The organism is Synechococcus sp. BIOS-E4-1 (assembly GCF_014279995.1).
Taxonomy (GTDB): domain Bacteria; phylum Cyanobacteriota; class Cyanobacteriia; order PCC-6307; family Cyanobiaceae; genus Synechococcus_C.
Genome location: NZ_CP047935.1, coordinates 1177343 through 1229025, shown reverse-complemented (window position 1 = coordinate 1229025; position 51683 = coordinate 1177343). Strand labels below are relative to the sequence as shown.

76 protein-coding genes (1 of these 76 cut by a window edge) are annotated in these 51683 nt (G+C 52.2%); 29 read left to right on the top strand and 47 right to left on the bottom strand.

Annotated features, from left to right (window positions below):
• The 6 genes in view from SynBIOSE41_RS06420 to SynBIOSE41_RS18035 are tightly spaced (at most 27 nt apart) and all read right to left on the bottom strand, a layout consistent with a single transcriptional unit that may run on beyond the window.
• Positions 1–478 carry the 5' portion of a metal ABC transporter permease gene (locus tag SynBIOSE41_RS06420; protein ID WP_186540079.1) on the bottom strand. 314 nt of this gene lie to the left of the window's left edge, so the window shows 478 of its 792 coding nt (coding positions 1–478); it begins with the start codon at positions 476–478; the stop codon falls past the left edge of the window.
• Complete coding sequence (locus SynBIOSE41_RS06415) at positions 471–1172, bottom strand: metal ABC transporter ATP-binding protein (RefSeq protein WP_186540078.1); 702 nt, start codon at positions 1170–1172, stop codon at positions 471–473. Before SynBIOSE41_RS06415 ends, SynBIOSE41_RS06420 begins: the two co-directional genes overlap by 8 nt.
• A 27-nt stretch (positions 1173–1199) precedes the next feature.
• Positions 1200–2579, bottom strand: coding sequence for a hypothetical protein (locus SynBIOSE41_RS06410; protein WP_186540077.1), 1380 nt, complete (start codon positions 2577–2579; stop codon positions 1200–1202).
• Positions 2580–2581: 2 nt separating this feature from the next.
• Positions 2582–3277 carry a TIGR03943 family protein gene (locus SynBIOSE41_RS06405; protein WP_186540076.1) on the bottom strand — a complete coding sequence of 232 codons (696 nt, stop codon included), beginning with the start codon at positions 3275–3277 and terminating at the stop codon, positions 2582–2584.
• 16 nt (positions 3278–3293) lie between these two features.
• Positions 3294–4256 (bottom strand): permease, encoded by a 963-nt coding sequence (locus tag SynBIOSE41_RS06400; RefSeq protein ID WP_186540075.1) that lies wholly within the window; start codon positions 4254–4256, stop codon positions 3294–3296.
• Positions 4253–4384 carry a hypothetical protein gene (locus SynBIOSE41_RS18035; RefSeq protein WP_255475982.1) on the bottom strand — a complete coding sequence of 44 codons (132 nt, stop codon included), beginning with the start codon at positions 4382–4384 and terminating at the stop codon, positions 4253–4255. The genes SynBIOSE41_RS06400 and SynBIOSE41_RS18035 overlap by 4 nt, the downstream gene beginning before the upstream one ends.
• A gap of 39 nt (positions 4385–4423) precedes the next feature.
• Between SynBIOSE41_RS18035 and SynBIOSE41_RS06395 the strand changes: the two genes are divergently transcribed.
• Positions 4424–4912, top strand: a complete 489-nt coding sequence (locus SynBIOSE41_RS06395) for a hypothetical protein (protein ID WP_186540074.1) — start codon at positions 4424–4426, stop codon at positions 4910–4912.
• 22 nt (positions 4913–4934) lie between these two features.
• Here the strand turns inward: SynBIOSE41_RS06395 and SynBIOSE41_RS06390 are convergent, their stop codons facing one another.
• The 3 genes from SynBIOSE41_RS06390 to SynBIOSE41_RS06380 all read right to left on the bottom strand — a co-directional run bounded on the left by SynBIOSE41_RS06390 (position 4935) and on the right by SynBIOSE41_RS06380 (position 6742).
• Positions 4935–5216 (bottom strand): DUF3721 domain-containing protein, encoded by a 282-nt coding sequence (locus tag SynBIOSE41_RS06390; protein WP_186540073.1) that lies wholly within the window; start codon positions 5214–5216, stop codon positions 4935–4937.
• Between the two features lie 71 nt (positions 5217–5287).
• Positions 5288–5872 (bottom strand): hypothetical protein, encoded by a 585-nt coding sequence (locus tag SynBIOSE41_RS06385; protein ID WP_186540072.1) that lies wholly within the window; start codon positions 5870–5872, stop codon positions 5288–5290.
• A 75-nt stretch (positions 5873–5947) separates the two neighbouring features.
• Entirely contained in the window at positions 5948–6742 is a 795-nt protein-coding gene (locus SynBIOSE41_RS06380) for a metal ABC transporter permease (RefSeq protein WP_255476031.1), read from the bottom strand.
• A gap of 787 nt (positions 6743–7529) precedes the next feature.
• On the opposite strand from SynBIOSE41_RS06380, the gene SynBIOSE41_RS06375 reads away from it, so the two are divergent.
• The gene (locus SynBIOSE41_RS06375) at positions 7530–8441 is read left to right on the top strand and encodes an SMP-30/gluconolactonase/LRE family protein (RefSeq protein WP_186540070.1); all 912 of its coding nucleotides are present in this window, start codon (positions 7530–7532) and stop codon (positions 8439–8441) included.
• Positions 8442–8611: 170 nt separating this feature from the next.
• Here SynBIOSE41_RS06375 and SynBIOSE41_RS06370 read toward each other — a convergent pair whose 3' ends face one another.
• From SynBIOSE41_RS06370 to SynBIOSE41_RS06350, 5 genes are all read right to left on the bottom strand, one after another.
• Positions 8612–8896 carry a hypothetical protein gene (locus SynBIOSE41_RS06370; RefSeq protein WP_186540069.1) on the bottom strand — a complete coding sequence of 95 codons (285 nt, stop codon included), beginning with the start codon at positions 8894–8896 and terminating at the stop codon, positions 8612–8614.
• 549 nt (positions 8897–9445) lie between these two features.
• Entirely contained in the window at positions 9446–10192 is a 747-nt protein-coding gene (locus tag SynBIOSE41_RS06365; protein ID WP_066909770.1) for a metal ABC transporter ATP-binding protein, read from the bottom strand.
• 2 nt (positions 10193–10194) lie between these two features.
• A complete protein-coding gene (locus SynBIOSE41_RS06360; protein WP_255475981.1) occupies positions 10195–11232 on the bottom strand; it encodes a metal ABC transporter substrate-binding protein in 1038 nt (345 codons plus the stop codon).
• Between the two features lie 3 nt (positions 11233–11235).
• The gene (locus SynBIOSE41_RS06355; RefSeq protein ID WP_186540068.1) at positions 11236–11619 is read right to left on the bottom strand and encodes an STAS/SEC14 domain-containing protein; all 384 of its coding nucleotides are present in this window, start codon (positions 11617–11619) and stop codon (positions 11236–11238) included.
• Between the two features lie 88 nt (positions 11620–11707).
• A complete protein-coding gene (locus SynBIOSE41_RS06350) occupies positions 11708–11869 on the bottom strand; it encodes a hypothetical protein (RefSeq protein ID WP_186540067.1) in 162 nt (53 codons plus the stop codon).
• Between the two features lie 40 nt (positions 11870–11909).
• Between SynBIOSE41_RS06350 and SynBIOSE41_RS18030 the strand changes: the two genes are divergently transcribed.
• A complete protein-coding gene (locus SynBIOSE41_RS18030; protein ID WP_255475980.1) occupies positions 11910–12035 on the top strand; it encodes a hypothetical protein in 126 nt (41 codons plus the stop codon).
• A gap of 177 nt (positions 12036–12212) precedes the next feature.
• On the opposite strand, the gene SynBIOSE41_RS06345 is transcribed toward SynBIOSE41_RS18030, so the two are convergent.
• Complete coding sequence (locus SynBIOSE41_RS06345) at positions 12213–12410, bottom strand: DUF2256 domain-containing protein (protein WP_074159339.1); 198 nt, start codon at positions 12408–12410, stop codon at positions 12213–12215.
• A gap of 301 nt (positions 12411–12711) precedes the next feature.
• On the opposite strand from SynBIOSE41_RS06345, the gene SynBIOSE41_RS06340 reads away from it, so the two are divergent.
• Positions 12712–12942 carry a hypothetical protein gene (locus tag SynBIOSE41_RS06340; protein WP_186540066.1) on the top strand — a complete coding sequence of 77 codons (231 nt, stop codon included), beginning with the start codon at positions 12712–12714 and terminating at the stop codon, positions 12940–12942.
• 27 nt (positions 12943–12969) lie between these two features.
• The gene (locus SynBIOSE41_RS06335) at positions 12970–13332 is read left to right on the top strand and encodes a putative quinol monooxygenase (protein WP_186540065.1); all 363 of its coding nucleotides are present in this window, start codon (positions 12970–12972) and stop codon (positions 13330–13332) included.
• Between the two features lie 285 nt (positions 13333–13617).
• On the opposite strand, the gene SynBIOSE41_RS06330 is transcribed toward SynBIOSE41_RS06335, so the two are convergent.
• The 3 genes from SynBIOSE41_RS06330 to SynBIOSE41_RS06320 form a co-directional block, all read right to left on the bottom strand.
• Positions 13618–13956, bottom strand: coding sequence for a hypothetical protein (locus SynBIOSE41_RS06330; RefSeq protein WP_186540064.1), 339 nt, complete (start codon positions 13954–13956; stop codon positions 13618–13620).
• A gap of 491 nt (positions 13957–14447) precedes the next feature.
• Positions 14448–14612 carry a hypothetical protein gene (locus tag SynBIOSE41_RS06325; protein ID WP_186540063.1) on the bottom strand — a complete coding sequence of 55 codons (165 nt, stop codon included), beginning with the start codon at positions 14610–14612 and terminating at the stop codon, positions 14448–14450.
• Positions 14613–15357: 745 nt separating this feature from the next.
• Positions 15358–15669 (bottom strand): hypothetical protein, encoded by a 312-nt coding sequence (locus SynBIOSE41_RS06320; RefSeq protein WP_186540062.1) that lies wholly within the window; start codon positions 15667–15669, stop codon positions 15358–15360.
• Positions 15670–15991: 322 nt separating this feature from the next.
• On the opposite strand from SynBIOSE41_RS06320, the gene SynBIOSE41_RS06315 reads away from it, so the two are divergent.
• Together SynBIOSE41_RS06315 and SynBIOSE41_RS06310 are read left to right on the top strand one after the other, a co-directional pair.
• On the top strand, positions 15992–16189 hold the full coding sequence (locus SynBIOSE41_RS06315) for a hypothetical protein (protein WP_186540061.1): 198 nt from the start codon (positions 15992–15994) through the stop codon (positions 16187–16189).
• Between the two features lie 119 nt (positions 16190–16308).
• Positions 16309–16464: a hypothetical protein gene (locus SynBIOSE41_RS06310; protein ID WP_186540060.1), complete on the top strand. Its 156-nt coding sequence runs from the start codon at positions 16309–16311 to the stop codon at positions 16462–16464.
• Between the two features lie 122 nt (positions 16465–16586).
• Here the strand turns inward: SynBIOSE41_RS06310 and SynBIOSE41_RS06305 are convergent, their stop codons facing one another.
• Both SynBIOSE41_RS06305 and SynBIOSE41_RS06300 read right to left on the bottom strand, forming a co-directional pair.
• On the bottom strand, positions 16587–16928 hold the full coding sequence (locus SynBIOSE41_RS06305; protein WP_255475979.1) for a hypothetical protein: 342 nt from the start codon (positions 16926–16928) through the stop codon (positions 16587–16589).
• A gap of 25 nt (positions 16929–16953) precedes the next feature.
• Complete coding sequence (locus SynBIOSE41_RS06300; RefSeq protein WP_067326606.1) at positions 16954–17160, bottom strand: hypothetical protein; 207 nt, start codon at positions 17158–17160, stop codon at positions 16954–16956.
• A 571-nt stretch (positions 17161–17731) separates the two neighbouring features.
• Here SynBIOSE41_RS06300 and SynBIOSE41_RS06295 point away from each other — a divergent pair.
• The 3 genes from SynBIOSE41_RS06295 to SynBIOSE41_RS06285 all read left to right on the top strand — a co-directional run bounded on the left by SynBIOSE41_RS06295 (position 17732) and on the right by SynBIOSE41_RS06285 (position 18702).
• On the top strand, positions 17732–18049 hold the full coding sequence (locus tag SynBIOSE41_RS06295; protein WP_186540058.1) for a hypothetical protein: 318 nt from the start codon (positions 17732–17734) through the stop codon (positions 18047–18049).
• Between the two features lie 33 nt (positions 18050–18082).
• Positions 18083–18310, top strand: a complete 228-nt coding sequence (locus SynBIOSE41_RS06290; protein WP_255475978.1) for a hypothetical protein — start codon at positions 18083–18085, stop codon at positions 18308–18310.
• A gap of 173 nt (positions 18311–18483) precedes the next feature.
• The gene (locus SynBIOSE41_RS06285) at positions 18484–18702 is read left to right on the top strand and encodes a hypothetical protein (protein WP_186540057.1); all 219 of its coding nucleotides are present in this window, start codon (positions 18484–18486) and stop codon (positions 18700–18702) included.
• Positions 18703–18981: 279 nt separating this feature from the next.
• Here the strand turns inward: SynBIOSE41_RS06285 and SynBIOSE41_RS06280 are convergent, their stop codons facing one another.
• Complete coding sequence (locus SynBIOSE41_RS06280) at positions 18982–19323, bottom strand: hypothetical protein (RefSeq protein WP_186540056.1); 342 nt, start codon at positions 19321–19323, stop codon at positions 18982–18984.
• On the bottom strand, positions 19316–19780 hold the full coding sequence (locus tag SynBIOSE41_RS06275; RefSeq protein WP_186540055.1) for a hypothetical protein: 465 nt from the start codon (positions 19778–19780) through the stop codon (positions 19316–19318). Before SynBIOSE41_RS06275 ends, SynBIOSE41_RS06280 begins: the two co-directional genes overlap by 8 nt.
• Positions 19781–21191: 1411 nt before the next feature.
• On the opposite strand from SynBIOSE41_RS06275, the gene SynBIOSE41_RS06270 reads away from it, so the two are divergent.
• Positions 21192–22355, top strand: coding sequence for a hypothetical protein (locus SynBIOSE41_RS06270; protein ID WP_186540054.1), 1164 nt, complete (start codon positions 21192–21194; stop codon positions 22353–22355).
• A 20-nt stretch (positions 22356–22375) separates the two neighbouring features.
• On the opposite strand, the gene SynBIOSE41_RS18025 is transcribed toward SynBIOSE41_RS06270, so the two are convergent.
• Positions 22376–22507: a hypothetical protein gene (locus tag SynBIOSE41_RS18025; RefSeq protein WP_255475977.1), complete on the bottom strand. Its 132-nt coding sequence runs from the start codon at positions 22505–22507 to the stop codon at positions 22376–22378.
• 820 nt (positions 22508–23327) lie between these two features.
• Complete coding sequence (locus tag SynBIOSE41_RS06265; protein WP_370594189.1) at positions 23328–23774, bottom strand: hypothetical protein; 447 nt, start codon at positions 23772–23774, stop codon at positions 23328–23330.
• Between the two features lie 3 nt (positions 23775–23777).
• Between SynBIOSE41_RS06265 and SynBIOSE41_RS06260 the strand changes: the two genes are divergently transcribed.
• The 3 genes from SynBIOSE41_RS06260 to SynBIOSE41_RS06250 are packed head-to-tail and all read left to right on the top strand — an operon-like array spanning position 23778 to position 24836.
• A complete protein-coding gene (locus SynBIOSE41_RS06260; RefSeq protein WP_186540053.1) occupies positions 23778–24017 on the top strand; it encodes a hypothetical protein in 240 nt (79 codons plus the stop codon).
• A gap of 20 nt (positions 24018–24037) precedes the next feature.
• Positions 24038–24337 carry a hypothetical protein gene (locus SynBIOSE41_RS06255; protein ID WP_186540052.1) on the top strand — a complete coding sequence of 100 codons (300 nt, stop codon included), beginning with the start codon at positions 24038–24040 and terminating at the stop codon, positions 24335–24337.
• 4 nt (positions 24338–24341) lie between these two features.
• Positions 24342–24836, top strand: a complete 495-nt coding sequence (locus tag SynBIOSE41_RS06250; protein ID WP_255475976.1) for a DUF924 family protein — start codon at positions 24342–24344, stop codon at positions 24834–24836.
• A 992-nt stretch (positions 24837–25828) separates the two neighbouring features.
• Here the strand turns inward: SynBIOSE41_RS06250 and SynBIOSE41_RS06245 are convergent.
• The 6 genes from SynBIOSE41_RS06245 to SynBIOSE41_RS06220 all read right to left on the bottom strand — a co-directional run bounded on the left by SynBIOSE41_RS06245 (position 25829) and on the right by SynBIOSE41_RS06220 (position 29604).
• Entirely contained in the window at positions 25829–26077 is a 249-nt protein-coding gene (locus SynBIOSE41_RS06245) for a hypothetical protein (protein ID WP_186540050.1), read from the bottom strand.
• Between the two features lie 452 nt (positions 26078–26529).
• Positions 26530–26706 (bottom strand): conjugal transfer protein TrbI, encoded by a 177-nt coding sequence (locus SynBIOSE41_RS06240; RefSeq protein ID WP_074159337.1) that lies wholly within the window; start codon positions 26704–26706, stop codon positions 26530–26532.
• A gap of 367 nt (positions 26707–27073) precedes the next feature.
• A complete protein-coding gene (locus tag SynBIOSE41_RS06235; protein ID WP_186540049.1) occupies positions 27074–27358 on the bottom strand; it encodes a DUF427 domain-containing protein in 285 nt (94 codons plus the stop codon).
• Positions 27359–27623: 265 nt separating this feature from the next.
• Positions 27624–28349: a hypothetical protein gene (locus tag SynBIOSE41_RS06230; RefSeq protein WP_186540048.1), complete on the bottom strand. Its 726-nt coding sequence runs from the start codon at positions 28347–28349 to the stop codon at positions 27624–27626.
• 89 nt (positions 28350–28438) lie between these two features.
• Positions 28439–28786: a PAS domain-containing protein gene (locus SynBIOSE41_RS06225; RefSeq protein WP_186540047.1), complete on the bottom strand. Its 348-nt coding sequence runs from the start codon at positions 28784–28786 to the stop codon at positions 28439–28441.
• Between the two features lie 107 nt (positions 28787–28893).
• The gene (locus SynBIOSE41_RS06220; protein WP_186540046.1) at positions 28894–29604 is read right to left on the bottom strand and encodes a response regulator transcription factor; all 711 of its coding nucleotides are present in this window, start codon (positions 29602–29604) and stop codon (positions 28894–28896) included.
• Between the two features lie 108 nt (positions 29605–29712).
• On the opposite strand from SynBIOSE41_RS06220, the gene sodC reads away from it, so the two are divergent.
• Positions 29713–30240, top strand: a complete 528-nt coding sequence (gene sodC / locus SynBIOSE41_RS06215) for a superoxide dismutase family protein (RefSeq protein WP_186540879.1) — start codon at positions 29713–29715, stop codon at positions 30238–30240.
• 15 nt (positions 30241–30255) lie between these two features.
• On the opposite strand, the gene dcd is transcribed toward sodC, so the two are convergent.
• The 6 genes from dcd to SynBIOSE41_RS06185 form a co-directional block, all read right to left on the bottom strand.
• Positions 30256–30780, bottom strand: a complete 525-nt coding sequence (dcd, locus tag SynBIOSE41_RS06210) for a dCTP deaminase (RefSeq protein WP_186540045.1) — start codon at positions 30778–30780, stop codon at positions 30256–30258.
• Between the two features lie 71 nt (positions 30781–30851).
• Positions 30852–31190 (bottom strand): phenylpyruvate tautomerase MIF-related protein, encoded by a 339-nt coding sequence (locus SynBIOSE41_RS06205; RefSeq protein WP_186540044.1) that lies wholly within the window; start codon positions 31188–31190, stop codon positions 30852–30854.
• A 43-nt stretch (positions 31191–31233) separates the two neighbouring features.
• A complete protein-coding gene (locus SynBIOSE41_RS06200; RefSeq protein ID WP_186540043.1) occupies positions 31234–31479 on the bottom strand; it encodes a hypothetical protein in 246 nt (81 codons plus the stop codon).
• 71 nt (positions 31480–31550) lie between these two features.
• Positions 31551–31820, bottom strand: coding sequence for a hypothetical protein (locus tag SynBIOSE41_RS06195; RefSeq protein ID WP_066909458.1), 270 nt, complete (start codon positions 31818–31820; stop codon positions 31551–31553).
• Positions 31817–32464 carry a metallophosphoesterase family protein gene (locus SynBIOSE41_RS06190; protein WP_186540042.1) on the bottom strand — a complete coding sequence of 216 codons (648 nt, stop codon included), beginning with the start codon at positions 32462–32464 and terminating at the stop codon, positions 31817–31819. Before SynBIOSE41_RS06190 ends, SynBIOSE41_RS06195 begins: the two co-directional genes overlap by 4 nt.
• A 115-nt stretch (positions 32465–32579) precedes the next feature.
• The gene (locus SynBIOSE41_RS06185) at positions 32580–32795 is read right to left on the bottom strand and encodes a Nif11-like leader peptide family natural product precursor (RefSeq protein ID WP_066909452.1); all 216 of its coding nucleotides are present in this window, start codon (positions 32793–32795) and stop codon (positions 32580–32582) included.
• A gap of 829 nt (positions 32796–33624) precedes the next feature.
• Here SynBIOSE41_RS06185 and SynBIOSE41_RS06180 point away from each other — a divergent pair.
• The gene (locus SynBIOSE41_RS06180; RefSeq protein WP_066909446.1) at positions 33625–33834 is read left to right on the top strand and encodes a hypothetical protein; all 210 of its coding nucleotides are present in this window, start codon (positions 33625–33627) and stop codon (positions 33832–33834) included.
• 114 nt (positions 33835–33948) lie between these two features.
• Here the strand turns inward: SynBIOSE41_RS06180 and SynBIOSE41_RS06175 are convergent, their stop codons facing one another.
• Positions 33949–34425, bottom strand: coding sequence for a DoxX family protein (locus SynBIOSE41_RS06175; RefSeq protein WP_186540041.1), 477 nt, complete (start codon positions 34423–34425; stop codon positions 33949–33951).
• A 754-nt stretch (positions 34426–35179) separates the two neighbouring features.
• Here SynBIOSE41_RS06175 and SynBIOSE41_RS06170 point away from each other — a divergent pair.
• The 3 genes from SynBIOSE41_RS06170 (at position 35180) to SynBIOSE41_RS17795 (ending at position 36790) form a co-directional block, all read left to right on the top strand.
• Positions 35180–35383, top strand: coding sequence for a hypothetical protein (locus tag SynBIOSE41_RS06170; protein ID WP_186540040.1), 204 nt, complete (start codon positions 35180–35182; stop codon positions 35381–35383).
• Positions 35384–35742: 359 nt separating this feature from the next.
• Positions 35743–36255, top strand: coding sequence for an early protein (E6) (locus SynBIOSE41_RS06165; RefSeq protein ID WP_186540039.1), 513 nt, complete (start codon positions 35743–35745; stop codon positions 36253–36255).
• Between the two features lie 394 nt (positions 36256–36649).
• On the top strand, positions 36650–36790 hold the full coding sequence (locus tag SynBIOSE41_RS17795) for a hypothetical protein (RefSeq protein WP_222930583.1): 141 nt from the start codon (positions 36650–36652) through the stop codon (positions 36788–36790).
• Position 36791: 1 nt separating this feature from the next.
• Here the strand turns inward: SynBIOSE41_RS17795 and SynBIOSE41_RS06160 are convergent, their stop codons facing one another.
• The gene (locus SynBIOSE41_RS06160) at positions 36792–36959 is read right to left on the bottom strand and encodes a hypothetical protein (protein ID WP_186540038.1); all 168 of its coding nucleotides are present in this window, start codon (positions 36957–36959) and stop codon (positions 36792–36794) included.
• 163 nt (positions 36960–37122) lie between these two features.
• Positions 37123–37305: a hypothetical protein gene (locus tag SynBIOSE41_RS06155; RefSeq protein WP_186540037.1), complete on the bottom strand. Its 183-nt coding sequence runs from the start codon at positions 37303–37305 to the stop codon at positions 37123–37125.
• 1178 nt (positions 37306–38483) lie between these two features.
• On the opposite strand from SynBIOSE41_RS06155, the gene SynBIOSE41_RS06150 reads away from it, so the two are divergent.
• Complete coding sequence (locus SynBIOSE41_RS06150) at positions 38484–38636, top strand: hypothetical protein (RefSeq protein ID WP_186540036.1); 153 nt, start codon at positions 38484–38486, stop codon at positions 38634–38636.
• Positions 38637–38793: 157 nt separating this feature from the next.
• Positions 38794–38964 (top strand): hypothetical protein, encoded by a 171-nt coding sequence (locus tag SynBIOSE41_RS06145; RefSeq protein WP_170953658.1) that lies wholly within the window; start codon positions 38794–38796, stop codon positions 38962–38964.
• Between the two features lie 725 nt (positions 38965–39689).
• Here SynBIOSE41_RS06145 and SynBIOSE41_RS06140 read toward each other — a convergent pair.
• The 5 genes from SynBIOSE41_RS06140 to SynBIOSE41_RS06120 all read right to left on the bottom strand — a co-directional run bounded on the left by SynBIOSE41_RS06140 (position 39690) and on the right by SynBIOSE41_RS06120 (position 42147).
• The gene (locus SynBIOSE41_RS06140; RefSeq protein ID WP_186540878.1) at positions 39690–39923 is read right to left on the bottom strand and encodes a DUF2973 domain-containing protein; all 234 of its coding nucleotides are present in this window, start codon (positions 39921–39923) and stop codon (positions 39690–39692) included.
• 2 nt (positions 39924–39925) lie between these two features.
• Positions 39926–40048 (bottom strand): hypothetical protein, encoded by a 123-nt coding sequence (locus SynBIOSE41_RS18020; protein WP_255475974.1) that lies wholly within the window; start codon positions 40046–40048, stop codon positions 39926–39928.
• Positions 40049–40157: 109 nt separating this feature from the next.
• Positions 40158–40571, bottom strand: a complete 414-nt coding sequence (locus tag SynBIOSE41_RS06135; protein WP_186540035.1) for a phage holin family protein — start codon at positions 40569–40571, stop codon at positions 40158–40160.
• 946 nt (positions 40572–41517) lie between these two features.
• The gene (locus SynBIOSE41_RS06125; protein ID WP_066909418.1) at positions 41518–41775 is read right to left on the bottom strand and encodes a hypothetical protein; all 258 of its coding nucleotides are present in this window, start codon (positions 41773–41775) and stop codon (positions 41518–41520) included.
• A gap of 195 nt (positions 41776–41970) precedes the next feature.
• Positions 41971–42147 carry a hypothetical protein gene (locus SynBIOSE41_RS06120; RefSeq protein WP_186540033.1) on the bottom strand — a complete coding sequence of 59 codons (177 nt, stop codon included), beginning with the start codon at positions 42145–42147 and terminating at the stop codon, positions 41971–41973.
• 977 nt (positions 42148–43124) lie between these two features.
• Here SynBIOSE41_RS06120 and SynBIOSE41_RS06115 point away from each other — a divergent pair.
• Together SynBIOSE41_RS06115 and SynBIOSE41_RS06110 are read left to right on the top strand one after the other, a co-directional pair.
• Positions 43125–43409 (top strand): hypothetical protein, encoded by a 285-nt coding sequence (locus SynBIOSE41_RS06115; RefSeq protein ID WP_186540032.1) that lies wholly within the window; start codon positions 43125–43127, stop codon positions 43407–43409.
• Between the two features lie 368 nt (positions 43410–43777).
• A complete protein-coding gene (locus SynBIOSE41_RS06110; RefSeq protein ID WP_186540031.1) occupies positions 43778–44938 on the top strand; it encodes a hypothetical protein in 1161 nt (386 codons plus the stop codon).
• A 73-nt stretch (positions 44939–45011) separates the two neighbouring features.
• On the opposite strand, the gene SynBIOSE41_RS06105 is transcribed toward SynBIOSE41_RS06110, so the two are convergent.
• On the bottom strand, positions 45012–45191 hold the full coding sequence (locus tag SynBIOSE41_RS06105; RefSeq protein ID WP_186540877.1) for a hypothetical protein: 180 nt from the start codon (positions 45189–45191) through the stop codon (positions 45012–45014).
• Positions 45192–45324: 133 nt separating this feature from the next.
• On the opposite strand from SynBIOSE41_RS06105, the gene SynBIOSE41_RS06100 reads away from it, so the two are divergent.
• The 3 genes from SynBIOSE41_RS06100 (at position 45325) to SynBIOSE41_RS06090 (ending at position 47294) form a co-directional block, all read left to right on the top strand.
• Positions 45325–45615, top strand: a complete 291-nt coding sequence (locus SynBIOSE41_RS06100; RefSeq protein ID WP_186540876.1) for a hypothetical protein — start codon at positions 45325–45327, stop codon at positions 45613–45615.
• An 81-nt stretch (positions 45616–45696) separates the two neighbouring features.
• A complete protein-coding gene (locus SynBIOSE41_RS06095) occupies positions 45697–46053 on the top strand; it encodes a hypothetical protein (RefSeq protein WP_186540030.1) in 357 nt (118 codons plus the stop codon).
• A gap of 152 nt (positions 46054–46205) precedes the next feature.
• Positions 46206–47294 (top strand): hypothetical protein, encoded by a 1089-nt coding sequence (locus SynBIOSE41_RS06090; RefSeq protein WP_186540029.1) that lies wholly within the window; start codon positions 46206–46208, stop codon positions 47292–47294.
• Between the two features lie 251 nt (positions 47295–47545).
• Here the strand turns inward: SynBIOSE41_RS06090 and SynBIOSE41_RS06085 are convergent, their stop codons facing one another.
• Positions 47546–47785 (bottom strand): Nif11-like leader peptide family natural product precursor, encoded by a 240-nt coding sequence (locus SynBIOSE41_RS06085; protein ID WP_186540028.1) that lies wholly within the window; start codon positions 47783–47785, stop codon positions 47546–47548.
• A 302-nt stretch (positions 47786–48087) separates the two neighbouring features.
• Here SynBIOSE41_RS06085 and SynBIOSE41_RS06080 point away from each other — a divergent pair, with 302 nt between their 5' ends.
• On the top strand, positions 48088–48975 hold the full coding sequence (locus SynBIOSE41_RS06080; protein WP_186540027.1) for a hypothetical protein: 888 nt from the start codon (positions 48088–48090) through the stop codon (positions 48973–48975).
• Positions 48976–49200: 225 nt separating this feature from the next.
• Here the strand turns inward: SynBIOSE41_RS06080 and SynBIOSE41_RS06075 are convergent, their stop codons facing one another.
• Positions 49201–50055: a hypothetical protein gene (locus tag SynBIOSE41_RS06075; RefSeq protein ID WP_186540026.1), complete on the bottom strand. Its 855-nt coding sequence runs from the start codon at positions 50053–50055 to the stop codon at positions 49201–49203.
• Between the two features lie 607 nt (positions 50056–50662).
• On the opposite strand from SynBIOSE41_RS06075, the gene SynBIOSE41_RS06070 reads away from it, so the two are divergent.
• Together SynBIOSE41_RS06070 and SynBIOSE41_RS06065 are read left to right on the top strand one after the other, a co-directional pair.
• Positions 50663–50944: a hypothetical protein gene (locus SynBIOSE41_RS06070; RefSeq protein ID WP_186541444.1), complete on the top strand. Its 282-nt coding sequence runs from the start codon at positions 50663–50665 to the stop codon at positions 50942–50944.
• Between the two features lie 317 nt (positions 50945–51261).
• Entirely contained in the window at positions 51262–51627 is a 366-nt protein-coding gene (locus SynBIOSE41_RS06065) for a hypothetical protein (protein ID WP_186540025.1), read from the top strand.
• Positions 51628–51683 lie beyond the last annotated feature (56 nt).

Sequence of the window (51683 nt, the reverse complement as noted above, 5' to 3'; positions counted from 1 at the left end):
CAGCACCATCCGGATCAACACCCAGAAACACGAGCTGTCGGTAGCGGGTCAGCAGCAACAACGCCATCGCAGCGGCAGCCACAAGCACTTTGTAGAGGTCTGACCAGTCCACAATCAGCAAATCGCCGAACAGAAGCGCCTCCAGATCAAGGCGAATGTTGAGCACTGGAATCAAGAGCACACCGAGGCCGAGAAAACCAGCGAGCACCGTATTGATCACAGCTTCCTGACCAGCAGGTTGCCCACGCTGCATGCGCTCAGCCGCCAGTGAACCCAGCAGACCGCTGATCACGCCGCCGATGGCTGGGTCCAGGCCGAATCCAACCGCGATGGCGACGCCTGGAAGAACGGCATGGGAAATCAGATTCGCCTGCAGCACTCGTCGCTGCGTCACCAGCAACGTGCCGGTGACGGGGCAGAGCACCCCAACGAGCAGCGACATCAGCAATGGCACCAGCCAGAGATCGAGCTCACTCATGGCTGTGCTCCAGACGATCAGGCTGGCTGCTGAGCATGCGGCGCACCTGCTGCGGTGGTCCATCCGCCAGGACACGACCATCGAGCACAATCACCCGGTCATAGAGATCAAGAGCCGTACCCCAGTCGTGGTTGCTCACCAACAGGGTGTGACCTGAATCAGCCAGTTGCCGCATCAGGGCAAGCAGCTTCTCCCGGGACGGAGGATCAATTGCGGCGCAGGGTTCATCCAGCAACAGAACCCGAGACGGCTGCACCAGCGTTCTGGCCAGCAATGCCCGTTGCTGCTGACCTCCCGACAAGGCATCCAGGCGGCGTGTGGCCAGCGTTTCCAGTCCGACACGCTGCAGAGCCGCCTCCCTGTCGCAACAACCAAAAGACTGATGACCGATCTCCCCGAGCGCGACGAAATCACGCACCGTGATGGGAAAAGACCAGTCAATCCTGCCCCGCTGCGGCATCAACACCACCCGGTCACGAGAACTCTGAATCGGCATCCCATCGCAGGCGACCTTGCCGGCGGAGGGGGTCAACCGGCCCTGCAGCAGATGCAGCAAGGTTGATTTGCCTGTGCCATTGGCGCCCACCAATGCCGTCAGCGTTCCGGATTCCAGAGTCAGCGAAACATCATCAACAACGACACGGTCGCCATAGGAGACGGACAGGCGATGAGCGACGAGGGGAGCCACCCTCATGAACAGTGAGAACGATTCTCAGTCAACCTATCGAGACGGATCAGAAAAGTCAGTCAATGCGCCTCCAGCCGGCAGCCAACGCGCCAGCACTGCCGGTTGCTGAAGTACCTCAAGGTTGAGGGTGCTGCCGGAAATCAGAGCAATCCGTCCATGATCCGCATCAGGCTTCTGCACCACCGTGAGCAGTTGATCACTCACCGGGTCGTAGTCGAGTTCCGATCCCGAGCTCAATCGCCATGGCCCCAGGGAGCGTCGACGGATCTCTTGCCCCTCGCTGTCGAGCTGCAGAAGCACATCTTCGGTGCGTAGTCCGGCTTCCCGCAGCACCAGCCAGAGGCGATCACCACCGTTATCGCAGGCCGCCGCCATCACCCCGGCTTCACCCAGCCAGACCTGCTGTGGAGGCCGGGCCGGAATCACCAGCTCGAGGGAGCGGCGGTAGTCAGGCCAGTGACGGACCAGCAGAGCGCGACCGGAGCCCGAGCAGAAGGCCTTCACCTCCCGGCTGCCAGGAAGCGACTGTCGAGCCTCTCCATCCAGGGAAGGATTCAGAGGCAGCAACTCCAGACCGTCGTAAGACGGCAACACCAGTCCGTTGCCATCGGGCAGCAGACGCAGAGGACCACTGGGCTTCAAGTCCAGAAGCCGTCGCGCTTCGCCTCTGGACTGAATCCAGACACGATCACTGTCTGGCTCAAAACCTCCGAGCTGAACCAGCAATTCACCAAGTTGATTGCTGCTCAGATGGGCAAACAGCAGAGATCCCGAATCTCCGGACTCCAGCGTTTCAAGGCTGCCAAGCCCCGGATCACCAAGACCTTGCTCATGGATGCTCAGAGCATGCTGATCCAGTTGTCGCAGCAGCACCCGCTGCCGCGCCTCACTGTCATCACTGACCAGTGCGACTCCGCTGCCATTCCCCAGTGGTTCAATCTGCAGGATGCGTTGCTGCACAGGCGCAAGCGACTGCCATCGTCCATCTCGCGAGCGCAGCTGCAACCGTTCTCCATCCTCACCGGGCACCACCGCAAGCAGGTGCGGCCTGGGGTTCCACCAGACCACCTGGCTTTTCAGGGGCAACTGCCTCAGATCCTCACCAAGCAGTTGCAGGCGAAGGGGTCCCGCAATGGGACGGCCGGATTCCACCAGAAGCCGGAGACGGTCCTGTCGCCCGAACCAGCTGTGAGGAAGATCCGGAACCAGTGCACTGGCCGCAACAGTGGCACGATCCATCGGCCTGCTGAAGATGACATCCAGCGCAGCGGCTCCGGAACGCAGCGGCTGAATGGCAACGGACTGGAGCCGAGGTGGTCGTCGCAGCAGGATCTGCTGCTGCACAACAGCCAGTCCAGCCAGAGCCGCAAGACAGCCGAGCAAGAGGCGTGGCCGTGGCGACGAAGCGGACATGGTCACGGTTCGAGCGGGCGCTCAGGCCTTGGGATCAGGGTCACTTTGGTCGGTTTCACCACACTGACCGGCACCCCATTCCTCTCCTGCACAGTCATCGTTCCCTCGATCTCAAACCATTGATCCGGCTTCGGATCGGCGTCGGCAGGCCAGTCCACAAGTAGGCCGGCTGGCGTGGCATCCGCGAGGCAACAACGCACGGTCAACCGGGCCAGCTGCAATGGTTCTCCTGGTCGATCCAGCACAAAACCACTGATCCGCACAGGATCTCCAGCGTGCAACTCAGGGTCAGGCTGACTGCGAAGCAGCCGAACCCACTCGGTCAGGGTGCGCTGCTCCGGAGGCAGGAAAAAGCTCAGAGTGGGTGCCGCCGGAAGACTGTCCGGACGGTTTGCGGCAAGGTCGCTGAAGGATGGTTGGGGCGGCAGAAACAGGATCAACAACGCCACAAGAGCGGACGACAGCCAGCCGAGAGGCGCAACTGGCAGGCGCCGCTGGCCAGCCAGCCGCAGCCGCAGCTGCATCAGTCCAACCAGCATCAGGACCACACCGGCAACGGCGACCACCGGGTGAAAGGCCGCATTCAGAAGCAGATCCAACCGAGAGGAAAGACTGCTCCACACCAGCACCCATCCCCAGAGTGTGACCACCAGAGGGGGGAGAACAGCAGCCCGACGCAGGGAACGCAGAGATCTCATCGGAGCGGGCACCACATCAGAGCTGAATCAGGTTCACCCACTGGCCAATCAACAGAACCATCAGTGACGCAGAAAGCGCTGTGATTGCAATGGCTCGCGGAGTCAGCAAAACGGTGAACAACCCGGCAAGTTTGAGATCAACCACCGGCCCCAGCAACAGAAAAGCCAGCAATGCTCCTGGAGTGACCTGGGCGGCAAATCCGAGTGCCAGAAAAGCATCCACACTGGAACACACCGAGACCACCAGCGCCAGCACCATCAGCGCAAGGATCGAGAGCGTCGGCGCACTGCCAAGCGCCAGAAGCCAGCTTCGTGGCAACCAGGTCTGCACCACGGCAGCCAGAGCACTGCCGAGCACCAGCAACGTGAGCAGGCTGAGGAATTCCCGGGTGCTGTGGGAAAGAAGTTCGCGCGGCTGAGGCGCCGATGATCGAGCTTGCATTTCAGGCTTCTTGGCAGGGCCTGCTCCGACCATTCCTGTGCGACGTTCCAGCAGCCCGATGCTGGACAGGGGCTGACTGAGCCTGCGCTCCTCCAACAGTGCCGCCTGGAGCAGACGGGATTCAGGAATCAACCCCAGCAGTGCGCTCAGAGCAAGAGCAATCAAAAAAGCCCCTGCAGGCCTGGCCCAGAGCAACCAGGTCTTATCGGGGAATGCCGCCCAGGTGCTGGCCAAAACAATGGGGTTGAGCACCGGCGCAGCAAAAAGAAAACCAAATCCCGTACCGAGCGGTGCTCCGCTGGCCAGGAGGCGACGGGCCACAGGCACATTGCCGCATTCGCAGGCTGGAAGTGCAAACCCGAGTAAGGCCCCCACGATCGGTGCAAGCAGAGGATTGCGTGGCAGACGACGCACCCAGGCTGACTGGGGAACCAGCCAGCGGGCGACGCCGGCAATGGTGACTCCCAGCATCAGAAAGGGAAGTGCCTCGATCAGAAGACCTTGGAAGATGGCCCAGGCTGTGGCAAGACGCGTCATTCAGCCCAGGGCAGTTCACGCCCATCCGTGATGAGTCCGCCAATCAACGTAGGGATCAGCAGCAGGGATGTCGACACCTCTCCGCCTGGCGAGTGCAGAACAGGAGCACAACTGACAGCGTCGACCATCACCACTAACGTCCGGGAGGCGATGTCGTCTTGGAATTCATGGTGCGACACTCGCTGCAATGGCTGCTGCATCTGCTGATTGCAGCCGCCGTGTTCTCGGCTCCCGCACAGGTCATGGCCTGCATCCCCGGTCTCCAGTGGGGCATGGACAGCACCACGGTTGAACAGCGTCTGGAGATTTCTCTGGAGACAGCCCGATTTCTGAGAGCGGATTCTTCTGCCGTTTATCGCGTCAGCAACCAGCACATCGGTGAACTCCCCGTTGAACAACTGGATCTGCGCTTCGGTCGACAAGGGTTGGAACAGCTGGTTTACAGCCTTCCCGGCGATGCCATGACGGAGGTACTGGCAGGGCTCAGAACCCGTTACGGGTCGCCCGTCAGCAGGACGATCAATCACACCGATCAGATCCCTCAGCAGATCTGGATCTGGAACACAGAAGATGATTGCATCACTGCGGTCAGGGCCGAGGATCAGACATTTCTGCTCAGTTACCGACCAAGTCGCCTCAGACCATCATTGCTGTGAAGGCCTGAGGCAGAGAAGCCGATCAGTGAGCGCGGTGTCCATGGGATGAACAAGGCATCCACTGATTGCCCATCTTGTGAGCTCCCGAGCAGTTGAAGTCCGGGGCAGCGGCCTCAGCTTCAGCCTGGGTGCTGAAGATGGATTTCATGCCTTGGGCAGTGCTGGTGGACTTCTCTGAAAGAAGGGTGCCGGTGTGATCGTCGCCAGGGACATGGTGGGCCCGGGCCGATTGTGCTCCCACGAGCGTGATTGCGGCCAGTGCGGCCAGGGAACCCCGAACGACGGATCGGTTGGAGAGGAGCATCAGGCTGGACTACGCAGATGTGTTTCTCCCATTCTCCAACATCAGCCCAGCCGATGGAAACCCTTTACGAACTAGCGCGCATCAAATGGTGCTGAGGAGTGATGCAGCACGATGCGAACAGAGCCATCTATTTGGCGAAGGAAGGTCCAGGTCTTCTCAGGTTCAGCGGTCTGGCCTTGCGAATCGGTGAGGATCACCATCCCCATGGTGTTCGCAGTGTTACCCAACAACTGCACGACATAGTCCTTGATCTCACATTTGACCCAGTGGCGATAGGTGGCGAATCCCAGTTTCTTGTCCCTGAACTGGGGGATTGTGGGATCTGGACCCACGAAGTAGGCGAGTGCACCATCACGAGTGGTGCGGAAAGTCTCATCACCGATGGCGTAAGTGGGCTTGAACGCCACAGGCCCATAGTCGTAGGCGTATGCAGAATCAATCACAGCCGCCGCCTTGGTTCTTGCCGCGTCGTAACCACCGTTCTGGTAGGCGGCACTGATGGCCAGCACTGCATCGCACCAACCTTTTTGCATCTGAGTGACTTCAGCCTCAGTGATGCCAGTACTGAAAACCTGAACGGCAGGCTTGGCCTGAGCCTGTGCACATATCAGTGATGAAGCTGCCAAAGCGACAGCAGCAGCTGAGGAACGGTGCATCAGAGACATGGAAAAGATTGTTACTGAGCTCTGCCTAGCCAAAGCACTGGAATGCGTAAACGATCGGACAGAGGCTTATGACGGAGGGCGGCAGAAGATTCCGTGACGCGGCGCCAGCAGAAATGCCAGCAGGAAAAGACCGGTCTGAACAAGAACGATGCAGCCTGCCGTTGAACTGTCGGTCCAGTAACTGAAATAGACGCCTAGAAGACTGGAGATCACACTGCTGCCGATGGCCAGCCAGGTCATGCGATCAAAGCGGTCGGTGAGCAGGTAAGCCGTGGCGCCCGGTGTCACCAACATCGCCACCACAAGAATGATGCCGACGGTCTGCAAGCCTGCGACCGCCGCGAGCGACAGCACCGACAGCAGCAGGTAGTGGAGCAAACCGGTGTTGATGCCGATCGAGCGGGCGTGGGTGGGATCGAAGCAGAACAACAGAAGATCCCGTCGGAACAACAGAAGCAGCGCCACGACGACAAGGCAGATCATCCAGGTCTGCTGGATATCAGCCGCGGAGATCCCCAGCACGTTGCCGAACAGGATCTGGGTGAGATCGATATTGCTGCGAGTCTTCGAGACCAGAACCAGACCAAGTGCGAAGAAGCCTGTGAACACAAGGCCAATCACGGTGTCTTCCTTGATTCTCGACTTCTGCTTCACGAATCCGATGGTCGCCACCGAGCCCACGCCGAACACGAAGGCTCCCAGGGAAAAAGGCAAACCCAGGGCATAGGCCAGCACCACGCCGGGAAGAACGGCATGGGACACGGCATCACCCATCAAGGCCCAGCCTTTCAGAGTCATGTAACAGGAGAGCAGCCCGCAGACGCCACCAACCAGGGCACTGATCATCAACGCGCGCACCATGAAGTCATGACGCAAGGGTTCCAGCAAAAAGTCAGGCAAAATTGCTCTCCCTCTGATCCGTGTGCGGTTTCAACGCAAAAGTGATCGAGCAGCCCCCGACGTTCATTCGGTCTGCTCCTCAGCACGAGATGGCCGGTCGATACCTTTCATACCAAACACAACAGAGGCAAAGAGGAAGACGGGCGGGTCGTGTTGCTTTGGATGCACAAGCAGGCATCTGTTGCGAAGAGCAGGTGCAGGCTGCCGCGCATCAACTCGCGACTTGATAACGCTGCTGCCAACCAAAACCTTGCAATCCAAAGCGATTGATCAATCTTGGCAGTGGGGCACAACACGGCTGGCCCGAACAGAACCCACTGCCAGCAAGGGCAGCAATGGCAGCATCGACATAGTCATCATCATCCGGCTGAACCAAACACAACCCGGCTGCCCTTGATGGCGCGCTCCACCTAAGCAACGGCGGTGGTAGAAACCCAGCCAGGCTGCTGATCCACTCGACCGGAGCCACGGACCAAACAACGCCGAGCGCGTTGCCGTGACACCCTGGCTCGCAGATACCAGGAAATGCGAATTGATCGTTACCGCCGAACGAGCCTTAGTGAGGGTTAGCAACCAATAGCGAGCCCACTCAGCGGCACGATTCAACCCAGGACTTCAGACTAAACAGACCGAGACGAACCTTGGAATTCATTAAAAAAATAAAGAAGATTAAAAGCCAGAGACAACATGACCCTGAGCGTTGCTACGAAAAGCCCGAAATCATTAGCTCTGCTCAAGAAGGTCCGAATTGATCAAAGCTCAATCCGACAAAATCTGGGATCTTGTATCGAAAGAGGTAGAAGTTCAACGTATTGCCACTGGATTCATCTTTACCGAAGGACCCATATGGAATCCAAAAGAACAACACCTTCTCTTTTCAGACATTCCGGCAAATATTTGTCGCAAATTGACACCAGACGGCCAGATCGGCGAAGCAAGAAAACCCTCGCAAAAATCCAATGGCCTGACCTATGACAAGCATTTAAACCTCTTAGCTTGTGAGCACCTCAGCTCCAGCGTAGTCCTGATCGAACAGGATGGAAATCGCAAAATAATGGCCTCCAGCTTTGAAGGCAAAGAATTAAATAGCCCTAATGACATATGCGTTAGGCAGGACGGATCAATTTACTTCACAGATCCCCCTTATGGACGCATGCCTGGATTTGGGAAAGAGCGCGAACAGGACCTGGGCTTTCAAGGAGTGTTCCGACTCACCCCCAACCAAGATCTTCAGCTTGCAGTGGAGCCCGATGCCTACACAGCACCTAACGGTCTTTGCTTCTCCCCAGACGAGTCATTGCTTTATATCAATGATTCAACTCAGGCACTCATCGACGTCTACAACGTAAGCCCCGACGGGAGTCTCTCAGGACGAAGATGTTTCGCAAAGAATATCGGCAACGGCCAACTCGAACAGGGAATACCCGATGGAATGAAATGCGACGAACAAGGCAACGTTTGGGTCACGGGGCCGGGAGGGATCTGGATTTTCGACGACCAGGGAGAATTTTTGGGCATCATCGAGACCCCTGAGAATGTTGGCAACTTTCACTGGGGAGGCGCAGATTGGCGAACACTTTTCATTGCAGCAAATACTTCCATTTACACCCTGCGAACCAAGACATTGCCTCACAGCGAACCTTTTATGAAAGGCTTCTAGAGGGTTCAATCGAAGTCCACACTGAATAAAGCAGTCAACGTACAGCCGACACAAGAAACAACACGATAGATACATACGGCGCAAAGAAACGTTGACGCCAGAGGCGCGAGAACTCTTCCCAATAGCATCCCCATGAGATATTGACAGAATATCCATCACCGCTTTTTCATTCAATCAATAAACAACGCTATCAAGTAAAAGAAAAGAATTAAAATATTCATAGCCCATACAGATGCAACCTGTGCAAAGACGAGCCTGTTTGTACTTCGCAAATAGGGAAGTCTTAGGGAAATATTCATTACAAGCAAAGAAGAAAACATGACCAGCGCCAGGTGTGGGCGAGACCTGCTGACGAAAGCAAGTTCATACGCATGGACCACCAGTGGAAAAAAAGGCACAAAGCTAATCACTGCACCTAGCTTGAATAACTGCTCCTCTTGGCGTTTAGTAAGCATCTAATCCATTTTCCAAAGTCAGTTGAAAGCCCCACTCCTTGAAGTGCCGGCCTAAGCGGTTGGTCTTAAACCATAATTTATAAACACATCCTGAGCACGACCTACAAGCGTTTTGCACTGATTGCAACAGCCTCCAGACACTGGCAGATCGCTTCAAAGCCACTGATCGTTTCGTTGAGGCGGCTCGCATCGTTGAGTAGCTGAATTCAGCGATGCGGATTGAACCAGTCGCGACGAGAGGTGGCATCGATCATTGCCTGACAATCGTATGGGGGAAAACGTCTGAGACCAAACAGGCCTGGGGCCAGTACAAACGACTCCGCATTGCAGATCTCAACAAGACATTTCCAAGTGCTGAGCTGGTTTCATACAGACCCAGGCGGGCTGTCTCATGATCAAAATGCGCCAAGAATCAATGGCCTAAGGGCATTCCAGAAGCTGCCTTTCGAGTGGAAAGCAGCTGCTTGTAGCGGCTCAGGCAGGTTCGGGAGCAGCGGGAAGCCGGCCAGAACCAGTTTTTTTTGACATTGGAATTGGAGAGAAGTGTGGTTACTTCGGTCCCTCCGAACCCCGCAGCACATCAGGCGGAAGACCGCCAAACGCCAGCGACAGATTTTCTGGGGTGAAGACCTCAGATGTTTCCCCATAGGCCAACACGGTCTTGTTGATCAGCACCACCAGATCACAGAAATCACGGACATGACTGAGGTCATGGGTTGAGATCAGAATTGAGCAAGCCTGGTTGCGCAATTGCAGAAACAATTCCGCCATGAGCTTCTCTGTACGCACATCAACGCCGTTGAAGGGTTCATCGAGCAGAAGCACTGATGCTCTCTGAGCAATCGCCCGGGCCAGAAACGCGCGTTTGCGCTGACCGCCGGAAAGGGCAGAAAGAGGTCGGTCCCTCAGATCCATCAGTTCAACACGCTCGAGTGCATTGCGCACCGCAAGGCGATCTGACTGACGAGGGATGCGCAGCAGATTCATCGAGCCATAGCGGCCCATCATCACGACGTCCCAGACAGAAACAGGGAAATCACAGTCGATACCCTCGCTCTGGGGCACGTAAGCCACAGCCTGCTCACGCTGGGCTTCAGCCACATTGAGACCGTTGATGCGGATCCGTCCCCTGGACGGACGCACAAAGCCTGTGAGTGCCTTGAACAAGGTGGTTTTGCCAGCTCCGTTCATTCCCACCATTCCGCAGATGCAACCCGCAGGAAGCGTCAGCGAGGCGTCGTAAAGGGCGACAGAGCCGTTGTAATCAACGCAGAGCTGTTCTGCTGCGATCCGAATCGTCATGGCTTTGGATCGGCGGCGGCACCCAGACCGGCTCGAATTAGTTTCACATTGTGGCGCTGCAGATCAAGCAGGGTGGCGGCAGGGCCGTTGCTATCTGACAAGGAATCGACATAAAAGCTACCACCGAAACGACTGCCGGCAGCTCTGGCCACCTCGCGCTGGGCCTTGTCGCTGACAGTGGTTTCACAGAACACTGCTGGAACCTGATCGCGCTTCACCCGTTCAATCAATCGGCCCATGCGACGTGGTGAGATCTGACTTTCGGCGTTGACGGGCCACAGATAAGCCTCTTCAAGGTCGTAGTCGTGCGCCAGATAACTGAAGGCGCCTTCACAGGTCACCAGCAGGCGCTGACCGGCCGGCAGCACCTGCAGGGCGTTGCGCAGCTCCGCGTCCAGGGTCTGAAGCCGGCCCTTGTACACCTCTGCATTGGCCTCGTACTGCTGCGTTCCCTCAGGATCAAGCGACGAAAAAGCTTCAACCAGGCGATCCACATACTGCTGGGCAGCCTTGGGCGACATCCAGGCATGTGGATTGGGGCGACCGGCATAGGCATCCTCACCAATCAGCAGCGGTTCAATGCCATCAGTCAGCGTCACGGTGGGCACATCACCAGCGGCTTCCGTGAAACGTCTGGCCCAGAGCTCAAGACCCAGGCCGTTTTCAACGATCAGATCGGCACCTGCAGCCCGCTCGATGTCACTGGGCGTGAATTCATAACCGTGAATCTCCGCCCCGGGCTTGGTGATGGACTCCACCTGCAGCCTGTCGCCAGCGACATTGCGAGCCATATCAGCAAGGATCGTGAAGGTGGTCAGCACCTTGGGGCGACTGTCTTGAGCCGAACGATCGACGACAGGGCTGTCCGGAGTGAGATCGTCCGACCCGGAGGAGGCCAGCCGTGTCGGATTGCTGCAGGCAACCGTCATGAAGAGGAAACCGATCCAGACAGCGGCGAGAGGCAGGCCCCGTTTCAACAAGCCGCAATCACCATGACTCAACATCGATAGTTCCAGATTACGGAATGACTTCAACTCTCAGGACCTCACCCAGGCATCACCCGCCTCACGTTCGCGAAAACTTCGAATTTGCCCAGGCATCAGCAAACCTGCCAGCCGACTCAACAAGCTGAGCCAGCGTGCATCAGTGATCAGAGCCACACGCTCAACAGCAAGACCATGACGAATGCTCAGGCGCAGGTCATCGAGAGCAGCTCGAAGCTCCCAGCCCCAGAGTTCACGGGCGTCAAACACAAGACGGAGACGATCGCTGGTCTGCTCGTCAATGGCGGCCTGTAGCTGTGGAATCAGCGAGAGATAGTCCTCATGGGTCAGCCGACCACGGGCCAACACGGTAATCACCGGAACAGGTGCAAGCTCGACCGCCTCAAGCGTGAAGCCATGCAGAGCGGAAACTGACATGGGCATCAACTGCATCTGATTTTGTGATAGCGGCTTTGATCAGACAAAGACATGCAAAGGAGGTGAGGATGCCCCAACCAGGAGGCAATCAATCATCGAAGTCGTGATCGTGCTTGTTCATTGCTTCCACGATCAGGTCGTGAATCATCAGCTTCACTTCCATATTGCTGTGATGCACTACAAGGCGTTGAATTGCGTAGTACACGATCAACATCACCGGCAAAATCAGAACACAGATGATCTCAAACATGGTGGCTTGGAATGCATATCAGCGGAGATGAACCGCCTGGATGAAGACCTCAATCAACATGATGGCTCAGATCAATCTCTCCAGCCGCAGTCCGCATGGGCTTCGCGGATCGGACAACTACGGCGCGATCATCCACGCCACATGTAGCGGCATGACCCCAAAGTGATGCAGGCGACGGACAGGACGACGCAGTTCAAAGCCAAGCCTCCAGCCCACTGACACCAGATCTGGGGCTTGCGCGAAAGCACACACCAGACCTATTGATAGAAGGGTGAATGGGTGGCAGCCATGGCTGCGAGACCCCCATTCCAGGGCCGGGTGTTGGGGACTTCAATCACCGGCTTCAGCCTCCCCGATCATTGATCGGGGAATTTTTTTGACGCCTGCAGCGCTCAGAGCAGTAGCGCACCTCATCCCAGACATCTTTCCATTTCCTGCGCCATTGAAACGGCCTGCCGCAGACTGGACAGGTTTTCGCGGGGCGATTGCACGGGCGCACCCCAGAAGCACCGCGGGATCGCCCCTCTTGCCGTCTACCCATCAGCGACCACGAGCCTGAACACCAAAAAATTAACTAGAAACCAGAGCAATGGCTGATCATTGCGAGACACTGGCAGTACCAGATCAGAACAACTTCTGCAACACGGTCAGGATCATCGGAAACAGAAACGGTGCAAGAATTGATCGAGCGCAAGACATACACAAGCTAATTCTTTAGGAAAAATAAATACCTATTTGAGTTTTAAGAAGCTGCCACTCCGTGATCCCTCAATCGTCATAGTTTGAACACATTCGGTTTATGGCGTGGTATGTCTCTGCATCATTCGGCTCCCTTCTGCTTCATGCACTGGAGCGTTCAGCGCGTCACCAACAATCTGTTCTCGGTGTCAGCAACCAGCGATGGCCTGGATTACACCCACGTGGGTAATTACCGATCTGTGGAGGATGCCAACCGGGCTGGTCGACGCTTTGTGTCAGTCAGGGCGCATGAACAAGGCCACAACAGCCATGAAAGAGCAGAAGCCGATGTCCATCCGCAAGGCAGTCTGACCAGCAGCGCTCTCCATGGCTAATCAAGGGATTGACCTGATCCCTCAGCCATGACCCTTGACGATCAATGCGTCTCGATCTACCCCTACTTCCGCGTTCCTGCTGAACGTAAGCAGGAGGTGATGGAACTGTGCAAACAGTTCGTCGATCGTTCAAGCCAGGAACCTCTCTGCCTCTACTACGGGTTTACCAAAGCAGGAGAGATCCTCCACTGCCGCGAAGGCTACCGAGGTGCAGCAGGTGCCTTGGCACATCTGGAGAATGTTGATGAGCTGTTGCAGCAAATCCTGCAAATCTGTGAGCTCACCAAGCTCGAAGTGCATGGTCTGCCAGATGAGCTTGAGAAACTACGTCCAGCACTGACAACCTTGCCAGTGGAGTTCTTTGAACTGCAGATGGGATTCAGACGCTGAAAATCACGAGCTGAGTCCTTGAATTTGGAAAGAACTGTCTGAGGTCATATCGAAAAGCTCGGCGCCATGCCCGACTTGACCATCGCGACATGGCTGTCGAGGTCATTGAAGCAAAGGGAATAGACAGCGTCTGGTTGCAACCAGGCCTGTGACTTTGACACGAGAGCGCCACGGCCTGAGGAATTCCAGGAGACTGTTGATCCAGCACTGATCCAGAAATCATCAACTGGATCGACTTTTAACTTTTAAATTTTTGTCTTACCAGGGAAGCATACCTGGCTAGGACTATGACGATCTTTGTTTACTGCAAACAATATCGATTTGACTTTCCCACACGTCCATCGCCAAGGGAACAACTTCTTGCATTCCATGCTTTTTAGCATCTTTCATCACTGATTTCTCCAACTCCATTTGAGACATCCACTTGGCGCCATGCTTCGAAATTTCTGAATCGTCCACCATCTGCACTTCGCTATTGGAACAATCAACCAAAGCAAGAACTTTATTGGAATCCATCATCATCGGAATCTTTTTGATATTTTTTTGATTACGACCAAAACATCCGATTAATCCAGCTGTCAAAAGAACCAGCAGAACACTCTTTGAGAAGGTTTTGAGATACATTGATTTTTTTAAAGAAGCTGACGACGGAATTTGATCAGGTTTTCAGATCCGCAGCGTAGCGATGGTGTGGCCCGAGATCTCTCGATTCAGACCGGGCAGCTGCATTGCGTCAGTGCTTAGCGACCGTGCATCGACCCCAAACCTGCAAGGATCGCCGATATCACAATGGATCCTGGAGACTCATGAGCTCAAACGGTTCCAACACTGAACATAACGAGCAAAAATTGTGCCCTGGGTACATTTCGACGGGATTTGCTGGGGAACAGCGAATCTCGATCGATCTACCACCTTCAAATTGTTCAGCTTGAGATTGTGCCTTGAGTTCAGATCAGTTTCTCAATCAATGCATCATCAAAAGATTGATCCCAGGCAATTAATCCGGCACTCTCAGCGTTCGCTGGGCATCAATTGCTTGAACCCAGCTTGCCGGCACCTCCACACCTTCAGTGACGAACTCGACGACACACGAGGAGCAACGCGGTGCAGCGTTGTCAGCCCATGTCTGATGGTCGCTCAGGAATAGCTAGATCTCGTTCCTGGGCGACTCGTTGCTGAAGCTCATTGAAGCGGTCATCTCTGCTTGGAACAGAAAACCAGCGACGTCTTCCACCAACAACGATGAAATCCCTGGAACTGGTGCTCTCTTCGTTGGTCATGGGTTGGCTCCCTTCCTGACTGAGGCAGGCGTAACGCCATTGGCTGGAAAGAACCTAACGAAGACCTGATTTCGATGAAGACCGGACCAGCTCTTTTTCAGCTGAGTTTAAGGTTTCAGTAAGATTCGAGTCACAACAACGCATGAGCAGCTTCAGAGCGTTGATTGGGTTGAGAACCAACAGCCTGCACCATCAGCCATTCAAGTTGAGCTCCTACTGCTCAACTGAGCTCATTCGTGCCAGGCATTGATGAATCATTGATCGTTTGAAGAGAGTGACTTAACAGCTGAGAATCCCTTACGATTGCCGCGGCTACGCAGGGTGAGTCAATACAACCGAACAGCATCACAAGGATTCTTTTGTTTATTTCAGCTAGAAATAAGATTCGCGTCTGTTTGAGCAGAACAAGCATCACCTCCACCACCAGCCACGCCTTTTAGTTCTTTTTCGCTGAATAGGACAAGTTTGCCAGCAGAAACTTCGTGACCATCTTTTTTGGCGATTCATACCACTGCATCAACTGATTGAACGGCTTTGAGCTTTTCCGGCTGGTTAGTGTCATCACGACTTTCGCGAGGAAAAGTTTGGGTTTTGCATGGCCGAGAGAGGCTGAGTCTGACTCCGGGAACCAACCCACCCGGTCCAAACAGGTCCTCAAGCAGTTCCACGGTTACCGGCACAGATCGACTCGTCTCCGCGGGTGAAGAGAGGGAAGGTTGGCTTGCTGAACCACAGTTCTTCAGGTTCACAACATGCCACCGTGATCCAATGGGACCGGCGGGTGATCAGAGGCAGTACGTCGATCACGATCAGCCAGCGCCCGTTGGTCAAGCTTTCCTGTTGAAACCCAGTCGAGGCATGCGTGGTGAAAACGCTGTGACTCTGCGATGCCAATGGAAAGGGAAATTCCAGGACAGGGGATGAACTGTCGCTGAAACAGGTGGTGATCCTTCTGGTCTTGCCAGAGACCCTCGCAGTGGTTGTCCTGCGCTTTGGCAGAACCTGACTCTGCGCCTGCTCGCTTTGCCTTGGCTTGCCTGGAATTGACCTCAACCATCAAGCCAGATCAAGGTCTTTGGACAAAAAATTTTCTGACCGTCTCATCAGCAGCCAGGGGTTGCAGTTGGCTGACTGCTGGCATTGATGCATCTTGCTTCAGCCTCAAAAAGATCGAGTGGCACCGATGGATCTCAGCGTCAAAACGCCTTAAAAAGCTCCCGATGCTAACGACATTGTTGATGATGCCGAGAGCAACCAAAGCAAGAATTGATCAAGGTGCTAAGTGAGGACACACTGAAAACCCGCGATAACCGTGTGATCTGCAACAAAACGTTTGGTTTATCCCGATACCTTGCGTGCACTACGCAATGTTGATCGACATGAACGGCAGCATTCAACTCACCACCGAACAGCAATTCCAGATCGAGCAATTCAATCGTGCCCTCGAAACAACCCAGGATCCTGAGCAGCTTCGCCACTTGGCCAGACAACTGATGCAGGCCTGGCAGACACAGAAAGCAGCAACCTGCTGGGTACTCAAACAGGACATGCCTACGTTCATCCCGACGGGTGGATGATGCGGCCCGCCCTGGCAATCATTGCCTCAAAGTCACCTGACAGCGGTGTCCAATGAACCTGCGGAGCCCCACAATCGACTGACTTTCGCGATTAGGGTTCTTCAAGGATCAGGTCACCCATGGTTGAGCTCTACCTGAACGCCAAACTACACAGCCGCATCAGTGAAGCTGCTTACCGATCGCTGCTCACACTCAGGGATCTCGACGACCAGGATCTCAAACTACGCAGCGATCTGCTCAGACAGGTTGACAATGGATCAATCAGGCTGACCTGACTGAGTGATTCTGGAGACCCTTATTCCAGTTCAATGAGTCACGCTTCAGGAAGGCTCTGCTTGGCATTATCTCTCTGTTGGTCGGATGTTCACTGGCCTGGTTGATCCTCAATCTCTGAAAATCAGCTGATCAACATCCAGAGCAACGACACAACAGCAACACTCACAGCTGCTCCAAGCAAAGTGAGCAGTAACAGGCTTCCTCCGGCGAACCAGAGCAGTCGGCGAAATGACTGGGGAAACAGCAGATGGAGACTGAGCCCCAGAGCGACAGGCCAAAGGGGCGGAATGACCACACAGACAGCTGTGAAGAGACCTAGCTTCAAACGCCGCTGATCATCCTGCTGTTGCTGCAGTCGGTTCACTCGCTGCTCGAGCTCGATCTGCTCGAGCTCGTCATCGCTGAGCCAACGACCCATTTCAACGGCCCTGGTCAGCTCCCGCTCCAAACGCTGAGATGACATCGAATCAGCCATCCGCCCATTTTATTCAGCGATGGTTTCGTGTGTCGCTTTTCAGCCAGGACCTTTCAAGAGAGGCGCGCGCCTGCTGAGGGTTGAGCGATTCCAAACGCTGCTGCGCCTTCATTTTGGAGCGAAAGGGACCGGTGAGTCTCCAGAAGCGCAGTGCGGAAGCGAGCGCCACCACGGCCCAGGCAACCAAAATCCAGCGGGGATCATGCAAGTTCATCGACATCCATTGGCATGGCTGAAAGAAGTTGCGCCACATGAAATTGTGACTCAACCTTTGACGAATCCGTGAGCTGGCAGCCGTAGATGCTCAAAGGAACTGAGCTTCTTCCCAACTTCAAAGTAAATGCGTTGGGGTGGCTCACAGTCAGGCGTCAGAGAACCCATAGATTCAGCCCATTTTCAAGGAACGAGGCATCAACTCGTGCAACACTGGAAGCAACAGTCACTCACTGCAGTAATACAACAAACAATTCTCAGCATCTGCCACACAGGAGGCAGTGGCGCAACCCGCACTGCTCCAATCGAGATCTGACATCTTGGGAAAGATGGCCGTCATGGCTCAGCAGAGCCTCGCCAATTTCAAAACGGAAGCGGACTTCCCCGATTTGAGACCAATGGAATGGATTGTTGGAGCAAGCGAACTGCAGTGGTGCAAACAATTGATGGCACGACGTCATCAAGAGTCGAAGCCACCTGAACAGATCGATCGACAACGGCTAGCAGTCAACGTCCATTGAACAATCAAAGCGCAAGTAGGCTTGGTTAGAGAAGAAGCACATTTTCGCATCGATGCAATGAAAACTCTTCCTTTGTTTCTGATGTTCGTGATTGGCAGCTTGACAGCATGCAGCAACAATTATCAGTCAGTCCTGCAAGCAGAACAAGCATGTGAAGACTGGGCCAGCCAAGGCGTTCAATTCACACTTGAGCCAAGCGGATACTTAGAGAGCATTGAATACAAGGGTTCCACAACAAATCGATTCTGCGAAAAGAAAGAGATCCAATACATCGGCTATGTGTTTGAGTTACCAGATAATGACAATCCTGTTTTCGCCGATGAGTTGATGCAACTGAGAGGGAATGCCAAGCCCACCGAAAAATTCAGGTGGTAAACAAACAGACCAACCTCAAGCGAACTCGCAATCATGGAGCAGACTGAAGCGAGCAGTCTTCAAATCATGGCGTATGAGCAAGAGATCATCATCAAATGCGCCATCAAAGGCACCCTCGGCGGACTGGACAACAAATTGACAGCGGAGGAACTCGATCACTTACTGAATGGCTCACAAGACTGGCGTAAGCACTTGGTGATTGAGGAAATCACAGAAGTTGCGACCATCCATGCAGGTCGGAGACGTCCAGAGATCGAGTAGCAGCGAGCAAATCCTCGAACACATCAAGCTCTGACATACGAACTGTTCTGCAAAATGTCGAACTTCTGAGACAAGTTGTTGACGGCAAGCTCATCAGTTGACACTCCCGCCATCAAGACCAACTCAGTGGCGGGAGATCGTGGCCCGGCGACTGATGCAGCTGTATTTGAAAATTGGTTAAGGAGGCTGGCATTCAAACACAGGTTCGCAACGATCAGGACATCAGAAGTGTCTCCATGTCTGACAAGCATCAAAACAGTTACGACGATTACATTGTGGTAGGCGGCAAGCGGCGTTGGTTTGGCACACCAATGTCGACAAAAGATTCACCCACCAAGCCAGACGCTTATTCTGAACAGTCTTCATCAGCAAAGAAGCGCACTGTGGCCTGACAGGTTGCAGGTCTGCGTTGACGATGCCAGAGCCTTTTCAATGTCTGATCTGTGGCCAGTCAGTTGGAGGTTCGATGAAAACGTACTGGCTGCGTAATGGCCACATGTTCTGTTCGCCTTGCTGGAGTGGAGTTCCACCGCTTGAAGAACAGTTGCCAGAACAACGACTTGAGACCAAACGGCGCCTGCTAATGCTGATCAAACACAAGCGCTGCAACTTCTGATTGAATTTTCAAGTGAGGACCGACCATCGTCTTCAATAACGATTAGCTCGCTGGTTCAGCCAACTCCATAAAGAGATTGGGCTTGCATCAGGATCCAACCGAGATCACTGCCACAACGTGGCACGCGTTTTTCCAGAACGTGAATTGATGCACCGATGTCATTCAAGGCAGTGTCATTGAATGCAGTGTCATTGAAGGCAATGTCATTTAAGGGAGTCTCATTCAAGACAATATCTTGATGGGCATAATTGATTTTCTGTGGCCGGATAGTGTTGCACGAAGTGAGATGCCGATCAGGGAGCGAACCTATTGATTGTTCATGGAAATCAGCCCCCTGAATCAAAGCAAGCAAAGCAGCCGCCGATTGATTGATCCTCAAACCATAAATTTCAGGCATTAAAAGACTCTGACTCGTCATGATCCGGTGGCCCAACCAGGAGTACGTCGCAATCGCGTTGATTGACTTGAATCACAAGGATTCGTCTCGGGGATTCGTCATAGCCTTTCTTTGCGGTTGCAACTGCCTCGACAACATCGTCCATCGTCGTGATAGCGCCTCGCTGCAAGTCCGATTGAGCCTCCTTCCATAACTGAGCGAATTCCTCCCCCGACTCCATCAGCATCTTGTGCATGGCATTCTCTGCTCCAAGCTCTCTCGCCAGAGCAATGAACTGTTTCACCAGAGGATTCGACATGGCAGACGAGACTCTGAGATGAGTCGAGAGGCCTGAAAGGGTGGTCTGCATCACCTCGTTCTGCTGATCAATCACCACGCACTCAGCGCTGAGATCAAATGCAGTCCTGTTACTCAGTCGCAACCAGTGCGGCTCGATCTCACTCCAATTGCGCTTCATGTCGTGATCCTGGCTGACATGACAACGAGAATCGATTTGAACAGTGTTCTAGTCACTGATGGAGAAATGAGCATTAATCCTTAGTCGTCGAAAAGAAAAAAGCGTCCATAGTCGAGGACCGCTGGCATACCAATGAAAGGACTGTACCTGTCTCTGCCCCTCTTCGGCTGCATGGTTGCACTCGCCGTCATGGTGATGACCTTTGTGGTGAAGGCAACGGCCTGAACAGGCGGAAAATCATCTCTCCTGACTGGCCCAGGGATCCATAGAACTGATGGCGTCCCGGTGCTGACCAGCCGAGCGAAAATTGACCCTGCTGAAGCCTGTTCCTGCTGAAAGCTGTTCCTGCTGAAGGCTGTTCCGGCTGACAGATGCTCTTACTTCAAAAAGATGCTCTCACTCAAAGCTGTTGTTCTCCGAGCCAGAGGATGCGCTGGTGCCAGCCGAACCAATGGGCAGTGACAACAGGCATCCCACTGTGCCTTCTTCTTGGTGGCGGGATCCCGCCCCAGAAAGCAAGCTCAGCCAAGAGCCAGCAACTGTCATACAAGGATTCGCTGCTTAACGCAGGCGGCAGGCAGGGGATGAGAGGGCGATCGAAGCTGCAGTTGCGCGGAGCAAGCCCGTCATTGCCAGAACAAGACAAGCAAGACGGAAAAAACTCATCGCGCCCAGGAGCGATCAGTCGGTGTGAGCAGTTGACTGTCTCGCGGAGGAAAGCCCGCGCCAGACTCACGCCATGGGGTGTGCCTTTCAACGGACTGGTTGAACAACAACTGGCACAGTGCCACCAAAGTGGCTATTTTGAATAAGTGAGGAGAAAAGCTCACGGGGTGGAAACAAGGACACACTCCCGCAGAGTTTTCAGAACCCCTGCCTTCGGCGGGGGTTTCTTTTTGACTGATCAGCAACACAGCTGAATTTGAATCAGTCCAGTTGGGTCGGGCAAGGGGTGATTTGCCTGGTCAACCTTGAACGTGATCCCGAAGCTTCCCCGCAGCTTGCAACGAAAAAGGTTCATCAGCATCCAGGCTGAAAGAAGAAGTCAGGTCCTTCAGTGTTTTCGATTCAGCGACTGACAGACAAGGGTTGGCAAACCAAGCAACGAGGCCTCTTTCTCGATGAAGCAAGAGTCAGAGTGCGCATCTTGTCGGCGCAATGCGAGGGTGCTTATCGCGTTATTGACCTCGATTCCCTTGAAATGCAATGTCTTTGGAAAGACGGACAGCTTTTAGTGGATCAATCCGAGCCAGACGATCCGCCCGTTCATCCCGTAATTCATTCAGCCTCGTTCAGCTCAGCTGGGGGCTGAGCATGTGGAGGTCATGACGCATGGCCAACGGAACCCGAAACCGGCTGGCTCTGGGCTCTGGTCGAAACGATTAAGGTGCCAGCCCTCAGGATGGGGACGATGACACGTCAGATCGACAATCGGGTGGTCCTGATCTGCAGTTCAGACGAAAGCTCATGGCGACCTAACGGCATCAAAGGAGTTCCCATCGGGTCATATTCGATCGGAATCGATCCGATCACGAAGAAAATTCGCAGCGAGCGCCTCTCTGAAAGTTGCCTGCACAGCTTCAGCCACAACGACAACGGCACGCTGATCGAACTATCCAGCGAGGGAACAGGAGTGATCGCCATTGACACGATCGAACTACCGCGCAGCACTCTGGCGGTGGTGCGTCTCATTTCCAATCAGCAGGGCCACGACATCCACATGGTCGAGGGTGTGAAAGCCGAGGATCTATCGGCTTACAACTGGAGCCTGGAGGGAAAAGAGAAATTTCAGTTGTACAAAGATCCCAGTCCACCCGCGCGATGGGAGGGAGACCTCAATGAGTGGCGCCGCAGTGCTCTCTACAGATCCCATCAGCAGGGTTTCGATCGTCAGCTGGAACAGGAGTTTGCATCAGCGGTGCGAGCCCTTTCAATTCATATCACTCCCGATCATCAAAAAGTTTTTAATGCCTTCATCACCCGTGCCTGTGCGGACAACACCGGCTTGTTCTGGGACATTCGCAAAGCTGCCGCCGTTTATGCCCTGCAGGGAAGCTTCTGCCAGAACGACCTCAACCGAATGGTGTATCTGGCTCAAGAGGGTATCGCCCCCCAGGAACTTTCATTTCAGTGCACAGCTCAGCAGTTCATTAAGGCTCTCTTCGATCACTGCAAGCAGACATCAGAAGCCCTCAGTGATGAACAGATCTGGGACGCGCAGACCCGGTGCGATCTGCTGACACTGGATCAGCTGTTGCCCATCGTGCGGACCAAGTCGAAATACAAACCTTTCCTTTACCGATGGCTGTGGCGGCTGGATGGCAAGCCCGATCCAAGTTTGATCGAAAACCCGGACCTCTATGAGATCTACAGAGAAGATTTAATCGCCGATCGTGACAAGATCATGGCCGCATTCGGGATTGATGGTGCTTTGGAGGTCGACTATCGCGATCAGGTGATCAACTCAATGCTTCGGGATGACGGCTGGACCCTGGTGGAGACCGATACACATCTAGACAATGAATACAAAGGCCAGTCATTGCAAAAGGAGTCTGAAGAGCCTGAGTCAGAATGAGCGGGTGATCTTTGTTGTGGCTACGAGCAACCAGCAGGAATGGGAAAGGGCTCCACTGCCGCCAGCACCTCTGCCATCACCACAACAAAAGCAGGGGCCACAGACGCCATGAGCAGCTGACACTGGTGTCGATCCAGTGCAGGAATGTTCATGGACACCGCATCTTCGAGCGGCGAGGGGAACGCCCACTGTTCTTAGACAAGACACCAGGCCTGATTGTGCTCATCATGCACATCCAATACAACGTTTAAAACCAAAAAATCTTCGAGCGAGTCTTTTAATCGATACAAGCACAACAAATATGGTGCGGCTGTGATCCTCATTACCTTCACTGAACTTCAGCCAAGTTTGACTGAGGCAGGTTCTCTGGCAATTCGCTTTTGTCGCTCGCGTCAATGGTTTTCTTCTATATCTTTTCATCGCTGCTGGCTCTTCTGACTGCAGGAATCATTCTTTATGCGCCTCTGAGCTGATCTTCTCTGAAGGTGCAGCTTATGTCCCAAGCACAAGCATTCACAACCTCTTTCAGGTTGCGGATGCTGATTCAGGTGACATTCGCTGAGTCAAGGCAGACCTGGTGACATTCATTCACGCCAAGGCAGTCTGAATATTCACATCTCATCCAATTCGCACCCAATACTGATCAGAGCGCAACACAGAACATGGCGTTAATGAGTTAAAGTCAGCATAATATATTGTACCACTGTCCAATACTTAGCTGCGCCTCAGTTCCTATGGAGATAGACCGATTTGAAGAAAACGAGCGATAGCGCAGAGCCTTCGAGTTGTAGCCCCGTCGCCGCATCACACCTAGCCTGGGTCTTCATTGGTTCTGCCCGGCAGACTGTCTCACCTTGGAACGCATTGACGGTCGAGTGCTGATTGGTGTGATCGGAGTGCTGCTCCTGGCGGCTGCGGCCTATGAGTACTCACTTGTGCAGGGCCTGGCACCCGCAACCTGAAGCCGGAAGTTCATCGTTCAGGACTGCAGGCATAACTGACGATGCCCCCCTTGCGCTGGCGGAAATCGGGATGCTCAGGATCCTCGACCTGCCACCACCAGCGACCGTCTGTGTAACTCGGAGCCCCAGCATTGTTGGTTCGCGGTAACTGAAGGGTCACGCCCCGCCAGCTGAGCAGGATCAGATCCCCGGGTACGGTGCCTTCGGCACTGTTAGGGATTGGATCAGCCGTGGCGCCAAAGGCGTCCCGACCGAGCTGAATGGGTTCCGCAGACAGCCTGTCACCGTCACAGATCCAGGCCGCTGACACCGGCAGCACCGCCGTGGTCATCACGATCAACACCAGCAGGAACGACAACAGGCGATTGCCCCAAATCTCTTGCCGTTGCAGAGGTTGATCCACAGCAGCGCCTGGGAAACGACAGAGTGACGGGGTCGCACCCTTGTGCAGGTCCATTCGATGATTCCTCCTTTCGTTCCTTTCTGCCCGATCAGCACCGCCAAGATTGCCGGACTCAAGGCAACCGTGACGCTGTTGCTGATCCTGTTATTCAAATCCAAGTTGCTGCGAGTGAAAATGTCACTGCTTGGCTCCGTCCTCGGCCTGATCATGCTTACAGGATTTCTGCTGAGCACCGGGCTGCTCACTCTGGTGGCGGGTGGAGCCGTGGCCTACGCAGCCAATCAAAACAAGTCATGAGCTCACACTCTTCAGCACCGATGGTCCTTCCCAACCGTGATCAGGTTCTTGCCGCATCGGCAGGATGGGTTGCCGTCGTGCTGAATGTATTGCCCGGCCTTGTTGCGGGGTATCTCTACCAGCGTCGCTGGAAGGCCTACTGGATCACCTCCGCACTGGCAACAGCCTGGTTTGTTGCCGGAGCTGCCCTTGGACAAGGGGCCGCAGCTGACGCGGAAAGCCAGAATCAGCTGATCGGACTTGTGGGCCTTTTGTTGCTGGCTGCCGTCACAGCTGCGGAAGCAGGTCTGGCGGTGAAACGAGTTCGCAATGCCGCCTGAGGCATTGCCCCTCGCGCAGGACATCCTTCACTTCTGGTTTGAAGAATGCAGGCCATGGCAATGGTTCCGGCGCAATCAGGAATTTGATCGTTCTGTCAGCGAACGATTCGGGGCACTGGCTGAGGCAGCTCAGCACAACCGGTTGATCGCGTGGGAAGCGGATCAGACGTCGTCTTTGGCGCTCGTGTTGTTACTCGATCAGTTCTCTCGACAGATCTGGCGTGATCAGGCGCGCGCCTACCAGGGCGATGTCCGCGCCCAGCGATTGAGCCAACTCGCTCTGGACCAACATTGGCTGGAACATGAACCTCAGAGAGCACGTCGACAGTTCTGGTTGATGCCGCTGTTGCACGCCGAATGCCTCGAGACGGTGAACAAGGCGATCCCTCTTCTGGAGAGATGGGTTGATGTTGCAACCGCAGATGTGGCCAGACGCAATCGCGACATCCTGATCGAACACGCGCGATATCCCTGGCGGGACGGAGCTCTGGGCCGTTGATCAATGGCTGAACGCCGATTCTGTTGCAGTCTCTGTGGACTTCAGGGATGGGTGCACTACCGCGTGCGCAGCGAAATAACAGCGGAGTGGACCCTTGTATGTGCAACGTGCTGGACAAGAATTGCCGACCAACCGGGCTACAGATACGGGGGAACGCGTAAGGCAAATCGCCGAAAAAGGAAACGATGAGATCACCGTTCAGCTTGGTTCGATCTGAATGCTGCCATGCTTGCATCACCACACGTAACTGGCATCATCAGTTGAGTTCGAGATGGATCTGAGGTCGGAGTGATCCGACCTCTTTTTGTGAGTTTTTAAAATGACTCGTGGATGACAAGAAAAAACCATTGCCTCAGCAATGGTTGAAACTGGGAAATCGGATAACCCCCATCACTCGACCCATGGGAAAAGGTTAGAGATGATCGCTTCGAAATAGGTGTTCATGTATACCTTGTCACGAACTTCAGATTCAATGCACCATATGTGTCGTTGACGTGCTCCACCCATCTGGACAAAATATGAATCCCCATCATCCGGACCCTTTCGGCACTAGCCGTGGGGTCTTTTTTTATTGGGCGGCTGTGTTGAAGAAAACCCATTGCACAGACCTGCCCGCCACAGGCAGGGGGGTAAAAAAACCAGAAGTTCCAGCCGATTTGCAGCCTTTGAATTGTTCTGATCACAACGAAGCCCTGAGCAACCTGCCGTGAAATTGCAACCAGGTGTGTGTGCAATGCACCGAACGACAAAGCTGTAGCTATACCTTTTGTAGTTGGCTCTCCTCACCGAGATTCCCAACTCCTCACACCCACCGAAGACCCTTTGGGTCTTTTTTTTTGGCTTGGGTCAGCTGTCTGATTGGCAGTCCACAGATGGAGCTCTGCAGTCGTCATAGTCATAGTCCGATCTGCGTCGAGCATTCGGGCGTTTGCCAATCCGGTGGATAGGGATACCCGCCGGGTCGGTCAGCGTTAAACAGCACAGATCACAACCTATTTCCACACCAACAGCCGACGATGGCAATGGTCGGCATTGATTCTTTGGTTCACTCCATTCAGCCGGCCATCTACAAACGCATGCGATGGATTGACCATGCGGAGATCTGTGAGATCGATCGGCCAAAGCAACTGAGCTGAGCCAGTGAAACCATGCCCACAGGAATGAGAGTGATGGCAATCACGATCAATGCCACTCCCGTTCCCGGCGAGTGAATATTTGCCTGAGAAAGGCTTGTTACCCATCCGGACCATGCAAGCAAGGTCAGCACACCGTTCGATGGGCTGGAGCTCTAAGAGCGATTTGGGCTTGTCTTTTACAAAAAAGCCCCTGCGGAGAGGGGCTTAGAGCATTCACTGTTGGATTGAGCCGTTGACTTCGCTTGAGTGGAAACTCAGAAAGTTGACGGCCTGTTCGATGACAAGGCAGCTCACTTAGCAGGAGCTTTGTTATCTCCGGGCTGATGATTGTGATGTTCAGCGTTCGGATTGTTGCAGCACATCGGCTTGATAGCGACTTTGATTGTCCTAACAGCTGATGGAGAGGTATCAGCTGAAAACTGGCTGAGAGTTACACTTTGACAGCGAATTGCGAGAACGGTTATCACCTCCAGCCGCGCCAGGTCGGGAATGATTATCAATCTCACCTTGATGGCTGCAGCCAGGTTCAGCCTTGGATTCGCGTCAACAATGAATGACTATCCGCCACAAGTGCAACCACAAGCACCAGCGGCATCATGGCAAGGTTCATGGTTGGGGTGTCCGTTGGCGCAGGCATCAGAACAGAAGCTTTGTCCATTCCTTTGAACAGCAGATGGACCGTCAGCTTCACATTGACAGGAAGGGCAGGCACAGATCAAAACTGTTGTCGTCATCCGAAGATCACATCTGCAATAGGTCTAACAGAAACCAGATATTGACCAAACAAAAGCATGCAACAGCCACACAATGACACAAAAAGTGACAACGATTATCGTTTTTGTCCGTACTGTTTGAAAACGATAATCACTATCTTTCAAGGTATTGATGCTGCTGCTCGCCACGCCTGAGGATTGCTTTTGGGTTGCCCCCATTCAGATCCATACAAGGCATGACAACATCCAGCCAAATCGCACAAAGCTGCCGCCCCTCAAGCGATGTCGGCTTCAGGATCTGTTTTGGTGATGGCTTCTGAGCACCCATTCACAAGGATGCAAGCCATCCGCGTTGTGACCTCAGCTGCTCAATGGCGCTTTTGAAGACTCAGCTCACCTCAATCCCTTTACCGCGGTAAAAAGCAAATCGCTCGAGGATCTGACCTGCCTCCGGCTTGGGCGTTTCGTAACTCCAAACGGCGTTGGCGATGACGTTGTCAGCGAGAACCACATCCCAGTAGCGGGCAGTGCCCTTCCAGCCGCAAACCGTGGTGTGACTGGAATCGCGAAAGAACTCCTGACGCATTGCCGAGCGGGGGAAATAGGGATTGCCATCCACCATCACGATGTCATCGCTTTCCGCAAGCACTGTTCCATTCAGGACCGCTTTCATACGCTTCATCCAGACCGTTGACTGGCAACAACCTATCGAATTTATCGACTCAGGGGATTGCCACCAGGAGACTCCAACCTTTTCTTGGAGCTTAAATTGCAAAAGCAAGTGCAATGAGTAGTAACGCAAAAAACATCACGACGACTATCGACACATACTCAGAAAACCATTCAACAATCTCCAGCAAACATCAAAAGGATTCAGCAATCGCTGACCTTAAAATATAAATTTGCAAACACAACATTAATCAAGATAGAGATTACGATCAAAGCAATACAGGGCGGCACGAATCACTGAAATCGCACCAAGGATTTACACCCACATCTGCGTACTCGAGACGCCACTCATGTGGTCCATGCGCATGGGCAACGCAAATACCTCCATTTGATCCATCGGGCGATGAAAGACTTTGCATAAACGCACCGTGGGGGTTGATTCCGCAATAAGACAAACGCATTGCACCCTTTGATGGCTGCACGTAACCGAGGGACAACTTCATCAACTCACCATCCTGAGAGTTAGCAAAAAACCATGTCCAAGGGCCGCCAGACACCAAAGTCATCACCTCATCGACCCCGACACCGTCGGCGCTACTATTAACGTGAAAAGGGCCAAATTTCAGCTGCGTATCGACCTGCCCTTGAGCACCCAGCGCTTTAAGATCGTAAACTTTTGGATAAGGAGGAACATCTTTTTCAGATGTCACAAGTGAGCCACCGCTTTCACAAGCAGGATCGCGGCCAGCCTCAGCGATAAGTCCCAGAAGTGCTGGACGATCAAGAGCATACATGCTGATCAGCTGTTGTTGTTGCTGCAAACTCAGCAATTCACTGCTTGGCGAAGTTGACAACTTTAATATCTCCAATGACTCTTTAACAAGAGGGACAATGGAGACTCTCACTCCAATTTTCTTCAGCTCCTGATTGATTGGTGCCAACCCAGTCAGATAAGTTCGGCCACTTGAAAAATCAAGTCTCAGGGAATCAGTCATTTCGGAAAGATCACGAAGGAATGTCTTGGTTGGAAAGTTCCTGTTTAAAAAGCAAAGAGCAATCAGTTCAAAGAGATCTGACCATAAAATCAGCCTGCTTTTGGCGTCAAAATGCCAATTCCTGCAACACAGCGAGAGCCATCAATCATAACGGGAAACTTGTGGTCTTCTGCCATATACATGACACCTTTAATCTCAATTTCAAAACGAAAACACTCCTTAACCCCTGAATCAATCACCCGGCGGTCAGCCTCATTGAACAGCGCTGACTGCTCTGGAGCGATGAAATCAACATCACTTTTGCCAATCATGCTTTCAGCATCTGCCTCATAGAGGCGGCTAACCGCAGAGTTAACAAAAAGAAATCGCAAATCCCGATCTTTCACATAGATACAATTGTCAGTAGCATTGACAACCAGCGAGAGAAGGTTTTCCATGCTGCGTGCATCAATAAACAGTCACAAGAACATTAGCCAGGTTGAATTTCATTGTCAGCGACCGCTTCTGTAAACTCCCAAATACAACTCAGGAGTTGGCAAAGCCATCAAACCGTCTGGGGGTCAATCAATCCATAGAGAAGCGCAGAAACCGCAAGCTGCGTGCGATCGCGAACTGCCAGCTTGTTCATCGCATTGGACACATGGCTCTTCACCGTTTCAGTTGAGATCTGGAAAGCAGATGCGATCTCTGCATTGGTGAGACCACCTGCCACCGCGCTCACCACTTCCTTCTCACGCTCGCTGAGCTCCTCCACAAACTTCGGAAGGTCTTCGGATTGAAGTGAATTCACCAGCCGGCGCACATCTTCGGGGTAATAGACACCACCACTGCTGAGGGTCTGCAGTGCCTGGATGAAATCACCGTGACCGGTGCCAATCGAGGAGCGGAAAATCACGCCATCAGCGTGGGCCTGCATCGCCTCCTGAACAACGTCCTGCGATTCACGACTGAGGAAGATCAGCATGCGGGTGCCTGGGCAGTGCTCATGCACTCTCTGCATCAGGCGAATGCCGTAGCCAATTTCAAGCTCTTCGGTCAGCAGCAACAGATCAGGTTGCAACTGCTGGACCAGTTGCAGCCCTTCATCCTCTGTTGTGGCTCCTCCCACCAGCCGGGGGGCAATGAACGGAGCGAGGCAGATTCCTGTGAGAGCAAGGCGATCGCCCATCACCACGACAATCCGGAACCCATCCAGAAGATCCATGCAGGTCTGGATCGCCTGAGAGATCGTGCGCGACTCGAGCCGAAGTTGCATGCGCTGAGCAGGCGGAAGATGCACTGCACTTCTGATAGCAGTGAGCATCAGCTGTTGATCACAGCGATCAAGTCACAGGAGCAGAATGGCCCGAAATGGATGTTTTCAATGCGTCTTCTCGCCTCATTGCTGGCCCTGTGCGTCGCCCTGTTGCTGCCCGGGCAAGTTCAGGCCAAGACACTGGAAATTGACATCCACACCATCTCCAAAGACGGAGTCGGTGAGTCGATCGGCACGGTTCTGGCCAGCGACAGTAAAAACGGACTTGTGATCACACCGTCCCTTACCAGCCTGAGCGAAGGCGAACATGGTTTCCATCTGCATGCAGGCTCGTCCTGTCAGGCGGCAGTCAACGACGAAAACGTCAGCATCCCAGGGCTCGCAGCCGAGGGACACTGGGATCCCGACAACACCAACAGGCACAGCGGTCCTTTCGGCGATGGGCACCGAGGTGATCTCAGTCGTCTGATTGTGAATGCCGACGGCAGCACGACCACCGAAGTTGTGGCTCCGCGGCTGAGAACAACTGATTTGCGCGGGCGGGCTCTGATCGTGCATGCCGGTGGAGACACCTACAGCGACGTTCCTCCCCTCGGAGGTGGAGGTGCTCGCATCGCTTGCGGTATCACTGACTGACGCGTCGAGGATGGTTCAGAAACTGCTCTGATTCTGTCCCGCGAATCGCCCTTGGTAATTTTCCTCGCCATCGAGGGTCTGAAAGATGAATTGACAGATGGCTGTTCCAGGATGAACGGCGAGCGGAGCTGGACCGAAATTGCTCATCTCCAGAACCTGCTGGCTATCGATGCCAGGGCCCATGAAAGGAGCACTGATGTGCACCATCAATCCAAGACGAGCAAAGCGGCTGCGGCCCTCCAGCCATCCACACAGTCCGGGGCCGAGCCTCAGACGCTCTTCGGTGATCCCCAGGATGGTTTCGCCCGGCATCATCAGGATGTGCTCGCCCTCTGCGATGTCCACCTTGTCGGTGAACGCGCGGTAGTCGGTGTGTTCATTCACATCGACAATTTCATGCACTTTGCGAAACACCCGGAAACTGCTGGCAAGGGTGAGATCCACCGATGCAGGGCCCACATGCTCCCGAATGAACGGTGTGATGCTGATGGCACCACTGTCGATCGCCCGCAAGATGGCCTGACGCCCGAGAACCGCCATGAAAACGATGTATGGCCATTCAGGTTATGGACAACTGGGCGCAGCGGCCAGTGCAACAGACAGAAAACGCGTCAGCCGAAAGTCCTTCCGTTCCAACCCAAGGCACTTGCAGGAACGTCATCGAAGCTGATGTAGATCCTGTCGGCAGGAATCCCGGTTCGAGCCGTGATCAGCTCAGAGAATGCCGCCGTCATCGCAGGAGGGTGAAGGGCCCCAATTGACTTGATCTCAACGAATGCGGCAGGTGCGGAGCTGCCGCCGAAGGTCATCGGCACATCGGTCTCGAGGAGTGTCATCACGTAATCCTCAGGTTTGCCGGTCAGCTCGGCCAGCTTGGCTGAAAGCTCAAGCAGCAGCTCATCGCGACGATCGACAGAAGCAAGCGATGTGCGCAGATTGATCAGAGGCATGGTGATGATGATCGGTTTCAGAGATGAATCATTCTTAAACCACTCAGCCCTGCTGAGACTCTCTGAAAGCCTGGAGTTTGTCGATGTCCTTTTCCTGGTCAATGGCGTAATCCGTCAGGATTAATGCTTTACCGATGGTTCCGAGGGCGTACTCAATGCGATCGAGATCTGCACGTCCTTGCTGGTCAGCACGGGCTGCACGAATCACAGATGGAGTGAGCTGATCAGCCAACTGCTCGATCGCTGCAGCAATGGAGCTGGCCTGGAAGAGGGGGTCACTGGAGCCCACGGGAGAAGACAGGTGCTGTTCTAAGCCGATGATGACAACAGCTGACGGTAAAGAAACACGGATCTTGCGAATCAGCGGCTGTTCCAGCGATTCCAGATCCGTCGATGCCAGGGCGTCACATCCCTGGGTGGGGAAGGTTCACCTCGTTGACTTCGATCAAGGTGATCCATTTCCTGACCGATCTGCTTGAGCACCGGAATCAACAGAACCGCTGCGATCAAACCAACAATCAGCAGTACCGGCAAAAGCGTCACCATCCAGACCGTGACGATGACCAGTGCAGCAAAACCAAGCAACTGCTGAAGCCAGGCAGGGCGACTGCGCCCGGGTAGTTGCTTCATATCCGTAGTGGCAGAGCAGTGAGCCTGCCGCTGAGGAAAGCACCGGTGTCTATACCGATACGGTGTGGCAAACGCGTCACGGCAAAATCGCGACTGATGGAGTGCCCATGCACCACTGTGTAAGGCAATCCATGCTCACACTCCAGAAAAGGTGAACGGATCCAGAGCAGATCGCTATCCAGCTGCTGATCCAGAGGAACACCTGGCCTGACACCTGCATGAACAAAGAGATACGAGCCTCGAATTGCAGTTAAAGGGAGAGCTTCTAACCAATCGCGATGCTCACGGGCGGTCGCAAGGAAGTCATGGTTGCCGCCATTGCGCATCCAAAGCTGGATGGCACCACCAGGCATCTGCTCATCGATCGCATCAAGCAACATCTGCTCATGGTTGCCACGCAGAACCGTGACGGCCGAAAGTCCATAGGCAGGTGGGTCGGCCTGCAAGGATCGCACCAGCTCGATCACCCTGGCATCGCCTTCAGGCTCGGGTGACCGATCAAACAGATCCCCGAGGAACATCAGTTCAGCCCCCGTATGAAAGTGGGGAAGAAGCGCCAGCATCAATCTGGTGGCACAACCGTGAACATCGCCAATTGCCACAACAGTGGCTGAAGCATCCAGAGGGGCAACAGCAGATGACATCAGTGGTTGCTCCCATCAAGGGTTTGCCTAGTTAAGCAACGGTTTTCAACGTCGACAGGTCTGAACGACAACGTGCTGAACGCACGAGAGGCAGAAGCGTGACAGACACCACCCTTCAGTTGTATTCCCCAGGTGTTTCACGTTTAGACACAGTGACACGTCCAACCTTCTGACCAGAGAAGCGCAACAGTTCATCGCCGGCGAATTCGTAGCCAAGATCGGCAGCGATCCTGGCCACATCATCAGCAGTGGAGGAGGCAAGCACGGCGTCTTTCAGATCTGGATCGTTCTGCATCAGAACAAGAAACGCCTTCAACTGATCAAGAGCCATGGACACAAGCAACACAGTTGATCATCGCCTGCGGCGGCATCCACCAGAAACAGGAGCGAACTGAGGCTCACTGCTCAAACTGAATGTCCAGACTGAATGTGATGTTTTTTGCATCAACAACAGAGAGACTTAATTAGATTACTTAAAATAGACAAATTTGATGAAGTTTAACCTGCTCACACCAAAAAAGCTGGGAAAGAAGCTCGAAGAAGGGCTCTTGAGCAATAGAATCTATGCAGCCATATTACTGATCTTCAATGTTGCATATATTCTTCCAAAGTTTACAGAAGCCGCCGACTTTTCAAGCATCCTGATCGCCACACTTCCACCAGCTTTCATCATTTCAGTCGTTATCACGTTCGCGAGAGATCAATATATTAAAAACACTCTTCTGCGTAGATTGATGGAAGATTCGTACATTCCCTCTGTCTACAAAAGCAATGTCGACCTCAGAGCTCTTTCCAATCCGACACCTTTAAAAAAGGAGAGAGCTCAGACCAGGCAATGGATCGAGCTCAATATTCTCGACCGAATCAGCAGCAAATAACAAGCAATCACTCGACTGTTGTCAGCAAGGACAACTCTAAAAGGTCCTGTCAGTGACTCAAGCAATACGAAGACGCACATCCCCAAGCCAGTCAGTCAAACCTTTCCAAAACAAGATTGTGGCTAAATTTCCGCGAACAAATGTAAAATTTTTAATCATTCAGATCCAACGAGTCTCAGAGCGTCAATCCAATGACTCGTCTGCAACAGAGAAGATGGAGCCGATCAAGCCAGACGCCATATGAGACGGTCAAAAAGCCATAAATCTGCTAAAGGATGATTAATGATCAACAACTGTTCGATGCTCCAGGGTCGATACGAGCACAAAGGCATGGCTTATGTCATTAAAGAAATGACTGGTGGACCTGGATATCTCGTGCTTGGTTCGCCGAAGGGACACCTCAAACAACTCGGCAGAGAATATCCATCACTGAAGGCTGCCGATGCAGCGGCTCGACGCGCAATTGACCAGATGCTTGCAGAAACCCAGTAAAAAGCCCTCCCAAGTGGAGGGCGTTCTGCGCAGGTGGGCTGTCCCATGGTAGAAATACTCAGTGCCAAAACGTGGCTGCTACGCCGTTTCGGTGACAAAAGAGTGATCAGCCGTTCACACAAAGCCTTGGAGAGGTTGCGGAAATCGATCTCGATAGATCCTGGACAGACTCAGCGAACCTGGTCCGGCAATGGCAAGAACAAGGAAAATAAACAGGTAAAGCGCTGAAGTCTCAAATTCATAGTTGTGGGCTTCAACAACTGCAAATGGTGCACCTTGAAGGCCTGTATCCAGAAGATGAAAGGTCATGGCGAACAGCATGGTCGAAAGCAAACCAATCACGGCAGGACGAGTTGCAATCCCAAAGATGAGCACAACCGATCCGATAATCTGAGTGTAGGCAGCCAGATATGTCCAGAGGACATGATCAAAAGGCAGGAATGAAAAATACTGATCAACAATAAATGAGGTGAATCCAGCAGGATCCTGCAGCTTCTCAAGACCATGGTGAATCATTAAAACACCTGCTGACACACGCAAAATCAGTAGGCACAAGTCAGAGGAAAATTGATTCGATGTTTCTTCGCTCATGACTTTCAGGCAAATAAAACTTGACAACTCTACACCTGATCAAAGCCTGACCGTTGTCGAGGTACGCAACAGAGAGAGATCTGAATGCGTTGCGCTGGTGAAACCATCCCTAGTCCTCACCAGCCCAACTTGCCTGATTCGAATTGAAAGGAGGAATCTCCATCAATCAAATCAAGCCAATCGCGGATAAGCAATCGGCTCTACAACCATCCGCCATACAAATCGACTGACCTGAAATGAATGAGACACCATCAGGTGTCGCGAGTGGCCGGATTCGTGTAGCAAAGAGTTGAAAGAGAAGGATCCATCACAGACCCAGAAGCAAAGAAGCAAAAACATCAACAGACAGTATCAACTGGCACACCCTCACAAGCCGATAAGAAAGTATGTTATTTCGATGAATAAAAATAAGCTAATAAAAATTTCCGAGGAATATTTCTTGATCACCCATCAAGATGGGTCTTGGGAGATTGTTCATGGGGACCGCATCAAAAACATCAACAGCCCTAGCTGTTGACAAGATGAAAAGATCTCAAAGTCAAGGGAGCTTAGTCAAGTGCTGCCAACCTTTGTTTGGTCAGGCGAAAACATTGACCGATTGGAGCAGTGGTTGTCCATTCGCCTTGAACATCTAATTGCCAAAAAACAAACACTGGCAGCATCAGCTCTATTTGATGAGTTTCAACTGGAGCAACGAAGCAATTCCACTCATCCAGACTGACTTTTGATACAATAGGCTGTAATTACCTGAGTGATGACATTGGAAAGACTCTATGGCGATGACAAAAAAAAGGCCCTTTCGATCTTTTACGACACGTTTTGCGAAGAAATTGATCAGCTCTTCTTCAATAAATTTCAGGAGCTTTCAGACCTGAATGTGGGTGAGGGCGAAACAACACGAATTGTCGGTCGACTTCTTAACGCTAAAACCAATGTGATTGATCAGATCAGGGGGTGAATTTGATTGTGGTTCAGAGGTTATTGAAAATAAATATTCAAGAGCTGTGGATCCAAGAGTCAATCAGCCAAGCTGATCTCTCAAGAGGCTGACAGGATCGACAACGGTACGAAAAAGGCGCGCTAAATTAATGATGGTGATGAGCCGAACACTTGGAGACCCAAAAACGAGGCAAAAAATTGTCTGTCTGGACCTGGTTACTTCAACCTCTGGACAAACTCAAAAGGCGGGTTGCAGTGGTGCCCTCAGTCAATGACACCGTCAGTGCAATGAAAGAGATTGGTGTCGACCTGACGAAAGACGAAAAATAAAGCTTGAACCTGAGGCCGCTGCTACATCTTTGAAATGTGGAGATTGGCATGCCATCACAACCCCGCAACCGTGTTGGTGAGATCTACGGCCGATTAACTGTGGTTCGCGCCTCCGGACGGCGTACCAAAAGTGGAAACGCCTTTTGGTGGTGTCGTTGCAGCTGTGGCAGAGAAAGAGAGGTGCCCGGTGACAAGCTTTCAAAGAACACAGCGCGCAAGAAACCAGTGATCACAGCTTGTCTGGTTTGTTCCAGAGAGCTGCAGGTCGAGGGTGTCTGCGCCAAGAATGACCGTGAAGAACGTCAGAGACGAGATAACGCTGAACGTCAGCGCGAAGCGTTGAAGGGGCAAGTACCGGACAGCTGGCTTCGACTTCCGTTGACCGATGCCCATGCTCGAGAACTAGGACAGGTCTTGTTTTTTCGTGGAAGCTGTTGCCTGAGAGGACATCTCGCCCCCTATCGCATCAATGGGGGCTGTCTGGCATGCGCAGGTCAAAAACCCTCTGCTCACACAACGCTGAGGCCAAACAACACCAGCTCAGCTGAGAGACGGTCGTGACAAGAACAAGCATGCAAGCTTGTCAGAAGATCAGGACCTGGTCTGCACAATGACATGACTCATTAGTGCCCTCTGGCTACCAAACCATCATGGGTTCAAACGGTGATGACAAGATTTGTGCTGAGGAACGGCGAGGTATTCGAATCAGAGAGAGATCCATCTGATTTCGACACCTATTGCTATGGAACCAATGAAGAGGAACAGACCTGTCATCTCCTCTCGTACCAGTCAGAGATCGCTTTCTTAATGGTTTTGGGTGATGACCTCAACCTGCGGTACGAACCAGTTCAGAGCAAAGGTTGACGCACTCATCACGACTGCATCGATGAGCAATCTGTGTGGTCTTAAGCACGCGAGTTGTGCGTCGGCAGGCAAGACTCGCTAGACAACTGGTATGACTGATCACAACAAGCGACGAGCACTTGAAGCTCTGATCGAGAGGGCAGCCGAAAACCTCAATCTCAGTGAAGAGGAATCAAAGGCTCTGATTGCCCCAATTTCTGAACAATTCAAGCAACTCGAAGCCGATAACTGACTCACTGCACGCGTTTTTGCTCGAGCTCACGCAAGGATTCATAGGCAGCCCAGAGCCCCTCGGTGACTGTGCAGCTTCGGCTTTGATCGCAGACTCTGTACTGACCACCTCCAAGGGCATCGATGGTGGACCCCTTTGATGTCAAGCAGATGCGACTGGAATGAGCCATTGAGATGCAGCTTCGCAATAATTGGTCTAAAACTCTGGGATAACAGCAATCAAGCAAATGTTAATCATCTAAATTGTTCCCTATGATAAAAATTAGAATCTGCCGAGTGATACCGATATGGGACATTCAGCGGGATGGAACCGGTGAGATATGAAATCCGATTTCAAAAAAACGCTCTGCCGTCAATCCAGGCGTTAAAGGGGGCACTCGCAGCTTCGGACAAGGCCAGATAGCAAGTGGTGGCCATACCGATCAAAGCAATGCCAACCCCGGTCACAATCAGCGACTCATAGAGTTTCTGGGCCGCCCTTGTCTCAGGACTTGGGAAGACGCGACGACGAGCCATACCTACTCCTGGATGAAAACAGTCTGGCCTCTCATCTCATAAAAGAGCAACACGAAGAAGCAAAGATTTGCAAGTCCCAACCATGTAACCTTCGCTTCACGTTGTAAAGATTGCGTTACGTTCAAAGCTGAGCAAAAATTCCACGGGCGATTCGGATCACTTCGTGGAAGAGTTAACAAAGAACTCACAATCAAATCCCTTGACAATCAAGCGGGCTGCTTCTCAATGATGAAGCCCTTTGTGACTCAGTGATGACGGATCAAAGATTGACAATCCTTCTACAGGAAGCAGAACAGCACCTCCTCAGGCAGAGCTGCCGCAGTCGTTACGAAAGATCGGTTGTACGCCTACCTGACAGCAGGCGAAACATCTGGCTCAAAGACGACAAGCGCGCAGCCTGATCAACGCTTGATCTCCAGCAACCACTGGACAGCGACGTCTGCAGAGGCAAGTTTCTTGGTGGCAGCTCAGCAGCTGGTCTTCTTCAAGTTCAAGACCATTGCCTCGGCAGGCCCGCCAGCAATGAAGCGACAGATGCAAACAAAAAACCGCCCCAGACATGGAGCGGTTCACCCCTCAAGCCCAGCAATCCCCATCACCCGGCTGTTTGCACCACATCTTGTGGCGCTTGGTGAAAATGGTAATGCGCGGACCACATATGTGGAGCTTTTAAAGACACCCTTCAGGATTGCGTGAACTATTAACAGTCTTGAAACACTCGGGGCAAACCCCTGCATCTAGCGTTTCGGCGATCTAGCTTTGGAAACCCCATCACCCGGCCTGCCCCAGTGGCAGGCTTTTTTATTGAAAAGCACCAGCAGTGGTGTGCTTGGCACAATCGAGCTGAACAAGGAATGAAAGGGGATGGTTCCCAATCCGCAAAAAAAAAGGCCCAATGGGCCTTCAGTGGGTGTGAGGAGTTGGAGTCTCTGTGAGGAGAACCAACCAACCGAGTTCTAGCAGCTTCTCTGTGCCATTCAAGAGACCGTCCTGCGAACAAGTGGCACAGTGCCAGTCGCACGGCTAAATTGTTTTTGTGAGGAGAAAAGCTCACGTGGTGGAAACAAGGACACACTCACGATGATCTTTCTGAACCCCTGCCCGAGGCGGGGGTTTCTTTTTGCCCAAATCTGCACAAGCTGCTTCACCATGTTCTTCAGCGTTCAATGGATGGCTCAATGAACGAAAAGGAAAATCTGGTTAATCAGGTCTTCGCAAAATATCGTGCTTACTGCATGGAGATCGGCATCAGTCCAGCTGAGATGATGCAACAGGCGTATCTCAACCATCTCAAAAGCCTCACGACCGAAGAACTCAAAGCAAAGTTATGACGCAGGCCCACATCGACCCGCGCAACAAAGGAATTTCAGTGCTGGGTAAAAATGCTCAAAACCCAGATCTCAGCAGCATTTAGAACATCCTTCCGTAATCAAGCCAACGAAGCGTACAAGGAGAACTCGCCAGAATCTATGGGCATGAAGTTTTGTAATGGACTCCCAGATTCGACAGGTCCTGCAGCGCGAAATCCTTGAACGTTGCAACGAAGAAGAGAGGGAAGCTGTTGAAAGATGGTTCAAAAGTTTCCAGGCCATCGGCCTTTCGAAGCTGAACGGCATGTCTGTGGCAAGAGGCACCAGCATGTCCTGTCCTCTGTACTGAGTCATATGCGTTCAGAGGTCCAAAAGAACTTGTCGAGCAACTGTTGATTCAGGGGTGCGGTTATACACCCTGCAGCGTGGTCATAACCTGCGTTAGCACATAGGTCGTCGCAAGACTTGCCATGGCTATTCACCCCTCTGATCTTGGCGAACAGTTCATCAGATCAGGTAAACGTCTGATCACCCAGCAATCTGCGGATGAACTGCTGGAACGTGCCATCAAGATCCCAGGTACTCCAAACGCGAGTATCTCCAGAGATCTAAACAAGTCCTGACACTGTCCATGACAGCTTGATAACAGGATTTAAGCCTTCGGCAACAAACACTCTGGAACTGACTCGTATTGCCGTGAAGCTTCAAAGCTTTTCGGCAATATTTCCAATGTGTCTGGATCAAAACTGGATTGACAATTGCAAAAACATTTAAAACATAAACATTAAGACGAAATGCTTGAAAGTAAACAATAATATCAAATAAATATTTTATCAACAAACAGAGCGAGCATAATAAGACCCGCATTCAACAATGCGAGCATTCCGCAGAATGCAAGAGTCAACATGAAAGGATCTCATTCAGGCCCAAGGATGCATCGGACGACTGAGGGAGCTTCTTAGGATGAGAATTAATCTTCTTCACGTTCTGCCTGACGTGCACCTATTGCCAATGCGGCAACAAAAGGAAGAATCGCAATCGCTGTAAGAACTTCCATCAGATCAGCATCCACGATTACGCATTAGCTGAAAAAGTATTGCCATCGAATCCACAGAAGTGGACAACAAGCAATTCTTCGCTGGTGATGAAGCCATTTTCATCCAGTAGCTCCGGGTGTGTGGTTTTCAAACCTGTTCTGTCAGCTTTTCTGTTTTGACGCCTGAGTGCCAAGGAAAGGCCCCGGAATGCAGACAACAAAACAAGTGCACATGCAGTTGCAAGGACAAAAGGGAATAGTGCTGTCGACATCATCAATTCGTGGCCTTTCCAGACGAAGGAAGATCTGTGGGCTGAGCCAGCACGTAAACAACTCCTGCCGTGATGACAGAGGCAAACGCGATAAGGCCGTAGATCGCCAAGGAATAATCGGTCATCAGAACTGTGAACTTCTGCAAAGAAGTATAGGCGCTTTGTAAAGCTGTGTAACCAGGTGTATTTGCTTATCTTCCCGATCGACCTGCATTCGCTCGAGGAAGCGAGGCCTCAGCCTCCGGCAGTGGCCCGGATCACCCCAACGTCGGCGAGCCCGAGAACACGGATGAACACAGCGCTGATGACGCTGTAGGCCACGGCACCGAGCACAGCACTACGTAGTCCGTCCTTCAAGCGAAAACCATCAATCAACGCTGCGGCCAGACTGAACAGAATCACTGTGATTAACCAGTCGAACAACCAGCTGACCGGGGCAATCAATCCGCCAAGACTGGTCACCGCCCAGGGAAGCGCCAGCACAAATTTCAAAGGCAGGATCAGAAGAGTGCCAAGCAATCCAATCGCGACGGCTGACGAGAGAGCCGCCTGGAACCCGGCCAGTTCAACACCCAAAGGCATCGCTGCCACAAGGAGCAGAACCACAGCACGGACGGGCCATTGCAACAACCAACCGATCAGGCCCATGGGAACGGTGCAATCAGTCCTGAAGGCTAAGCCTGGAAAGAACATTCAGCTGTGCCAAGCCAAAGACAGCAAGACAACTCAGCGATCAACAACAGCTGGTGGCAATGCTCTGCCTGTTTTCAGAGGGCGAGAGCAACAACGGTGAAACCGGTCAGCAATGAAACGGTGATTAACCACATGGGTGATCAGACCTCAGAATCCAGTTCACTGGCCACCCTCAGAAAGATCGTCAGAGCGACGACCGTGCCGAGAACGATGAAGGAGACCATTGAAGAAAGCTTCAAAGCTAGGTATTTGTGCTGATCTTAAGGGAAATTTGCAGTTCTGGGGAGTCATGGATGACATGGAGGTTGATCAAGGAAGTCAGCCAAGGCCTGTTCAGATTCAGCTGAAATACATTGAGCAGTCACAGGCTCAGAGTCCGGAGCCGTTGATCGCATCATTCAGCGAACCAGAGTCAACAAGCGCCTGATCAGCCTCGACTGATTCCATTGAGACAGATTCCAGGGCAACAGGTTGACTGTTCAGGGCAACACCTGGATTGGAACGTGCTGTGACAAGTAGCCCCAGGCTGAGGCAAATCAATAAAGCTGGGTTAACGAGAAACATCGCGAAAGCCTTGAGAAAACCAGACATAAATCCAGGGCTTAGCTGAGCGGAAACCAATGGAAAGAGAAAGAATCGTCAGCAAGAACACCACACAATTAGGCACATTTATCACAGCAATGACATTGATTCCAATGAAGGCAAAGCCAATCACAAAGAGTACCTGTTGAAGATCAAAAAAATCAGGACAGCTCCAACAGCATGACCGGGTCAGGCTTTGCGGACTTTGAAATTAATTTAAATACACTGTCAATGCACGATTGATTCAATGATCAATCAATAATCGGCTTTGATCATCCAATCCGCTTAAACGGCTGAGCAATTCAATGGAAGTGGTGATTTAAACATCATCGTCTGCCTTGACGTTGCTCTGTATGAATCCAAATTTTCTGAGTCTTCCAAAACTGAATTCCTGAGCCTTTTCGCGATCATGCCTCTGCTTATGACCGAGCTTCAAAACCTTCTCCATGACATTAAGAGTATCTTCGATTGTTGCTTTTTCTGGCATACGTTCAAGAATCAGATTGAAGCGGGGAAAGAAGATCTCAGAAGCTGCCTCTAATTCTTCAAGGGTGAGCGGGCGATATCCTTGGGCCATTGTTATCGGTTGAAGAATGATTATTAAGTCTACTAACGGTATCAACCCCGTACTCAACGGCAAGGTGGTATCACGAACCCTTCCTTCATCTGAAGGTGGTGGAATCCGCAGCAGCCGTATCCACGGACGTCAGGCGATGGTGTTCTTATCGGCATCTGATCTATGCCAACTGTTCTCGTACTGCTGATCTTGATCTCAATCAGCGCAGCTGGTGTCGGCGATGCGCGAATCCTCGAAACGATCAAACTGCATGGCTGCCGCCTGACCTGCGCCATTGTTGGTGCGGCTGTGATTGCTGGTTCGACACTGCTCGATGTGGACGTCGCCAAACCGCCCACGGCGAACATGCTCCGCTCTGTCGCGCAGATTCATCAGGCAAGGCCTTTGCAGTAACCCTCAGAGCAACAAACAAATCTGCTTTCGACGCCCTGGCCAAACAGTCCAGATCCATTGAATCCAAGAACAATCAGCACCGGAACCTGATATCAGCGCAAGAAAGAATTCAGCTTGAACAACAGAAACTTTGTTAAGTATATAGCCCTAAGCATTATTACCTCGTCAAAGTTTTGTGTTGCAAGGACTACTAAACCCACGAATGACCCTTATAAAGTCAAAGCAGTCGGAGGATTTCAATGAGTTTCACACTCCCTGCCGTCCTGATTGGAGTGACTCTGTATCTGCTGATGCACAGCTTACTCTCGCCTTTGATGCAGTGATGCCACGCAGAAGGAGCTCGCCTCAAGCCAAAAAGCTTTAACCAAGACCGAATTCCCACAAGCGACAACAACGTCGAGGCGCGGCCAGCAATGCCAGACATGCCTATCCAGTCGCGTAAAGACCTATCACCATCCTCAAGCCAACCGAGCGGTCGCAGAGATGAGTTCGCATGCAAGGCGGCTGCTTTCTGCCGCAAGCCTTTGCTGACCTGTGACGGCGATTCAGCGAATCTGGTGGTGGTTTTTACTCAAAGAGGCCCGCATTTCTTCAGCTTGTTTGCTTATTTGTCCGCGTTCGCTGACTTTAGGGTGACAGGAATCCAAGCGTACGTTCTGCAGATGAGAGGTCAGTCCCCGGCACCGCTGTCTTGCCTGAAGTGGGGTATCGACGGTGAATTGTCGGCACATGACACAGCGCTTCTGATCAACAGGCTTGCCTCGTTTGAACCGTCACGACGAGGATTCAAAGATCATTTTGAAAGGCGTCAACGTAGCCATGGCTCTGATCGACCCTCGCCGATGTCAACAACGAGAAGTGAGCGTTTGGTGAAAGCAACAATGACCGGATGTGAATCACCGATAACTGCACTACGCGGTTTAAGCTACCGCTGAAGCAAAAGATTGTGAGTCTCCATGGCACGAGTGTTGGGCACGATTACTGTTGCTCTGGTCGCATTCAGCGCGACTGAACCTGCCCAGGCTGATTTCAAAGACAACATCATCTTCAGCAGCTGCGCCGCAGCCATGAGAAAGGAGTATCAGCAGGCAGAGAAACAATTACTCCTGAGTCAACTCAACGAAACCTGTAGTTGCGTAGTTAAGCAGATCAATAATCGTAAGAATATCGAGCAAGCCAAAGCTTCCTGCATCAATACAGATCAGCCAATCAGCAGCAACAGGAATCGACAGGCGCTTTAGTTAGGGTTCTGATCCAGACAATCACCTCAATCATTAACTCATTCAGAGCGGTTGGACATCTAATCCTTCGCGCCTGCAAGGCGTTGTCAAGGAAGGGTGTGACAGAGAGACCAGCTCAGAGCGAATGCTGGCGGCAGACACTTGACAATGATTGAACACTCAAAATAAAACCGAAACGGAACTCTTGCGACATCAGCGTTAATCATTGATCAAAATCTGGCTTGTGATGTTTACGAATCCATCCTGAAGCTGAAGAATTTTTTAAAAAACACCGCACTATCATCAGACTTTTGCAATCTGAAGTGGAAGCCTGAATCCGGATTGGCATGGATTCAGTATCAATAAAGACCATCACCAACCGCATATCAATGGGACATGTCACAAGTAATCTCAACCTGATTGCACCATTCCTCTACACCGGGCCAGGCGCGTCAACCGACACGACCAGTTCGCTTTACAACAAGTTCGGCCTGCAGGGCATCAAGGGCTCCGTTCAGAGTGATAACTATTACATCGTTGGCACAAGCGGTGACGACGGCACTGTTTATTACGGCCCGATCAATCATGCAATGACCGCCAGTGGCAGCGGAAGTGGTGTGTGGACCGTGATGAATGCGATCTTCAACAACGTGAGCCGCAATAACATTGATGCCACCAGCATTTATGGTGTTAATCCGCGACTGGATGGCAACGTCAACCTGGTGGGCTCCTGGCAAGACAGCAGTGAGAAAACAGCTAACAGCAAGCAGAATTATCGAAAGGGTTTTTACTATCAAGGTCCGGTGACTGCCGAGCCGGATGCCAGCGATTTCCAAGTCGTCTGGCCGACAAATCCAGACGGGGTCAGAGCCACTTTCACTTTTCTGCACAGCGTGAGCGGTGATCTCGCAGTTGGTGGATATGACCTTTTCGATGCGAGCACTGATTCCGAAACAGCAATCCAGGCTTTTCTCTATGACCCTGCCACTGGTCGATGCAGCGACATCCCTTACCCAGGGAATTACAAAACCACAACTGCCTATGGCATCTGGCACAACACATCGAGCAGTTACACGATCGCCGGCGGCGCTGCTCTCGATACAGGGTTGGACGCTGACGGCATCGGTGTGGCCACCTTGATTGACTACGACTCCATCACTGGCCAGTACGGCAACTTTCGCACCTATTCCTATGACAACATCGATGCCCTTAATGAGCTGCTGATCGACAAAGGCGTGATCAGTTCCGGGATTGAAAGGGATGACTCGATCGAAACACACTTCGAAGGGATTTATTTCAACGGCAAAGATGAGTACACCCTGCCCGCGACGATCAGCGCTGAAGACGGTTCTATCGGCATTGGAGCCATCGCCAAGGTGAAACGTCTGAAGGAAGGAGGCTTCAGCGATGCGGAATGGACCCTGTTTGATATCCCCGGCAGCGTCCTGAGCACCAATAACTCAGTGTTTGAAGACGCCAACGTCGGCTTCGCGATATACCCATCAGCAGACGGTGTGGTCAACAGCAGCTATGCAGGCCTGCTGATCTGAGGGTCAATCCTTAAGTGCTTCGACTGCTCAGACAGATCAGGTCTTCTGCATGAAGGAACCATGCCGAGCATGCTTAGGAACTCGAGATTCCAGGCTCAGCCATCGTTATTGAATACTCAACACGGTCATCGGAACAACAGAGGTCGGCATAAAACCGTTCGAGTTCGTCATAGGCCTCGTCGTATGTGCCGTAGCACCTGCGCGTGAGCTCATCTTCAACGCCATCGTCGCGAAGAACCCTCACCCGATACATCCGATCATTTGCCACTGAAGCTGATCTGAACAGGAACACCGATTCTCGCGCCTGAAGTGCAAATCAGACTGAAGACTGAGCGAAGAGGAAAGCAAGCATGATGCACCAGGAAGTTGATGCCGTGCCGTCAGACCTGAGCGAAGCAGTGGTCTCCACGCAACTGCTGAATCAAACAGTGCTGGCGGGAGTGGAATGCCGTGCCCGCAATGATCGTCAGAGTTACTTCAGCATGGCCCGCGAGCTTGTCGACGCACAATTCGTTCTGGCCGATCAGGAATTGACACGCCGGCTCTGGCAAGAGGTCGGTGATCGGAACCTTGAGATTGGGCGCATCATCAACCTGCTCTACTGCTGCAGCAGCCATGAGGACGACAGCGCCATGACTGAGGTGGACGAGGCTTTTCTGCAACTAAGGGTGAGCTGAACGTCGTCCTCCGTTGCCGTGTGGAACGGACCTGCCGATACTGCATAAACACCCGCACAGGGATCCATCAAGGAGCGACGAATGGCAGCGAAGCTCTACAACGTCCGCTTTGAAACCGAGGGGGCAGACCTGTTCGTTGAAATGGAGGCGGAGGATGGTCTCAATCGCCAGCACCTGCTGGAAAGGGTTGTGGCGATCCTGGAGGACCGTCATGGCATGGAAACCGTCGATGGTGATCAGGGCGAAATGACCAAAGTGGATCACAGCGATGGAGCAGCGCTGCTGGCCTGGCTCTCAATCTCAGGACAAGCCTCGCGTCAGGCCCTTGATGACGACGGTCTCGATGAAATCCTCACCTGTCTGGTGTTCATGCTGTTCCCGCCCGTTGTGGAAACAAGCGTGCAAGACGAAAACAAGCAGGCCTTAGCCCTGGCTTGAGGCAGGCTTGGCAGCAGCAAAAGCCAGTCACTGACTAGAGAAGCAAGATGCAGACAGGGCTTTGAGCAGGGCCTTGGTGGTTGCGCTTGTCTTGCGGTTTCGCGTAATTTCGGCACCATTCCGGCAAGAAATTCGGCAACAATTCGGCAACTATGGAAGCGCTCGATGCCACCAATGCAGCACTCAAGACCCGTGGGGTGAAGGGTCGCATCGTGGTGGCGAAGGATCGTTTTTTCCTACGTGGCACGTTCACTGCTGCCGATGGAACGCGAAAGGATCGGCGCATCGCCCTGGGCTTGAACGCTCACCAGGGCCAACTGCTGGAAGCAGAAGCCAGGGTGCTGCAACTCGCCAGCATCATTAATTCCACCGGCATGGTTCCAGCCCTGCTGCCCTGGGATGCTCCGGTGGTCGAAGTTGTCCAAAAAACGGACAACCTCACCGTGGCCGAAGCAGTGGCTCGACTTGAGGAGGATTTCTGGCAGGGCCGGATTCAGAGCAGTGCTGCCAAAAGGACTTGGGAGGGGCTGACTCACCAAACCAACCGAATGCCACCGGCAGCAACGCTGACCATGGATTTGATGGTGGCCACAGTCAGCGCCACTGAACCGGGCAGCAGAACTCGGATGGAAAGCTGCAAGGTGTTGAAGCGGCTGGCGAAGGTTGTCGGCATCGAAGGGACTGAACGGCTCGATGCCCTGCGGACTCCTTACGAACCACGGGAAAGAGACATTCCCAGTGATGAGTTGCTGGCAGAGCTGCTGGCAAAAACTGAAGGGGAGAAATGGTGGTGGCCCACCTGGGCACTGATCACTTATGGATGCAGGCCAGCAGAAACTTTCAGCCTGCAGCCCAGCGGTGATGGAACGGCACGGGTGCTCAGCGTGAAACGGAAAGGCCGGCTGCCGGAATGGCGCACAGCCCTGGCGCTTCCAATCCCTACATACAAAGAGACGCCAGAACGATCAGTTCCATGGGATGTCGCCAGCCCTGCGGCATATGACTCGATCAAGGCGAAGCAACAGTGTGATTACTGGCAGCGGTGGATCAGGGCTCAGCATCCTTCGCTTTACCTCTATGACATTCGCCATGCCTGGGCGGTGCGCTCCATCGCCAAAGTGCCGTCCACTTCATTGGCAGCAAAGTGCATGGGCCACAGCGTATCGGTGCATCACAACACCTATCACCGCTGGCTCGATCAGGCCGACATTGCTGCCGTCGCTGCAGCCCTGGCTGGATGACGCCAGGGAGTCGGAGTTGATTGCTGCCGCTGAACGAGTATTGGCCGGAGTTGCTAGTTGACTGCAGACTTGATTGCTAATTAAGCCCTGACTATCTCTGCTCAACTGCGCTCAATCGTGCCAGGTATTGAAGGCTGATTTATGAGCTTATTGGCGAGGTTGAAGAAATAAAAAGCCCCTGCGGTTGCAGGGGCTTTGATGAGTAGGCTCAGAATCCATCACCCAATAACAGAATCAATCAATAGCCAAGTTCAGCAAGCACCTAGAGCCAGCGACGGACAGTCGTCCCCCCCACCACCAGCCACGCCTTCCAGTTCCTCATCTGAAATTTCTGATTGAGCGTTCTTCAAGTCATCAGCAGAGATGCTAAACCCAGCGTCTTTCGCAATCGCAGCAACACCATCATTGTCAGCAGCTGCTTTGAGCTTTTCCTGAAGGCTGGTGTCAGCTTTGACTTTTTCTAGAAAGGCTTTGAGTTGCTCTTCTGACATGGGTGTCAAGTCTGTTCAGCAGTCATAGCACCGGTCTGCAGGGTGCACCGTATCCGTAGGGATGGCAGCAAAAACCCCGCACTTGGCGGGGCGTGAATGGTGTAAATCAGTGTATTTAAAGTTGAAGACTGCCTCGAAGCTTTCCAAGCCAGCCAATCAAAGGCCTTGATCCAAAATGCTTTTCCACTAATTGAGCTACATACTCCAAACTTTTTGAATCATTTGTACATATTTTGGATAAATATTGACACTGTAGAAGCATTGTAGTAAGTATGTGGAAGCCTTAGCGCTAGGAGTCGGCCATGAATCAGATCATAGAAAAAACAAAAAATAGTTTTCAAGGCAAGTTAATTGCAAGTATTGCAATACTGGGTCTACTAATTCTAGGAACTAGATTAATCTTAGCGCCTGTTCAGGAAGTCCAAGTAGGCGTAGACATTGCAACATGGCTGATACTAACTCAAAGCTCAGAGCACATACACGCCCTGAGTGCATGCGTATTTCTAGCTTTATCCGTTGGTGCAATCCTCACAAAAAAGGGATCAGTTAACCATAGGATTTACGGCAAGATTGGAATACTTGTATTGTTCCTGGCAATGCTATCTGCTGCAGTTTTGTTGATTTGCCTGGCAATAGAAGATCCTTCCGGTGCTTATGCTAGCCCAGTCTTGGTTTATGAAAACAGCTCCATACTTTTTACATTGCTGATCACAGGAATATATGGAGGAATGACAGGGTACAGGTGGGCAGCGTTTCCTCAGCCCAAGATTGACCTAGATTTGGTTTCTGGAGGATATGCAATTTTAGGAAGTATTTTTTCAATTGCCCTAATACCGTTTGTCGTTATCATAGATCCAATAACTGTAGGAACTGCTGGTTTCCCATTGACACCATTTACTTCTGGATTGCTACTTGTTGGGCAAAGTGGATTACTCGGATATTTTGGATATGATGATATTCGCAGCTTTTATGGCAAAAAAGCTGGCAAGACAGAAAGAGTTATCAAGCATGCTTATAGGATTATGCTCACAGTCGGTGCTGCATTCACCGCTATAGGAATCGTTCACTTAGGGCCAGTCTTCATTAATTACCCGAATCTTGTTTGGCTTCTTTATTTTGTCCCTCCTTCAATTATTGTTGTATTGACGATTTATTCAAGAGTTAACTATATGTCTTCAGTAAGAAGTTAGCTGGTTATTTCATCGCGATCCTGGAAGGTCATGGAGCATCTACAAAAACAGAAAACCCATCCCAATCAAAGCAATAAAAAACCCCGCACTTGGCGGGGCGTGATTGGTGTGAGGTTGTTTTGTCGGGAGATCGATAGCGACTACTCAACGCCCCCTGCTTTTCCCTTTCGGGTTTTGTATAGCTCTCAGCCTCGCTTTCATGGCCTCAGGCTTCCCTATAAAACATCAGAAATAGCTTTTGCATGAACCAAGAATATGTTTATAAACATCATGCTTTGCTTCGCATATAAATTCACCAAGAATTGGTGAGTTCAATTTAAAGACAACATTTTGGTAATTTCCCGAGGTCGAGCCAGCTAAAAGACCTGCACTCCCTGCGATGAAACCCATCGCAATTCCTGCAATTGCAGCTCCTGCGACATCTTTTTTCTCATCTGATCTTATTTCTTCTACCGTGATATTTGAGACGTCATCGCGTCCTATTATTTCCGAGTATTTAAGAGCATCATTCAGGCGAGGGCGCCAAAAATCATTCCTAAGCTCTTCTCTGGTCCTATTTCTTGACCTAGGCTTCTGAGTGCTATTTCTGTATTGAATTTGGATTTCACTATTGGACTGGTGAAAAGCCAGGCAAAGGTCTTCATCGATTTGCCCCGAGATAACATTGATAATAACTGATTCAAAGATTTCGGAAATTTCTTTGTCCTTGCTTCTTCTTTGATCTTTCGCATTTTGAATAGAGCGGATATCCTCAAGCTTGTTTTCTATGTCACCTTGCTTTATTGTGAATAAAATTCTGTTATTCTTGTCTCTTAAGCGAACATAACCAAGAGTGCTTACGCTTGATTTGCCCATGTCAACTAAGCGTGCTTTTTTTGGATTCAGTCCCAGAAATAATTCATAAACAAGGATGATCGACTGATTTTCCATGAGTGGTGATATAGCTAGAGAAGGCCATCCCTCCTGGATCTCTTCACCATCTCCGGAATCAATCAGATTCACATCACCCGGAAGAGTGAACGTGTCGGCTTCAGGCTCCCCCGATTGGGGATCAGCTAAAGCGGAAGCCGGTGACGCCAAGGCTCCAGGGCAGCAGACCCTTTTGAAGGGCAATGCAGGCATATCCCAGTGCATCGGCCATGTGACTGTGATCGGACTTGGGATCGGGTATTTACGCTCCATCTAAGAAACAGGAGTAGTCCGTAGTGGTTTCGGCAGACTGACGTTTACAGACCAAATACCAATGCAGCCAACACCTGAAGCCACCAGAAAGGCGCTGCTAAAGCTACTGACTACCGTCGCGGGTCCTTCAGGAGCTGATGTTGACGAGACCCAGCCAGCGGGTGAACAGATCAATCTCTGTGTTGAGCGCACCAAGGCAGAGGCATCAGAGGGTGCAGCACTGATAGATGCCTGCGCGCCACACGGAAGAGCAATGCTGACCCAGGCACAAAAACGTTTGGAGAATCTCCAGGCGTTGAAGATTTTGGAGTCGGTAGCAAGCGAAAGCTTTGGAATGCTTTAGCCGCAAAGAACTGCGTCACTGCACTACCCGCAAAGACGCTGGACTCTAGGTCGCTGGACTTTTCAGGAATGGAACCCAAACGCTGTAAAAAGCGTGAAGCCAAGACACCTTTAGCAGCACTTGATGCCATGCGTGATGGCAGGCGGTTCGGAGACATCCTTCTTGTCAGACGCTGAGCCCACAACGAACAAGGAGGGGAACCCTTGCAACAGTTACATCGAAGCGATGTCTGTTTACACGTTGACAACAGTTACCTTGCTGACTGAACTGCTGCTGGCGCTTAGAGAAAACAACCTTGATGGCTTCAAGCATCTGCTGAATCTGGGACTACAGGAACTGGGGCTCGATGTCTTGGATGAGCTAACGCGGGACTTCCTGGTACCACTGCTCAGCGAAGCAGAATCTGACCGAACGGTGGCTTGGTACTGGGGTCTCAGCCTCTGATAACCGAATGGGGGATAAACACCCCTGAAATCAGGCCAAGAACTACCAGAACGGGGGATGTGGATCTAAGTGATAAACAAGATCCTGAGATCACAGGCCAGAGCTGGTTTCCAGTGATGCCTGGGCCCCCTGCTGAACCCTGGGGGCTTAAAACAAGATTTTTACTTGTTGAGGTGATATATTGGCAAAGCCGGGGTTCAGACGGCAATTTCAAATCCGCTTTTGATGGGCGGATAATCCCATTAAGTCGCTCTTCTCTCGAATATTATTTCGGAAGAGTATTTATTGGGTTCTGCTCTTAACCCTGTGCTCTTTAAATGAAATTCATCAAATTGATTGTTGCTGGCACTTTCGCCTCCGCAGCCTGTATCGGCGTAAGTCTCGATGCACATGCCAATCAATACAACGGCATGATTGCGCAATCCTTTGGTCAATCTATGCTCAATAGCTTTTGGGGATCTGATCGGGGTTATCGCGATACAACTATTACCCCTTCTTTTGGTGGTGGATATAGAGTTAACACCTATGATTCTATGGGTGGGTATAGAAATTCAACCATTATGCCTAGTTATAACGGTGGGTATCGAATTAATAGTTATGATTATCCGTCTGGCCAAAATAGTACTACCACGATCAGCCCAACCTACGGAGGTGGCTATCGAATCAATACATATGGCTATTGATTGAATGATAGACGCAAGTTGCTGAAAAACTGCTGTCAAGCTTCGGCTAAAAAGTA

Coding starts and splice junctions, on each gene's coding strand:
- SynBIOSE41_RS06260 (WP_186540053.1), top strand. CDS start 23,778: ATGATTCCTCCTTTCGTTCCTTTCTGCCCGATCAGCACCGCCAAGATT.
- SynBIOSE41_RS06140 (WP_186540878.1), bottom strand. CDS start 39,923: ATGTCGACAGCACTATTCCCTTTTGTCCTTGCAACTGCATGTGCACTT.
- SynBIOSE41_RS06165 (WP_186540039.1), top strand. CDS start 35,743: ATGCCATCACAACCCCGCAACCGTGTTGGTGAGATCTACGGCCGATTA.
- SynBIOSE41_RS06145 (WP_170953658.1), top strand. CDS start 38,794: ATGGACTCCCAGATTCGACAGGTCCTGCAGCGCGAAATCCTTGAACGT.
- dcd (WP_186540045.1), bottom strand. CDS start 30,780: ATGGCGGTTCTCGGGCGTCAGGCCATCTTGCGGGCGATCGACAGTGGT.
- SynBIOSE41_RS06170 (WP_186540040.1), top strand. CDS start 35,180: ATGACATTGGAAAGACTCTATGGCGATGACAAAAAAAAGGCCCTTTCG.
- SynBIOSE41_RS17795 (WP_222930583.1), top strand. CDS start 36,650: ATGACTGATCACAACAAGCGACGAGCACTTGAAGCTCTGATCGAGAGG.
- SynBIOSE41_RS06195 (WP_066909458.1), bottom strand. CDS start 31,820: ATGAAGCAACTACCCGGGCGCAGTCGCCCTGCCTGGCTTCAGCAGTTG.
- SynBIOSE41_RS06330 (WP_186540064.1), bottom strand. CDS start 13,956: ATGTATCTCAAAACCTTCTCAAAGAGTGTTCTGCTGGTTCTTTTGACA.
- SynBIOSE41_RS06315 (WP_186540061.1), top strand. CDS start 15,992: ATGAACGGCAGCATTCAACTCACCACCGAACAGCAATTCCAGATCGAG.
- SynBIOSE41_RS06190 (WP_186540042.1), bottom strand. CDS start 32,464: ATGTCATCTGCTGTTGCCCCTCTGGATGCTTCAGCCACTGTTGTGGCA.
- SynBIOSE41_RS06370 (WP_186540069.1), bottom strand. CDS start 8,896: ATGCTTACTAAACGCCAAGAGGAGCAGTTATTCAAGCTAGGTGCAGTG.
- SynBIOSE41_RS06155 (WP_186540037.1), bottom strand. CDS start 37,305: ATGGCTCGTCGTCGCGTCTTCCCAAGTCCTGAGACAAGGGCGGCCCAG.
- SynBIOSE41_RS06410 (WP_186540077.1), bottom strand. CDS start 2,579: ATGTCCGCTTCGTCGCCACGGCCACGCCTCTTGCTCGGCTGTCTTGCG.
- SynBIOSE41_RS06125 (WP_066909418.1), bottom strand. CDS start 41,775: ATGGCCCAAGGATATCGCCCGCTCACCCTTGAAGAATTAGAGGCAGCT.
- SynBIOSE41_RS06350 (WP_186540067.1), bottom strand. CDS start 11,869: ATGTTTGAGATCATCTGTGTTCTGATTTTGCCGGTGATGTTGATCGTG.
- SynBIOSE41_RS06270 (WP_186540054.1), top strand. CDS start 21,192: ATGACACGTCAGATCGACAATCGGGTGGTCCTGATCTGCAGTTCAGAC.
- SynBIOSE41_RS06065 (WP_186540025.1), top strand. CDS start 51,262: ATGAAATTCATCAAATTGATTGTTGCTGGCACTTTCGCCTCCGCAGCC.
- sodC (WP_186540879.1), top strand. CDS start 29,713: ATGCGTCTTCTCGCCTCATTGCTGGCCCTGTGCGTCGCCCTGTTGCTG.
- SynBIOSE41_RS06110 (WP_186540031.1), top strand. CDS start 43,778: ATGGGACATGTCACAAGTAATCTCAACCTGATTGCACCATTCCTCTAC.
- SynBIOSE41_RS06220 (WP_186540046.1), bottom strand. CDS start 29,604: ATGCAACTTCGGCTCGAGTCGCGCACGATCTCTCAGGCGATCCAGACC.
- SynBIOSE41_RS18035 (WP_255475982.1), bottom strand. CDS start 4,384: ATGGTCGACGCTGTCAGTTGTGCTCCTGTTCTGCACTCGCCAGGCGGA.
- SynBIOSE41_RS06305 (WP_255475979.1), bottom strand. CDS start 16,928: ATGTCATCTCAGCGTTTGGAGCGGGAGCTGACCAGGGCCGTTGAAATG.
- SynBIOSE41_RS06400 (WP_186540075.1), bottom strand. CDS start 4,256: ATGACGCGTCTTGCCACAGCCTGGGCCATCTTCCAAGGTCTTCTGATC.
- SynBIOSE41_RS06385 (WP_186540072.1), bottom strand. CDS start 5,872: ATGCACCGTTCCTCAGCTGCTGCTGTCGCTTTGGCAGCTTCATCACTG.
- SynBIOSE41_RS06150 (WP_186540036.1), top strand. CDS start 38,484: ATGAACGAAAAGGAAAATCTGGTTAATCAGGTCTTCGCAAAATATCGT.
- SynBIOSE41_RS06415 (WP_186540078.1), bottom strand. CDS start 1,172: ATGAGGGTGGCTCCCCTCGTCGCTCATCGCCTGTCCGTCTCCTATGGC.
- SynBIOSE41_RS06245 (WP_186540050.1), bottom strand. CDS start 26,077: ATGGGTAACAAGCCTTTCTCAGGCAAATATTCACTCGCCGGGAACGGG.
- SynBIOSE41_RS06180 (WP_066909446.1), top strand. CDS start 33,625: ATGATCAACAACTGTTCGATGCTCCAGGGTCGATACGAGCACAAAGGC.
- SynBIOSE41_RS06185 (WP_066909452.1), bottom strand. CDS start 32,795: ATGGCTCTTGATCAGTTGAAGGCGTTTCTTGTTCTGATGCAGAACGAT.
- SynBIOSE41_RS06325 (WP_186540063.1), bottom strand. CDS start 14,612: ATGACCAACGAAGAGAGCACCAGTTCCAGGGATTTCATCGTTGTTGGT.
- SynBIOSE41_RS18020 (WP_255475974.1), bottom strand. CDS start 40,048: ATGACCGATTATTCCTTGGCGATCTACGGCCTTATCGCGTTTGCCTCT.
- SynBIOSE41_RS06340 (WP_186540066.1), top strand. CDS start 12,712: ATGCACTGGAGCGTTCAGCGCGTCACCAACAATCTGTTCTCGGTGTCA.
- SynBIOSE41_RS06085 (WP_186540028.1), bottom strand. CDS start 47,785: ATGTCAGAAGAGCAACTCAAAGCCTTTCTAGAAAAAGTCAAAGCTGAC.
- SynBIOSE41_RS06115 (WP_186540032.1), top strand. CDS start 43,125: ATGGCACGAGTGTTGGGCACGATTACTGTTGCTCTGGTCGCATTCAGC.
- SynBIOSE41_RS06120 (WP_186540033.1), bottom strand. CDS start 42,147: ATGAATCTGCGCGACAGAGCGGAGCATGTTCGCCGTGGGCGGTTTGGC.
- SynBIOSE41_RS06235 (WP_186540049.1), bottom strand. CDS start 27,358: ATGAAAGCGGTCCTGAATGGAACAGTGCTTGCGGAAAGCGATGACATC.
- SynBIOSE41_RS06320 (WP_186540062.1), bottom strand. CDS start 15,669: ATGGTTGAGGTCAATTCCAGGCAAGCCAAGGCAAAGCGAGCAGGCGCA.
- SynBIOSE41_RS06355 (WP_186540068.1), bottom strand. CDS start 11,619: ATGTCAGTTTCCGCTCTGCATGGCTTCACGCTTGAGGCGGTCGAGCTT.
- SynBIOSE41_RS06395 (WP_186540074.1), top strand. CDS start 4,424: ATGGTGCGACACTCGCTGCAATGGCTGCTGCATCTGCTGATTGCAGCC.
- SynBIOSE41_RS06335 (WP_186540065.1), top strand. CDS start 12,970: ATGACCCTTGACGATCAATGCGTCTCGATCTACCCCTACTTCCGCGTT.
- SynBIOSE41_RS06380 (WP_255476031.1), bottom strand. CDS start 6,742: ATGGTGCGCGCGTTGATGATCAGTGCCCTGGTTGGTGGCGTCTGCGGG.
- SynBIOSE41_RS06135 (WP_186540035.1), bottom strand. CDS start 40,571: ATGGGCCTGATCGGTTGGTTGTTGCAATGGCCCGTCCGTGCTGTGGTT.
- SynBIOSE41_RS06230 (WP_186540048.1), bottom strand. CDS start 28,349: ATGACTGATTCCCTGAGACTTGATTTTTCAAGTGGCCGAACTTATCTG.
- SynBIOSE41_RS06080 (WP_186540027.1), top strand. CDS start 48,088: ATGAATCAGATCATAGAAAAAACAAAAAATAGTTTTCAAGGCAAGTTA.
- SynBIOSE41_RS06255 (WP_186540052.1), top strand. CDS start 24,038: ATGGTCCTTCCCAACCGTGATCAGGTTCTTGCCGCATCGGCAGGATGG.
- SynBIOSE41_RS06390 (WP_186540073.1), bottom strand. CDS start 5,216: ATGCTCCTCTCCAACCGATCCGTCGTTCGGGGTTCCCTGGCCGCACTG.
- SynBIOSE41_RS06310 (WP_186540060.1), top strand. CDS start 16,309: ATGGTTGAGCTCTACCTGAACGCCAAACTACACAGCCGCATCAGTGAA.
- SynBIOSE41_RS06090 (WP_186540029.1), top strand. CDS start 46,206: ATGGAAGCGCTCGATGCCACCAATGCAGCACTCAAGACCCGTGGGGTG.
- SynBIOSE41_RS18030 (WP_255475980.1), top strand. CDS start 11,910: ATGAAGACCTCAATCAACATGATGGCTCAGATCAATCTCTCCAGCCGC.
- SynBIOSE41_RS06290 (WP_255475978.1), top strand. CDS start 18,083: ATGGAGCAGACTGAAGCGAGCAGTCTTCAAATCATGGCGTATGAGCAA.
- SynBIOSE41_RS18025 (WP_255475977.1), bottom strand. CDS start 22,507: ATGAACATTCCTGCACTGGATCGACACCAGTGTCAGCTGCTCATGGCG.
- SynBIOSE41_RS06295 (WP_186540058.1), top strand. CDS start 17,732: ATGAAAACTCTTCCTTTGTTTCTGATGTTCGTGATTGGCAGCTTGACA.
- SynBIOSE41_RS06225 (WP_186540047.1), bottom strand. CDS start 28,786: ATGGAAAACCTTCTCTCGCTGGTTGTCAATGCTACTGACAATTGTATC.
- SynBIOSE41_RS06240 (WP_074159337.1), bottom strand. CDS start 26,706: ATGACGACAACAGTTTTGATCTGTGCCTGCCCTTCCTGTCAATGTGAA.
- SynBIOSE41_RS06405 (WP_186540076.1), bottom strand. CDS start 3,277: ATGAGATCTCTGCGTTCCCTGCGTCGGGCTGCTGTTCTCCCCCCTCTG.
- SynBIOSE41_RS06160 (WP_186540038.1), bottom strand. CDS start 36,959: ATGGCTCATTCCAGTCGCATCTGCTTGACATCAAAGGGGTCCACCATC.
- SynBIOSE41_RS06175 (WP_186540041.1), bottom strand. CDS start 34,425: ATGAGCGAAGAAACATCGAATCAATTTTCCTCTGACTTGTGCCTACTG.
- SynBIOSE41_RS06280 (WP_186540056.1), bottom strand. CDS start 19,323: ATGCCTGAAATTTATGGTTTGAGGATCAATCAATCGGCGGCTGCTTTG.
- SynBIOSE41_RS06105 (WP_186540877.1), bottom strand. CDS start 45,191: ATGTATCGGGTGAGGGTTCTTCGCGACGATGGCGTTGAAGATGAGCTC.
- SynBIOSE41_RS06345 (WP_074159339.1), bottom strand. CDS start 12,410: ATGGGTAGACGGCAAGAGGGGCGATCCCGCGGTGCTTCTGGGGTGCGC.
- SynBIOSE41_RS06300 (WP_067326606.1), bottom strand. CDS start 17,160: ATGTCGATGAACTTGCATGATCCCCGCTGGATTTTGGTTGCCTGGGCC.
- SynBIOSE41_RS06095 (WP_186540030.1), top strand. CDS start 45,697: ATGGCAGCGAAGCTCTACAACGTCCGCTTTGAAACCGAGGGGGCAGAC.
- SynBIOSE41_RS06265 (WP_370594189.1), bottom strand. CDS start 23,774: ATGGACCTGCACAAGGGTGCGACCCCGTCACTCTGTCGTTTCCCAGGC.
- SynBIOSE41_RS06275 (WP_186540055.1), bottom strand. CDS start 19,780: ATGAAGCGCAATTGGAGTGAGATCGAGCCGCACTGGTTGCGACTGAGT.
- SynBIOSE41_RS06205 (WP_186540044.1), bottom strand. CDS start 31,190: ATGCCTCTGATCAATCTGCGCACATCGCTTGCTTCTGTCGATCGTCGC.